We start from the raw sequence: 57,671 nt of genomic DNA on the forward strand, positions 1-57,671 counted from the left end.
CGAACCGGTACCACACCGACGGGAAGACGGGGTTGGGGAGGAGCACCGGCGGGTTGTTGCAGCTGCCGACCGTCTCCAGCGGCTCCGCCGTGGCGCCGCCGATGTCGCGCGTGTCCGCGAACGGCAGCACCCCGACGACCGCGGCGTCGGCGTAGTCGTCGTTGCTCGGGGCGCTCGTCTCGCCGGTGACCGCGGCCGGAACGAACCCGACCGTGGCCACGACGAGCAGCCAGGGCAGCGGGCCCCGGAGCTGTCGCGAGCCTGCACGAGTCGATCGGTTCCTCGTCATGGTGTGCTCCTCTGCTCGGCACGCCCTCGTTCGGCGCCTGCTCGGTGGCCAGCGCTCGCCCCCGGCCGACAGCACGTCGTCACCCGGGGCGGAACACCCGCCGTCCCGCACGGCACGATCGGTGCTCAGGCGGGGGTGCCTGCCCGGTAGGGGAACCCCCGGGACGCACGGGCCTGGCGGGGTCGAGGTCGCGGCAGGCTCGAGGATCTCCGTGCCCGACGGCGCCGTCGCCGCCGGTTCAGCGAGGTAGCGCAGCGTCCGAGACGCTGATCGGATCAGCGACGGATCGTGCCGGTGTACGTGCCGGAGGTCTCTCCGCTCGTGGTGTCCAGTTCACCGGTGGCGGTGAGCGACCCGGTGGCGTCCTGGTAGGACCCGGTGCCTCCGACGATGTGCACCCGGGTGACGAACGGCGACGGCCCGGTGGCGTTGGGGGTGAACGATCCCTCGTCCTCCGCGAAGAGGAACCCTGGCGCGCCGGTCAGCTTGGTCAGCACGCTCTCGCCGGTGAAGTCCACCTCGGCGCCCTTGCCCGACGGGCGCATCGTGAGCATGGTGAACTCGTAGATCGCGACCGCCTTGCCGGTGTCGGCGTCGTGAAGGACCCCGCGGGTGCAGATCCCAACCGGCGAGGTGCACTCGGGCGGGTGCACCGGCTCCGCCTCGAAGGTGCCCTCCCACGGCTCCCCGCCGGACCCGGCGCCGATCAGCACTGCGGCGAGCACGACCAGGACGGGCCAGCCCCGTCGCGAGTTCCGGATCTGCATCGTCGTCCTCCTGCGGGATGGGCTCAACACGTCAGCCCGTGGTCGTCAAGGTGCCCTCGACGATCGGCAGGGTCAGGGCGCTGACGGTGCCGGGGCCCGTGGTGACGGTCAGGACTGGGCGGTAGGGGTCGGGCACGGTGTTCCACCCGGCCGAGCCGACGGTGAGCACGAGCTGGTGGCCGGCGGGGATGCGGCTGGCCAGGGGCATGCTGGTCAGGGTGATGTCGGTCGGGGTGTCGACCGGGAAGTCCGCACCCTCGTCGACGAACACGTGTCGCAGGTCGGTGATCGCCTGCCCCGACTCGGTGTGGTCCGCCGACGCGCACGGGTCGTCGGCGTGGGTGTGGTACAGGAACGAGGTCAGCGTCCCGTCGGGCAGGGTGCTCTCGATGGTCAGGTCGACGGTGTAGTGCCCGGCGATGACGACCTCCTCGGCCAGCGGCTCGGAGACGTACACGAGGTGGTCACCGAGGCAGCCGGGCGCGCGACCGGCGACCGGGCGCAGACAGACCCCGGCGCAGGGCACCTGGTCGCTAGACAGGAACGAGCGGGTCGATGGCTCCATTTGGGACTGGTCGGTGACAAGATCGTCGCCGCTGAGCCACAGCGTGGTCGCCTCGGCGCGGGGCGGCCACTGCCGGGCGCTGTGCCACGCGCCGGCGTCGTCCTGGTAGTCCACGACGCCGGGCGGCGCGATCGCCGAGGCGGACCCGCCGCGCAGGTAGCGGTCCAGCCACGCCACCGCCATCCGGTCGAAGTCGGCGCGGGTGGGGAAGCCGTGGCCCCACTGGCCGAGCATGAACCGCCGGTGCGGGCCGAGCAGGTCCCAGACCCCGTCGAGCTGGGAGATGTGACCGTCCCAGCCGCCGCTGCCGTCACCCTTGAACAACCGGAGGCCCACGGTGGCGAACACGGCCACCTTCGTCCCGTCGATCAGCGGGCGCAGGTCCCGCTCCTGCCAGTACGCCGTGCGGTCGCCGTTCCAGACCGGCGGAGAGTGCACGACCTCCTCGCCGTAGCGGGGGCAGGCGACGTGGTCGGGTCCGGTGTCGGGCACGAACGGGACACCGGTCTGGATGGCCACGGGTGCAAGGCCCCCGGTCGTCAGCAGGGCGGTCCACAGCGGCTGACGGGTATGGCGCGACTCCCGCGTGGCCCCGTTGTTCGTGTAGAGGTTCCACAGGTCGGTGACCGGACTGACCGGGACGACCGCCTTCAGCGACGGCGCGTCGTCGCTGGCGAGTGCGAGCATCTGGCTCCACCCGGGGAAGCTCAGCCCGTACATGCCGACCCTGCCGGTGCTCCACTCCGCGTCCGCGAGCGCCTCGATCACCGTGGCCACGTCGGACGAGTCGACCGGGCCGCCCCACTGCATGCAACCGCCGCTCTCGCCGGTGCCGCGCATGTTCACCAGCGCCACGGCGAAGCCGGCGTCCATCAGTGGCCGCAGCCATCGCACCATCGTGACGTGGCCGTTGTGGTCGTCGGTGAAGGACTCGCTGGGGCCGTAGGCGGTGTTCCAGTACGGGCTGTACTCCAGTACCGGCGCGAACAGTCCCTCCCCTTCGGGGAGGTACACGTGACCGCGCAGCGGCGTGCCGTCGTCGGCCTCCACCTCGAACGGCAGGATCTGGGCCACGCCCGGAAGGCCCGTTTCCTCGATCCGCAACTTCAGGACCGAGTCGCGACCGCCGCCGTCGAGGAGCTGGATCGCGTACGAACGTCCCTCGTCGAGGTTCAACGTGAGGGGTCCAGAGCTCACGATGATGGGTCCCGAGAAGCCGTTGCAGGTCACCTCCTGCTGGGTCAGGAGGTCCTGGCCCTCCCACACGATCAACCAGTTCGTGAAGTCGCTGGCCGTGGGGTCGATCGTGACCTGCACGTCGACCGCCGGCTCGAACCGGTACCACACCGACGGATAGAAGACGTTGGGCACGACGGCGTGTGGCTGCCGCGGGTACGTACAGCTCCCGAGCCTCTCCAACGGCTCGGACGTGGCGCCGCTGATGTCCCGGGTGTCGGTGTACGGCAGCGACTCGACCACCGCCGCGTCGGCGTAGTCGTCGTTGTTCGGGCGCTCGCCTCGCCGGTGACCACAGCCGGAACGAACCCCACCAGCGCCGGGACCACCAGCAGCCACGCCAGCCGCGTGCCGGGCGACCGGCGCGCCTGTTGCAGGGAGTCGTTAGCCATGGTCTCGCCTCGGTGTCGGGGTCGACCTCAGGGGCGTTCCACCGCGAGGAACACGACATCACGGCGCGGCACGAGACACGGTCGGCGCGGAACGACCTCTACTACACCGGTCCCGCTGCCGATGAAGGTCTTGAGAGCCTGCTGGCCGAAGGCGATGGTGTCGGCGCTGACTCCACACGCAGGTCGCCGCTTCGGCGCCGAGCCGGCGTGGCTCGCCCCGGCCAGAAGCGCTGGCGCCTGCCTCGGCCCGATGTGATCAGTTGGGCGGTCCGGGCTCGTGTTCGACGATGGTGTCCCACGTCAGCGCGTGGAGCATCAGGTGCTGGCCGGTGAGGGTCATCGCGTAGGGCTCGAGACCGAACCAGTGGTCGAACGCCTCGGTGGGGGTGGGCAGGATCGCGCCGAACGCCACGACCCGACCGGCACCCAGTGGGGCGGTGCCCAGCACGGTCCGGTCGGTGTCGTTGCCCTCGTGGGTCACCTTGGGGCCGCTGGGCGGGTCCACGGTCCCGATGGTCGTGCCCCCGGCCGCCTCCCACGCGGCCCGGTCGACCGACCAGATGGGGGCGCTGTTCTCGGTGATGGTCTCGGGGCCGCGGCCGTCGAGACAGACGACGCAGGCGATCCAGTAGTTGTCGCGTTCGAGCAGCAGGGGGTAGCCGAGCGCGGTCGGCTCGTAGGTCTGGCGTGCCGGCTCGTGCAGGCCGTCGGTCCAGGGGTGGGTGCGGTCGAGGTCGGCGTAGCCGACGTAGCCGCGGTGCTCGGTCACCGCGTCCGCGGCGATCGGCAGCAGGTCGGGTGCGAGCTGCAGGGCGGCGTCGGTGAGCACGACGTTGCCTCCGGCCTGGGCGAAGGCTCGGAGCTGGTCGGGATCCGCTTCGGTGTGGTCGGCGACGACCACGGTGGCGAGGTCGGGCCACAACTGCCGTGCCGGCGCCAGCCGTACGACGGCATCGGTCACCGACCGGCGCAGGTCGCGGAACCAGTCGGTGTTGGCCACGTCGTAGCCGACCTGGTCGATCGAGGGGTGGAAGGGGGTCCCGGGGTAGCCGGCGGGGGGCGGGGTGGGGTTGCCGTCGGCGTCGGTGACGCGATCGCCGGTGGCGATGTAGCCGACCGGGCCGCCGAGGTCGTGCTCGCGCACGACGTCGCGGTCGAAGCGGGTCGCGGCGTGCACCAGCAGCACGTCGGTCATCGCGCGCACGTTGTCGACGAACAGCTGGAACAGCTCGCCCGGGTCCGTCCGGTGCGGGCGGGAGACCACGTCGCAGGGGATCTCGTGCAAGAAGGTATCGGCGCCCAGCCCGGCTTCGGCGCCGAAGAACCACGCCCACGCGTTCGGCGTGTTGTAGTCGATCTGCTCCCACGTCGTCCCGTAGCTGTTCCAGTGTGTCGTGAGGTAGACGAGCTTGCTGGTCTCGGCCTCGCCCCGGTGCTCGTCCCAGGCGCGCAGCGCGTGGCCTCGGGCCTGCTCGACCGCGTCGAGGAGCTGGCGGTGCACCGGGGTCACCACCTCGTGACCGTCGCGCCACAGCGTCTGGTAGGCACGCTGGGTGATGCGCTCCGCGACGTCGTGGAGCCGGTCGATCCGGGCAGCGTCGCTGCCCTGGTCCACGAAGAGCATCGCGCCGGTCGGGACGGGACCGTGGTAGTCCATCGCCGCGGCGAACGGACGCCCACCCAGCTCCGCCTCCCGCACCTGCCGCAGGTAGGTGGTGATCGCGCCGCCGGCGGGCTGGGTCAGCGTCGAGTAGCCCCAGTTGTTGATGACCCGGTCCTGCGGGATGACCCAGCCGGGCCCGTAGGCGATGCGGTTGGTGTTGGCACCGGCGCCGTTGCTCGTCGAGTCTCCCCAGCCGTCGGGTGAGAGCACCACGAACATCAGCTTGACCCGGCGCAGCAACTCACCCACCGGCATCTCCAGCGTCTCCCCGGTGGTGCCGGTGCCCGCCCGCACCAGCGTGTCGGGAGCCTCGCGGGCCGCGATCGCCAGGTCCTCGATGATCCTCGGGATGGCCTCCAGGCCGCACCACTCCTTGCCGTGCGCCACCGTCAGCAGCAGGTAGCCCTTGCCGGCATCCGGCACCGACCGGTCGGTGATCGTGGCGACGTGGAAGTCGTGACCGTCGCCGGTGTCGCCGGGGTGCCACGGCGCCAGCCCGTCGCCGCCGACGCTGACCGCGTTGGGGTCACCGAGCTCCTCACGCACCGTGGTGAGCGCCACCAGGTCCGGGTAGCGCTGGACCAGCACCCGAGCCCCCAGCACGAAGTCGCCGCGGCGGATGGCTGCCCCTCCCGCGTCGCGCGGCTCGGGGAACACCCGGCCCTCGATGTCCGGGGTGGGCACGGGCAGCGACCCCTCCGGTCGTGGCGGTGCCGACGACACCGACCACAACACGACGTCGTCGAGCCACACGCCCACCCCGAGCCGCTCACAGAACAGCAGCGGCGGCTGGACCAACCCCCCGCTGCATAGGACGTCACTCGTGAGGCGGAAGCGCACCTGGAACGGACCCGCCGGAGGGGTGAAGGTGACGCGTTCGGCGTTCCAGTCCGGCCACGGGCCGGACTCGCCGCTCACCGACCGGAGCTCGTGCCACGTCAGCCCGTCCCCGGACCACGCGACCTCCAGGAAGTCGAAGCCCTCCTCGGTCCTCATCCGCTGCCACCAGTCCAGGGCCACGGCGTCCCCGTCGCCCTCTATGAGCGGTGACACCAACGCGGTGTCCGCGAAGTCCTCGTAGGCAGGGATCTGGAACGAGATGTCGGATGCGGCTCCCGGGCCCCCGCGTTCCCACGTCGTGGTCGGCGCTCCTGGCGTGTCGACGGTCCACCCCTCGGCGTCGGCCTCGAACCCGAACGGCCCAGCGATCGGCTCCGGTGCAGCATCCTCTGCGGCGATCGTGCCGAGCCCGGTCAGCAGCGCCACGACCAGCACGGGCCAGCGGTAGCTGTGGATCCCCATCGTCGGCCTGCCTTCGGTCGGGTCGACCGTGGGACGTTCCACCACGGGGAACGCGACGCCCGGGCCCGGAACGACAGGCGATCAGCGCGGAACGGTTCTCTACTCCCCGAGTAGCACGTTGGACTCACGCGGTGAGGGAGCGACTCCAGGTGCTGCTCGAGGAGCACGAGTTGGCTGACTGGTGCTAGCGGCGAGCGCGGGTGCGGTGAACCGCCCCGTTCGACGCGACCCCGCTTGCAGCACCCGCAACGGCGATCGGCAGGGTGAAGCGGAAGGTCGTGCCGGCGCCGAGGGTGCTGTCGTAGGTGATCTCGCCACCGTGTGCCTCGACCAGCCGGCGGGTCAACGCCAGTCCGAGGCCGGTCGATGCCTGGCCGGTACGTGGGGCAGTGCGTTGGACACGGAAGAAGGGCTCGAACAGCTGGTCGCCCACGCCGTCGGGGATCCCGAGGCCGGCGTCGGCGACGAGCACGGCGACATGGTCCTCCTCGGCTTCTGCCGTGACCCTCACCTCGCTCCCGGGGGGGCTGTACTTGACCGCGTTGTCCACGAGGTTGATCACGATCTCGCGGAGGCGCTCCCGATCCGCGGCGACGACGGGTAGATCCTCCCCGATGTCCACGGTGAGATCGATCTCGCCGGCACGGGTCAAGCCGGCGAGGGTCGGGTGGAGGTCGGCCACGAACTCGGCCAGCGCGACGGGCTCCGGCTCGACCTCGAGGGTGCCGCTCTCGGCGCGGGCGAGTTCGAGGATCTCGGACACGACGCCGAGGAGCTGCGCGGCCGACTGGCGGATGGCCCGCCCGGTGTCGGCGACTTCGCCCTCGTCCGCCTCCAGCAGCAGCAGGTCCGACTGGCTGAGGATGATCGCCAGCGGGGTCCGTAGCTCGTGGCTGAGCGACGCGAAGAACTCGGTGCGTTGCCGCAGCAGCCGCTCGACCTCGGCGGTGCGCTGCTCCACGCGCGACTCGAGCGTCGCGTAGCTGGCCTGGAGCTGCTCGGCCATCTGGTTCAGCCCGCTGGCGACCTCGCCGATCTCGTCACCACTGACGATCGGGACCCGGGCGGTCAGGTCACCCGACCCGAGGCGCTTGTTGGCCTCCACCAGCGGCCGGACCTGGCGCAGGATCCCGCGTGACACCAGCGCCCCGACCGCGACGATGCCGACGAGCGCGAGCAGCAGCACGAGGGTCAGTCGCAGGCCCGTGCCCCGGAGGTCGGCGAAGGCCGACTCGGCGGACAGCGTGACGGCCACCGTCCCGCGAGCCTCGCCCTGCAGGCCGTACGGGGCGTAGAGCGTGTGCACCTCCGACCCGCTGACCTCGCCGACGACACGCACGAGCCGGTCGGGTTCCGGCCCGGTGTCCTCTGCAACCGACGGCGTCGTGCCGGTCGCGGCCAGCGGTCGCCCCGCCTCGTCGAACAGCGTCAGGCCACCACCGTCGAGACGCGCCGCCAGATCGCCCGCTGCCAGGCCCTCCAGGACATCGCTCAGGTCCTGGGCGACGACCGCCGCCCCGACCGGGGCGCACGGGTCGGTGCCGGAGCAGATCGGTGCCGCGATGGCCAACATCGTGGATGCGCCGGTAGCCACGAACCCGGCGTGCTTGTTGCCATCCTCGCTCGCCAGTGCCGCGGCGATGAACGAGCTGCTCGCATCGAACGTCATGCCGCTGGGTGTACCGGCGGATCCCAGCGACGCGAGCGGTGTCCCGTCCGTGACGAGGACCGCGACCGCGTCGAGCTCCCCCTTCAGGGCCACCACGGGACGCAGCAGGTCCGCCGACGCCGCGGGGTCGCCCTCGGTGACCGCGGCCGCCATCCCCTCGAGGTTGGCAGCGAGGTTGGCCGACTCCAGCAGGTACAGCTCACGCTGCTGTAGGCGAAGGCCGGGCGACGTCCGCTTCCGTCTCCGACGGTGGCACCAGGCCCAGCACCTGCGCCACGAACGCCTCGGTCAGCCGCGCGATCGTCCCCCGCAGCGCGGTGTAGTCCAGGGCCGCGCCCCCCGACGCCCCGCTCAGCGGCTCCCGGTCCGGCGTCGACAGGCCCACCTGCACCGCCCCGAACAGCACCAGCCACGCCGCGAACCCCTCCGCCGACGCGTGACCGATCGTCGAGGCGTCGCCGCGCGTCACGACACACCTCCCAGGGAGTGCACGAACAGGTCCCTGCCGCCGTTGGTGTCGTCGTCCACGAGGTTGTCGGCGGACGACAGGAAGACGACCTCGGCGCCGCTGGGGGACAGGCCCCCGAGTGAGCTGCAATTGTTGGCCTGCTCGCCGCGGGAGTTGACCGACACCAGTAGCGTGGTGCCGGCGTGGCGGTCGCGCAGGTACACGTCGTCGAAGCACCCGGTCGCGGTGGGCACGGCGGCGCGTGCTTCGTCGCGTGCCGACAGGTTGTCCGCCGGCGACTCGAAGGCGACGTAGCGCCCGTCGTCCGACACGAGCGCGTAGAACTCACCGACGCCGGCCCGCTCGGTCGCGTCCCTCTCGACCTGCTGCTGCTCGCCGTCGCTGTTCACCGACACGACCTCCAGCGACCCGGATGCCACGTCGTAGCCGAAGATGTCCGTGATCTCGTTGCGGTCCTCTGCGACCAGGTCCGAGGCCAGTGACGCGAACACCACCACGCGGCCGTCACCGGAGATGTCCGGTGCGAACACGTGGCCGTTCGAGGGCCCGCCCCCGTTGACACTGCTGGAGACGAAACGCATCTCGCCCGTGACGCGGTCGGCCAGGAACAGCTGGAAGGTCTCGCCGGGATCGATGCCCGGCACGAGGTTGGACGCCACCGACTTGAACACCACCAGCCGCCCATCCGCGGACACCGCCGGACCGGAACTGGCGCCGTTCCCGGGCTCGCCCGCCGCGTCGACCGACACCCGGGTCGTCTCGCGCACGCAGCGATCGTGGGCGTAGACCTGGTAGGGCGGGTTGAAGCGGGCGTCGACCACCGCGGCCTCCTGGTCCTCACCCTCGATCAGACCGAGCATGGCGGACTCGAAGACCACGACACAGCCGTCCGCGGTGATCGACAGCTGCGCGACCCACTCGATGCAGGGTTGGTGCTGGTGCCCTCCGACCGGCGCGTCCCGTGGGCGGTGCTGGCAGTCGGCCCGGAACGGCGTGAGCAGGGCGTGAACGGTAGCGAAGCGCCGTCCCTGACGGCCCGACGACGACACCGACACCCGGGTGGTCTCACGGGTGAGCCGGTCGTGGACGAAGGCGTCGTGCTCCTTATTGGTGTCGTCGGGCACGAGGTTGTCCGCCCACGAGTAGAACGCCACGAAGCGACCGTCCGCCGAGATGTCGACCGGGCTGCCCCCGCTGTGGTCGTTGCCCTCGGTGCCGTCCGAGGCTTCCGAGACCCGTTCGACCGCACCCGTCAGCCGGTCCTTGACGAACACGTCCCAGGCGGCGTTCGTGTCGCCGGGCACGAGCTGGGACGACAGCGACTGGAACGCCACGAACCGACCGTCCGCGGACGTCGCGCCCATCCAGTACCGCGCCGCGCCGATCTCCTCCCCCTCGGAGTTCAGCGAGACCCGCTCGGTGACGCCGGCTGCGTCCAGCGTGAACACCGTGGAGCCACCGCCCGCGGGCCGGCCGACCTGGAAGTAGTAGTCCGAGCCCGCTACCGACTCGAACGCGACGTGCGCGTCGCCGACCAGGTCGGTGTCGCAGCCGACGCGGTGCAAGTCGTCCAGGCCGCTGCCGGTGAAGACACCCAGGCTGGTCGCGCTCGAGGTCCCCTCCGTCGAAGCGACCAGTCCGGTCGTCCTTTCCGGGCTGTAGCGGTACCACAGCGTCGGACCGGCCGGGGCGCACGACGACGGCTCGCCCGGCTGCCGCGAGGCACTGCGCGCGTCGGTCCGCGCGGTGAACGGCACCGACGGCACCTCGTACGCCTCCGCGAACGTGTCGTTGTCGGGGGGATGGGTGACCTCGATCCGTCCGGCCGGTGGAGCATCCAGCGGGGTCTGCTCAGCGCTGATCGGAGCCGCAGGGCTCGCGATGTCACGGGCCGGATCAGCCGTGTCATCCGTCGTCGGGGCCGGGACCAGTCCCAGCACCTCGGCGATGAACGCCTCGGTGAGCTGCGCGATCGTCCCCCGCAACGCGGAGTAGTCCAGGGCGACGGCCCCCGACTCCCCGCTCAGCAGCTCCCGATCCGGCGTCGACAACCCCACCTGCACCGCCCCGAACAGCACCAGCCACGCCGCCAGGCCGGCACCGACCAGCCGCGGCGTGGCGAGAGACCGGGCGCGGGGCGCATCCCCGACCCCCAGTCCCCGGTCGATCCGCTGCGACGCTGCCATCCGATGCTCTCGTACCTCCCGGGGGCGCTTCGACACAGGCGCGCCCGGAACCTGCCTCAGCAGCCCGATCGGACCCTCACTGCTCCATCGTTCCACCGCGTGGAACACCAGGTCGGAGCTGGGAACACGAAAGTCCGCGGCCACGCGACGATCACGGCAGGACCGCGAAGTCGTGGAAGAACAGGTCGCCGCCCCAGTCGCCGTTGGTGACGTCCTCGACGAGGTTGTCGGCGGCGTTGACGTAGGCGACCGTGCCGCCGTCGCCGGAGATGAACGGTGCGGCCGAGCAGCGGCTGCCCGGCTGCCCCTGCTGGCAACCGACACCGACAGGGTCGTACCCGCCACCGTGTCCGGGACGAGGGGAGCGCGAGCGAACGAACGAGAGGACTTGGGATGACCTCGTCAGCGTCGACCGCGGGTAGCGACGCTCGCGCCTCGTCCCGCTTGCTGCATCTCGTCGCGGGCCGCGTTCGCCGCACGGAAGATCTGCCACAGGGGATGGTCGACAACGACGTAGTACTTCCGGCGCGAGCCTTCGACCTCGACCGTCGTGATGAGGCCGAGGTCCTCGAGCTTGTCGAGCTCTTGCACGACGGCGGTCCGGTCCGCCTGGACCGAAGCGACGGCCTCATGCTGGGAGAAGGCCGCGTCCTGTTCGACGACCCAGAGCCCGACGCGGGCGCGCGCCGCCCTCCCGAAGAGGGTCTTCATCCAGCCTTCGTCGGGCATGTCGCCTCAGGAAGTATCATGTTTCTTGTTAGTTGTTACTTGGCTTCGGATACTACGTCGCGAGCGCGGGGGACGTCCATGCTCGGTAGCTTGTGGAAGGGCCTGCTCGCGCGACTGAGGAACCCGAACGTGTCCCGTGATCCTGTGGTGAGCCCGGCGTCGCTGCGCGGCTTCGAGGGCCGCTGGGTCGCGGTTGAAGGACGGCGAGGTGGTGGCCGCCGCAGAGACGATGGATCAGCTGATCGTGGCGCTCCGCGACAGCCAGCGTGGACCCCAGGTGAGGAACGCGACGATCCTACGCGTGCCCGGTGAGCACGAGGCGGAACTCGTCGGTCTCGGCTGACCGTGTGACGGCACAGCCCTGGGTCTTCCCCTACGTGACGGAGCCCGGGAGCGAGTCGGACTCCGATCCGCCGCTCCGTCCTGCCGTCGCGGTCGAGTCTCCTTGCGCCCGACGGGGACGAGAGTCCCAAGCTCCTCGCCCTCGTCGACTCGGGCAGCGAGCGCACCGTCGCCGGACCGGGTCTCGGTCGCCTCGCCCGGCCGGTGTTCGCAGAGCCGCCGCGTGAGATCACCCTCCAGATTGGTGGGGACACGAGGGTCGCTCGCTTCGGGGAGGTTCGACTTCGCCTGTACGAGCACGTGTACTCCGTTGACGAGCCTCCCCTGACGGAGTGGTCCGCCGAGGTCGGCTTCTTCACGCAGTGGGAGCCGCCGTGGGGCGTCGTGCTGGGACAGCAAGGGTTCTTCGATCGGTTCACGGTGACGATGAGCCGGCTCGCGTTGGCGCTCGCCCTCGAGGATCGCGACGTCTTCGACGCCCGCTTCGAAGATGCCGCCACAGGACAGGGGTCGCGGGTGGCGACCGCCCCGTCGGTTCCGGCCGTGACGTCGCACGCTCGGCGTGTGCCCAAGCTGTGCCCAAGTAGACCGATTATGGGGCCGAGAATGGAGCGGCGGGTCCCGTGGAACCCGCCCTGACCTGCGGTTTCGTGTCGGTGGGCCACGATGGACTTGAACCATCGACCTCACCCTTATCAGGGGTGCGCTCTAACCGAGCTGAGCTAGTGGCCCGAGAGCTCCGTGGGGCGGGGGAAGGGTAGCGACTGGCGTGAGAGGGGCGCGACCCGACTCAGCGCGACCCGCCCTTGTCGTCGCTGTCGCTACCCCAGGCGGAGTTGCTGCTGCGACGGCTCGGGTCCACCGGACGCGGCGGTCCGCTCGGCGCCCCGCCGGAGCCCGCCGACCCACCTCCGCCGGGCGCGGTCTGCGTCCCGAAGAGGCCCGGGCTCGTGCCCGCTGGCTCGGGCGCGGGGCGTTCGGGGGGGCGCTCCGCCGGCGGCGAGCTGGGGGGGCTGCTGGCGGGGTTGGACGGCGTCTGAGCAGCGCCTCCGCTGCGCTCACCCACCGGCTCCGGCCGCTTCTCGGGGGGCGGCGGGGCGGGCGTCGCCGGTCGATCGAGCGCGTCGGTGCGCTCTGCAGGGGGACGCTCCGGCGCGGGGCGCGCAGCGGCCGCAGGGGTCGCCGCCGTGGGCTGTGCTGGCGGACTCACGTAGCCGCTGCGGGCGGGGGCCGACTTCGCGGGGGCCGCCGGGGACTCGTCGACGAACGTGAAGCCCAGACCACCGGTCAGATCCGCGATGAGGTTGTGCAGGAACGCGAAGAACACGAGCAGGCCGGTCTGGATGATGGTCCCGAGCAGGCCCAGCAGCAGCATCAACCGGAACAGGTTGCCGCCGTTGACCCCGCAGTTCTGGAAGCCCAGATCCTCCGCGATCGAGCACGCCTTGTCGATCAGCCCGAGGCGCTGGATGAAGAACCACACGGTCCCGAAGCCCAGCAGGAAGATCGCCAGCAGGGCGAGGTTGACCACGAACCCGAACTTCAGCACGGACCAAGGGTCGATCCGCTTCAGGGTCAGGCGGCGACGCGCCACGGTCACTCCTCGATGCCGGTGAGCCGCCGGGAGTCTACGGCCGGTCGTACAGGAACCCGCGGTTGGCCCCCCGGACTTGCGACCGGGTGCGAGGGCGCGGTCACTCCTCGTCGCCGTCGTCGAGGAGCGGCGCGATGCCGACGACGCGTGCGCCCTCGTCGGGCTTCATCAGTCGGACGCCCTGCGTGGCCCGGGTCATGGGCCGCAGCGACTCGTAGGACACTGGCACCCGGATCACCGTTCCCCGGTCGGTGACGACCAGCAGCTCGGTGTCCTCCTGCACGATGAGGGCTCCGGCCAGGCCGCCCTTCGCGTCGGTGAGCTTGGCGGTCACGACGCCCTTGCCGCCGCGGCGCTGGCGTGGGTAGCGGACGAGCGGCGTGCGCTTGCCGTAGCCCTCCTCGGTGACGACGAGCAGGTAGCCGTCTGTGGTATCCGTGCCGATGTCAGCGGCCACCTCAGCGGCCGCCTCGCCGATCGCGTCGTCGTCCTCCTCGACACCGCCGGTCCCGGCGACGCCCATCGCGAGCACCTCGTCGCCGTCCTCGAGCCGCATGCCGATCACGCCGGTGGTGTCGCGCCCCATCGCGCGGGCGTCGTCCTCGTGGAAGCGGATCGCTTGCGCCCCACGCGACACCAGGAACACGTCGTCGTCACCGGACGTGACCGCCACCCCGATCAGCTCGTCGTCATCCTTCAGCTTGATGGCGTTCAGCACGGAGCGCAGCGAGTCGTACTCGTCGAGCTGGGTGCGCTTGACCACGCCCTGTCGCGTCGCGAAGACGAGGTAGCGCTGGTCGTCGAACTCCTTGAGCGCGAGCATCGCCGCGACGGTCTCGCCCGACTCGAACGCCAGCCCCGGGACGTTAGCGACGTACACGCCCTTGGCCGCTCGGTTCTTCTCGGGGATCTGGTAGCCCTTGATGCGGTGGACCCGACCCTTGTTGGTGAACACGAGCACGTAGTCGTGCGTCGAGCAGGCCAACAGGATGGTGACGATGTCGTCCTGCTTCATGTCGGTGCCGCGGACGCCGCGGCCACCACGCTTCTGGACCTTGAACTGCTCGACCGGGGTGCGCTTGACGTAGCCACCCGACGTCAGCGTGATGGCGACGTCGGCCTCGGGGATCAGGTCCTCGACGGTCATCGCGCCGTCATCCGGCACGATGCGGCTGCGGCGCGCGTCGGTGAACTCCTCCCTCACCGCCGTGAGCTCGTCCTTGATGATCGTCAGCACGCGGGTCGGGTCGTCGAGGATGGCGCGCAGCTCCGCGATGAGCTCCTGCAGGTCGCGGTACTCGTCCTGGATCTTCTGCCGCTCGAGGGCGGCGAGCCGCCGCAGCTGCATGTCGAGGATCGCCTGGGCCTGCACCTCGGTGAGCTCGAAGCGCTCGATCAGGCCCGTCTTGGCCACGTCGGCGGACTCGGAGTTGCGGATCAGGGTGATGATCTCGTCGATGTGGTCGAGGGCGATGAGCAGTCCCTCGAGCACGTGGGCCCGGTCCTCGGCCTTGCGCAGACGGAAGCGGGTGCGCCGGGTGATCACCTCGACCTGGTGGTCGATGTAGTGGCGCAGCATCTGGTCGATGGTCAGCGTCTTGGGCACGCCCTCGACGATGGCGAGCATGTTGGCGCCGAAGGTGTCCTGCAGTTGGGTGTGCTTGTAGAGCTTGTTGAGCACCACCTGGGCGTTGGCGCCGCGCTTGAGCTCGATGACGATGCGCATGCCGTCGCGGGAGCTGTGGTCCTGGATGTCGCGGATGCCCTCGAGCGTCTTGCTGTTGACCAGCTCGGCCGTGCGCACGAGCAGGTTGGCCTTGTTGACCATGTAGGGGATCTCGGTGACGACGATCTGCTCGGACCCGTCCTCCTCGACGATCTCGCACACCGCACGGACCTTGATGGACCCGCGACCGGTCGTGTAGGCCTCGTGGATGGCCGCCTGACCCAGGATGAGCCCGCCGGTCGGGAAGTCGGGGCCGGGGATGTAGCTCATGAGGTCGACCGCGGTGAGGCTGGGGTCGTCGATCAACGCGATCGTGGCGTCGATGACCTCGCCGAGGTTGTGCGGTGGGATGTTGGTCGCCATCCCGACCGCGATACCGGTCGAACCGTTCACGAGCAGGTTGGGGAACCGCGCCGGCAGGACGACCGGCTCCTCCTCGTAGCCGTCGTAGTTGGGGATGAAGTCGACGGTGTCCTCGTCGATGTCCCGCAGCAGCTCGAGCGCGAGCTTGGACAGCCGCGCCTCCGTGTATCGCATCGCCGCGGGCGGGTCGCCGTCGACCGAACCGAAGTTGCCGTGACCGTCGATGAGCAGAGCCCGGATGGAGAAGTCCTGTCCCATCCGGACGAGCGCGTCGTAGATCGCCGAGTCGCCGTGGGGGTGGTACTTCTTCATAACCTCGCCCACCGCGGCGGCGCACTTGCGGTGAGCACGGTCGGGGCGCAGGCCCGACTCGAACATCGAGTACAGGATGCGCCGGTGGACCGGCTTGAGCCCGTCGCGCACGTCGGGCAGCGCGCGTCCCACGATGACCGACATCGCGTAGTCGAGGTACGAGGCTTTCATCTCGTCCTCGAGCACGACCGGCTCGATGCGACCGCCCGCGAGTACGGGTGCGTCGAGGGTCACCTCGACGTCTCCGTCACCGTCGGGGATGAGGGTCTCGTCATCAGCCACGGGTGTCCTCGTCTATCGGTGGGTCGGAAGTGGGGTCGGGGTGAGGTGTCGCAGCGGTCGCGGGGCCGGCGGCGGGGCCGTGGAGTCGCTCCGAGCGCCGGGCGACGCCCCACACGAGCAGGAACGCGAGACCACCCAGCACCACGCCGATCAGCAGGGCGAGGCCGGGGCTCATCCCGAGGAACCACAGCGACCCGCCGATCAGCACGAACGTGGTGAAGTCGGCCATCGCCGCCGCGCGGAGCGTCCGCTGCTCCATCAGACGTCGATGGTGGCGTAGCGGGCGTTGGCCTGGATGAAGTCGCGGCGAGACTCGACGTCGTCGCCCATGAGGATCGAGAACATCTCATCCGCGAGCGCGGCGTCCTCCATGCCGACCTGCTTCAGCGTGCGCGTCTCGGGGTCCATCGTCGTCAGCCACAGCTGGTCGGGGTCCATCTCGCCGAGGCCCTTGAAACGCTGGACGTCCGGCTTCTTGTCGCCCGGAAGCTCGGCGAAGATCGTGTCGCGCTCCGAGTCGCTGAACGCGTACCACACCTTGCCGCGCCGGCTGCCGTGCTTGATCTGGTACAGCGGCGGCTGGGCGATGTAGACGTAGCCGGCCTCGATCAACGGCTTCATGTGCCGGAACAGGAACGTCAGGAGCAGGGTGCGGATGTGCGCCCCGTCCACGTCGGCGTCGGCCATCAGCACAAGCTTGTGGTAACGCGCCTTGCCGAGGTCGAAATCCTCGCCGATGCTGGTGCCCATCGCGGTGATGAGCGCCTGGATCTCGTTGTTGGACAGGATCTTCGGTAGCCGCGCCTTCTCGACGTTGATGATCTTGCCGCGGATGGGCAGGATCGCCTGGGTGCGCCGGTCCCGGGCCTGCTTGGCCGAACCGCCGGCCGAGTCGCCCTCGACGATGAAGATCTCGGACTCGGCGGGGTCACGCGATTGACAGTCGGCGAGCTTGCCGGGCAGGGAGGTCGACTCGAGCAGGCTCTTGCGGCGGGTCAGCTCACGGGCCTTGCGCGCCGCGATGCGGGCCTGCGCCTCCGACTCTGCCTTCTGCACGATGCGCTTGCCGTCGCCGGGGTGCTCCTCGAGCCATTCGGTGAGCTTGGAGTACGTCGTCGTCTGCACGAACGACTTCACCTCGGTGTTGCCCAGCTTGGTCTTGGTCTGTCCCTCGAACTGCGGCTCGCCGACCTTCACCGAGATGACCGCGACGAGTCCGCTGCGCAGATCGTCGCCGGTGAGCGCCTCGACCTCCTTGGACCGCAGCAGGTTCTTGTCCTTCGCCCAGCGGTTCACCGCCGAGGTGACCGCAGTCCGGAAGCCCTCGTCGTGGGTCCCGCCCTCGTGGGTGTTGATCGTGTTGGCGAAGGTCAGGATCGAGTCGTTGTAGTCGTTGATCCACTGCAGCGCGATCTCGAGCGACTGCCGCCCGTCGTCGAGGATCTCCTCCGTCTCGAAGTGGATGACGTCGTGCAGCCCTTCCTTGGTCTTGGTCGAGCGCAGGTGGTCCACGAAGTCGCGTAGGCCACCCGGGGCGTGGAACTCCCACTCACGCGGCTGGGCGTCTTCGTCGACCTCCTCGCGGGCACGTTGGTCGGTGAGGCTGATGCGCAGTCCAGCCGTGAGGAAGGCGGTGTCGCGGAGCCGACGCACGATCGTGTCGACGTCGAAGTCGAGGCTCTCGAACACCTGCTCGTCAGGCCAGAACGTGATGGTGGTGCCGGTATCGTTGGTGTCACCGACCTGCTCGACCGGCCCCTGGGGCACGCCCCTCACGTACTCCTGGCGGTAGAGGTGACCGTCACGGCGGATCTCCGCGAGGAGCCGTCCACTCAGGGCGTTGACCACCGACACGCCCACCCCGTGCAGACCTCCCGACACGGCGTAGGCCTGCTTGTCGAACTTGCCCCCGGCGTGCAGCACGGTGAGAACGACCTCGAGCGCCGAGCGGTTCTCCTGGGCGTGCAGGTCGACGGGGATGCCGCTGCCGTCGTCGACGACGCGGACGCCACCGTCGGGGGTGAGCGTGACGTCGATCGTCGAGCACCGGCCGGCCAGCGCCTCGTCGACGGCGTTGTCCACAACCTCCCAGATCAGGTGGTGCAGACCTCGGGGACCCGTGGTGCCGATGTACATCCCGGGACGTTTGCGGACCGCGTCGAGACCTTCGAGGACGGTGATGTTCTTGGCGGTGTAGTTCGCATCAGCGACCAACGCGGATGTCCTCTCGTGCCTGCATCGTCACGTCCACGCGATCCCCCGCACCGGGCACACGTCGGGCCGGACCCGGAGGTGAGCGGGGCGGGACGCGCGCGGTCGTGGCGGTCGGTTCGGGTGCCGTCGGGACCCTCTGGGGCCGGCTACCGTCGGGGGTCGTGAACAGCCTCGAAAGTACGGTTACGAGGCCTTCTACGGGCTTCCCCGACCGTGCCAGTCGGTGCGTCCAAGGGTACCACTTCCGGACCGCATCCCCGCGCTGCCACCTCGCCTGAGCGGTGGATTACCGAGGTACCCCCAGGGGGTACCTGACCTAGGCATCGAGGTCGTCGAGGGAACGGGGCCAGTCGTCCTTGAGGATCCGCGACAGCGCGCGGTCGGCGAGGAGCTTGCCGCCGGTCTGGCACGTCGTGCAGTAGTTGGTCTCGTTGTCTGCGTAGCGGATGCGCTGGATGGGGTTCCCGCACTGCGGACACGGCTCCCCGTACTTGCCGTGCGCCCCGAACTCCTCACGGAAGGCCGTGACCTTCTCGGGGAACGTCTCGTGGGCCTCGGCTACGAGGCGGTCGGTCCACGTGGCCAGCACGTCCTGGGTCGCGCGGTGCAGTCGCTCGAACTCGTCCTCGTCGAGACGTGAGGTCGTCTTCACGGGCGACACGCGGGCGACCAGCAGGATCTCATCGCTGAACGCGTTGCCGATGCCGCTGAGGATGCGGGGATCGGTCAGCGCGCGCTTGACGGTGCGGTTCTCTCGGGTCAGGACCTCACGGAACGCCGGGAGGTCGAGTCCCAGTGGTTCGACTCCACCCCGATCGTGCTCGGCGAGCGCGGCCTCCCACGAGCCGTGGACCCAGATGCCGGCCCGCTTCTTGGTGCCCTGCTCGGTCAGGATCAGGGTGCCCGACGGGAAGTCGAAGGCGCCGTGCCCGACCTTCTTCGGCACCGCCTTGCCCGGCTCGTCGGACCAGCGCAGGCGCCCCGTGACCATCAGGTGGATGACGATCCAGCGGTCGGCGGGGAACCCCAGGCAGATGCGCTTGCCGAGCCGGCGGGTGGCGGTCACCTCCTGCCCGTGCAGGTCCTCGATCGGGGGCTCGAAGGTCTTGAGCACCGAGAAGCTGACGATCCGTGCCCGCTGCAGCGGCTGGCCGAGGACGCGTTCCTCCAGCGCCGCGCGGTACGCCTCGATGTCGGGCAGCTCAGGCATGGCGGGGATGCTCTCACAGGTCGGAGGTAGTGCCCTCGAGCGGGCCGACGATGATGCGGACCTCCTTCACGAGGTCGGCTCCGATCGCCGCGGCTGCCTGTTCGCGCAGGCGCGTGGTCATGTAGCGGATCTGGGTGGCCCAGGTCTGGTTCTCGGCGCGGACGGTGAGGGTGCCACCGACGACGCGCACCGGTTCGCACCGCTTCGCGAGTGCGGGCCCGACCACCTCCTCCCAGCGGTCGAACAGCCGCGCGCCGCGCAGGCGCACCGCCCAGCCGTGCTCGGCCACGAACGCATCCACGACTGAACCCACGGTCTGGGGGGCGCGGGCGGCACGCAGGCGCTCGCCCTCGGTGGTCTCGTGGTCGGTCACCGCCCACACGTCGTCGTCGGGATCGGTGGCGTCGGCGCTCTCGGAGGTGCCGGTGACCAGGCGGTCATCGTCGGAGGGACTCACGCCGCGCCGCCCTCCGCGGCGCGGGGACGCGGGTACAGCGCGGTGCCGTCGGGGCCGCGCACGACGTCGATCATCGCGCCCCGCAGCGGGACGTCGGCCTCGACCGCGGCCGTGACGATGACCTGCTCCCACCGCTCGCACGCCCTGGCGAGCTGGGCTCGTCGTTCCTCGTCGAGCTCAGCGAAGACGTCGTCGAGCGCCACGACGGGTCGGTCACCGACCTCGGCGAGGACGTCGTAGGTCGCCAGCTTCAGTGCCAGCGCGAGTGACCATGCCTCGCCCTGGCTGGCATGCGTGCGCGCCTCGAGCGAGCCGATCGCCAGCAGCAGATCGTCACGGTGTGGCCCCACGAGCGTGACGCCGCGATGGCGCTCGTCCGAGGCCACCGCGGTGAGCGCGTCGCGGAAGGCCTCAGCGAGCAGGACCGGATCGGGCACACCCTCCGACGAGCGCCCCTCCACCACGACCCCGACCGAGGACTCGTAGGCCAGCCTGATTGGGTCGGGGCGGTCGGCGAGGTCGCGGTAGAAGGTGTCGGTCGGACCTGCCAGAGCGTGGGTGACGGCGATCCGCGCGGCGAGCAGCTGCGTGCCGTGGTTGACGAGTTGGTCGGTCCAGGCGTCCAGCGTCGCGGTAGCGGTCTGCGTTGCCGACGACGACAGGCCACGGAGCTGCTTGAGCAGCTGGTTGCGCTGGCGCAACACGCGGTCGTACTCGCTCTTGGACGCGGCGTACGCGGGGCGGCGCTGGCTCAGAAGCTCGTCGAGGAATCCGCGCCGGCCGGCCGGATCCCCGCGGATGAGCGCGACGTCCTCCGGGGCGAACAGCACCACCCTCAGCACGCCCAGCGCGTCGGACGCGCGCCCGACGTCGTTGCCGTCCACGCGGACACGCGTGCCGCGACCGGGCGCGAGCGCGAGCTCCAGGGTGCGTCGGCGGCCCGCGTCGTCATCGCACAGCAGGCGCACGTAGCCCGCGTCGGCGCCGGCGCGGACGAGCGGTGCATCCGAGGCGACCCGATGCGAGGAACCGACGGCGGCGCGGTGGATCGCCTCGACGAGGTTGGTCTTGCCCTGCGCGTTCGCCCCCACCAGGACCGTGACCCCGGCCGACAGATCGAGCGTCGCGTGCGTGTAGGACCGCACGTCGCGGAGTTCGACGCGACGCAGCAGCAACGGGACCTCCGATCGTGGGGCGCAGCGACCGACATCGCGCCGCGTGTGCGCGCCTCGGTCGCGGGTGGACTGGTGACCCGGATCGACGACGCGGATGCGGCGTCGCCAAGGTAGGGGACCGGCGCCCGGGTTCCCTGCTGCGCAGCCGCCGCGACCGCGCTCTCGGCGGCGGACCAACCGCAACGGCCCCATCGACGACGCGGATGCGGCGTCGCCAAGATCAGTTGATCCGCATCGGCATCAGCAGGTAGGTGAAGTCGTCGGGCTCGGCGTCCTCGTCGGCGGTTGGGTGGGGCTTGAGGACCGCGGGCTTGAGTCCGTCACGCAACTCGATGCGGACCTTCTCGCCTCCGACGGCATCGAGGCCGGAGAGGAAGAACCCGGGGTTGAACGCGATCTCGAGCCCCTCACCGCTGACCTCGCTGGGCAGGGCCTCGCTGGCGGCACCCACCTCCTGGTTGCCGGCCGCGAGCTCGAGCGTGCCCTCGGACACGGTGCACTTGACCGGCGTGTTCGCCTGCCCGATCGACACGACCGACACGCGCTGCAGGACCTCGGCGAGCGCGGCCCGCTCGACCACCACGCTGGTCTCGAACGCGTCCGGCAGGAGCCGCGAGTAGTCGGGGAACTGTCCCTCGATCAGCCGTGTGGTCAGCCGCCGGTCGCCGTAGACGAACGAGACCTGCCCCGCCTCGAGCACCAGGGTCACCGCCCCTCCGGCCTCGGTCGCGGCCTTGGCGGCCTCCTGCAGGGCCCGCGCCGGGACGAGCGACGCACCGTCGACGGCTTGGTCCCAGCCGATGGTGCGTACGGCGAGGCGGTAGCTGTCGGTCGCGACGGCAGTGAGGCTGCCCTCCTTGGCGACGAGGTAGACGCCGGTCAGGACGGGGCGGCTGTCCTCGGTCGACGCGGCACGTGCCACCTGGGTCACGAGCTTGCCGAACGCCTCGGCCTTGATGGCGCCGCGCGGGGCGTCCTCGGCAGGCTCGGGCAGAGTCGGGAAGTCGTCCGCGGGCATCGCCCGCACGTCGAAGCTCGCGCGTCCGCAGCGGATCGAGACCCGCTCCGGGGTCGCTTCGAGCTCTACGGGCGCGTCGGGCAGCCTCGGCACGAGCTGGCTGAGCAGCTTGCCCAGGATCAGCGCGCTGCCCGCGGTCTCGACCTGCACCGGGATCGACACCTCGGCCGACACCTCGAGATCCGTCGCGCGACAGGTCAACCGCCCCTCGTCCGCCTGGAGGTGCAGGCCTGCCAGTGCGGGCAGGTTCACGCGTGAGCTGACGGTGCGGGTCGCCCAAGCGACCGCCTCGTTGAGCTCGTTGCGCTCGGCACGGAGCTTCACGATGGCCTCCGGTGTGTCGAGGTGGCGGGTTGTCCACCACCGTGATCGAAGAACGGTACTTGGAGTATCTGACCCGTCGTCGTAGTCGGGTCTGTGGACGGTGGGGAGAACCGGGTATCGGCCCAGGTCAGGTCAGGATCGGGGGTGTTAGCGACCGTGTGTACGGATGGCCACCATCGCGGCACTTGTCCCCGTGACAGCGCTGTAGTTCCAGGGAGCGGCGTGACCGTCCACGGCGCGCCCCCCACCGGTCCACCGCCTTTCCACAGGCCAGGTGGCGGGACGGCGGGGCCGCTGGGGACGGTCGGGCCGGGTCGGTGGGCCACGAGGTCAGCCACCGCGACGCGCACGGGTCTTGATGCGGTTGGTCAGTTCCTGGACCTGCTCGTAGATGGTGCGCTTCTCGGTCATCAGGCCGGCGATCTTGGAGTTGGCGTGCATCACCGTGGTGTGGTCGCGGCCACCGAAGGCCTTGCCGATACGTGGCAGCGAGAGGTCGGTGAGTTCACGGACCAGGTACATCGCGATCTGGCGAGCCGTGACCAACTGGCGGCTGCGGTTGGGGCTGCACAGGTCGTCGAGCGTCAGGGAGAAGAAGTCGGAGACCTCCTCCATGATCAGCTCGACCGAGATCGCCTGCTCGCGGTCGTCGGGGAACAGGTCCTTCAGCACCATCTCGGCGAGCGCCAGCTCGACCGGGGCGCGCTGGAGGCTCGCGAACGCGGTGACGCGGATCAGCGCACCCTCGAGCTCGCGGATGTTGGACTCGACCTTCGAGGCGATGAACTCGAGCACGTCGTCGGGGATCGGCAGGTCCTCGTGTTCAGCCTTCTTGCGCAGGATGGCGATGCGCGTCTCGAGGTCGGGAGGCTGCACGTCGGTGATCAAGCCCCACTCGAAACGGCTGCGCAGGCGGTCCTCGAGGCGCGGTATCTGCTTGGGTGGCCGGTCGGAGCTGATGACCAGTTGTTTCTCAGCGTTGTGAAGCGCGTTGAAGGTGTGGAAGAACTCCTCCTGGGTCCGCTCCTTGGACTCCAGGAACTGGATGTCGTCCACGAGCAGGACGTCGGACTGGCGGTAGGTGCGCTGGAACCCCAGGATCTGGTCGTCACGGATGGCGTTGATGAACTCGTTGGTGAACTGCTCGGTGGTGACGTAGCGCACCTTCAAGCGTGGGTAGAGCGAACGCACGTAGTGGCCGATCGCGTGGAGCAGGTGGGTCTTGCCCAGTCCGGCGCCCCCGTAGATGAACAGCGGGTTGTAGGCCTTCGCGGGGGCTTCCGCCACCGCGAACGCGGCCGCGTGGGCGAAACGGTTCGACGAGCCGATGACGAACCACTCGAACACGTACTTGGGGTTGAGTTGGGTCTCGTGGTCGACCTCGTCCTCGGTCGCCAGCGCCACGGTCGGCCCGGGGGGTCGCCCGGGCGCTTCGAGCGGTTGGACCGTGGTCGGGACCGTCGGCGGGGACGAGGGGTCGTCGTCGCTGACGTCCTCGACGGCGAGGGCATCGGCCTCGGCGAGCGGGCCCAGCGGCTCGGGGTTGGGCTGGACCGTGATCATGACGGTGAGTTGGCGGCCCGCGGCGCGGCTGAGCGCGGCCCCGATCACCTCGCCGCAGCGGGTGTCGAGCCACTCGCGCGCGAACGCGTGCGGGGTCGCGAGGATCACCGTGTCGTCGGTGAAGCCGACGGGTCGGGTGGCGTGGAGCCACTGCCGCTGGGCGGGTGACGTGACCGTTTCCACCACGTCGTCGAGGCTCTGCTTCCATAGCACCTCGAGGTCGAGGGGCGGGTCGGGTGTCACGTCGGCTCCTTCGGCGTGGGGCGCCATGGGGCACGCCCGCTCTCGGCCGGTGCGTGGACGGTCACGCGGGCCGGACCACTCCAGCGGAGCGGTACGGGACAACCGCCCATCCACAGAGCTGTCCACAGCTGTGGATAGCGCACCGGTGGTGCTGCGACCGTGGAGCCGGGACCCCCGGAGGGGCCGACCCCCCGGCAGGTACCGGAACCCGGCCGCGGGCGGGGAAGAGGCCTCAGCGGTGACCCGGATGGCGACTGCCGCGTGAGGCGCGGCGGGACTCTACTGCCGCCGTCCGGGGCTTGGCAAGAGGTTTTCCACAGCACCGACAGACGTGCACCCATCGCTCGTTCGTGGCAGCGGTGCGATGATGACCGCACGGTGAGGACCTCCAACGAGCGATGGACGCACGCCACAACCACGCTTCGTGCGGATACTGCCCGCCCTCGGTGACACCGCACGCCGTGCTCGCGGACCGCACGGAAGGCATCCGCTGACGCCGGATCGTCGCCGCGGCGATCCACGGGTTGACCCCGCTGGCACCGAGGTCGTAGACTCCGCCGCTCGTCCGCCCACGCACCGACACCGCCGGTGTTCGCGTGCCCCCGATCACCCCCAGGGAGGGCCGGTCCGTGAAGCGCACCTTCCAACCCAACAACCGACGCCGTTCACGCAAGCACGGGTTCCGTGCGCGCAAGCGGACGCGTGCAGGCCGGGCGATCCTCCGAGCCCGACGCCGCAAGGGCCGCGCGCGTCTGTCGGCCTGACCGGTGCCGGTCGGCTACGACCGTCTCCACCGCCCCCGCGACATCGCCGCCGTCCTCCGTGGCCGGCGCCAGCGCGCGGGGCGGTACGCGGTCGTGCACGTGCGCTCCCGCACCGACACGGGAGCGCCGCGGCTGACCGCCGTGGCGAGCCGGCGCGTCGGGAGCGCCGTGGGTCGCAACCGGGCCAAGCGGGTCCTGCGGGAGGCCGGGAGGGCGACCCCCTGGCTGGCTGGTACCGACGTCGTGCTCGTGGCTCGGGGGGCCTGCGCCGAGGCCGGCGCCGACGCGGTAACCGACGAGGTGCGCCGTCTGGCAGCCGACCTCGGGGTGCTGCACCAGGAGGCGGCGTGACCACGTCAGACCTGACAAGAGAACGAGTGGATCGGGGCACCTCCAGCCGGCCCGGCCCCCTCGCCGCGGTCCTGCTGGCCGTTCTGCGCTTGTACCGCCTGACCGCCGCGTGGCGCACCCCACGCTGCCGCTACCTGCCCACCTGCTCCACCTACGCGGTCGAGGCCATCGAGACCCACGGGGCGTGGCGGGGCGCGGGGCTCGCGCTGCGTCGCGTCGGCCGCTGCCACCCGTGGCGCCCCGGAGGCCTCGATCCCGTCCCGCCTCGGAAGGCTGACGCGTGAGTTTCTTCCTCGACCTCTGGAACGGCCTGCAGGATCTGCTGCGGGGCGCCCTGGAGGGCATCCACGGCGGGATCGACGGGCTCTTCGGGGTCCACGCCTGGGGCTGGGCCATCGTCGCACTCACCCTGATCGTGCGGATCCTGCTGCTGCCGTTGGCCTCGAAGCAGTTCAAGAGCATGCGCGCGATGCAGCAGCTACAGCCCAAGGTCAAGGCCATCCAGAAGAAGTACAAGGTCGACCGGGAGCTGATGCGCAAGGACCCGGAGAAGTACCGCAAGCGCAAGCAGCAGCAGAACGAAGAGATGATGGCCCTGTACAAGGAGCACGGGGTCAACCCCGCGTCGGGTTGCCTGCCCTTGCTGCTGCAGGCCCCCATCTTCTTCGCGCTGTTCCGCGTCCTGCAGACCGAAGCCGAGATCAAGACCGCCCAGTTCTACTTCTTCACGAGCAGCGTGAGCCTGCCCGCGCGCCCCGATCCGCTGCCCGCCGACTACGTCGATCCCACCGGCCTGGGAGCCTCGCCGATGAACGCGGGCTTCGCCGGGTGGCTGCTGGTGCTGCTCATCGCCGGGACGATGTTCGTGACACAGAAGCAGATGATGGCGCGCCGGAGCGCCGGAGCGGACGAGCAGACGACCCAGCAGCAGCGCATCATGCTCTACGTGATGCCGGTGTTCCTCGGTGCCATCTCGATCAACCTGCCTCTCGGGGTGCTGCTGTACTGGGTCACGACCAACCTGTGGCAGTTCGCGCAGCAGGCCATCATCCTCAAGGAGGTCGAGGCCGAGCCCGGTGGCACCTCCGAACAGGGTGCCAAGCGGTCCCCTCGCAAGGGGCCCGACACCGGCTCCGGCGTGGCGAAGCCGGGTCGCGGTGGGCGTCGGGACCGCTCGAGGGCACCCGGGCGCCCCGAACCCAGCCCCAAGCCGAAGCCCAAGCCCAAGCCACGCGGCCGACCCGACCACCTCCCCGGTGGGAGACGATCGAGCCGCTGACCAGGAGCGAACCCCCGTGCGACGACGAACCGACACCAAGGCCGACACGCTCACCCAGGCGCTGGCCGCCGCGATCGCGGAACTGACCGAGACGGAGCCCGACGAGGTGGAGCTGAAGCTGGCGGTGCCCGGCCTCGATGAGGACGAGGCGGGGCCGGTTCGGGTGCGCCTGGAGTTCACCGTGGCCAAGGACACCGAGGAACCACAGGAGGAGACGCCGATCTCGGTCGAGGAACTCGACGAGGAGGCCGACGTCGCGGCCGACTTCATCGAGGGCCTGCTCGACCGCATGAAGCTGCCCGGCGACATCCAGATCAGGGTGCTCGAGGACCGTGCGGAGGTCGAGGTCGTGCAGGTCGGCTCGGGGGCGCTGATCGGCCGCCGCGGCGCCACACTCGAGGCCATCCAGGAGCTGCTGCGGTGCGTGCTACAGCGCAAGTTCGAGCGGCGCTCCCGCGTGGCTGTCGACGTCGAGGGCTACCGCGCCCGACGCCTCGAGCGGCTCCTGGAGAAGGCGGACGAGGCGATCGAGGAGGTCCAGGACTCGGGCGAAGCGGTGCGGCTGGAGCCCATGGACGCCTTCGAGCGCAAGGCCGTCCACCGCCGGGTCGCCGAGGCCGAGGGCGTCGGCAGCCGCAGCCAGGGACGCGAGCCGGGACGCCGCGTCGTCATCGAGCCCGACGACTGACCCGCCCCTGAGCGCCGTTCCACGTGGAACACCCCGACGGAGTGAGCGGCCGCGCCACCCCGACACCCTGGCGGCGCTGGCCGCGGCCATCCGGCGCTCGCCGCACAACCTGCTGTCGCCGCGTGCCGTGACCGAGCTCGAGAGCCGCCACCTGCCCGAGTGCGTCGCCTTCGCTGCGGGCCTGCCGTCCGGCCCCGCGTCACTGGTCGACATCGGCAGCGGGGCGGGGCTGCCCGGCCTGGTCATCGCCATCGAGCGCCCCGACCTCGCGGTCACGTTGGTGGAGGCGACCGGGAAGAAGGCGACGTTCCTGCGCGGTACCGCCCAGATCCTGGGGCTGGAGCACGTGGAGGTCGTCCACGGTCGTGCCGAGCAGCTCGGACGCGGAGCGCTCGCCGGCCGGTTCGACCTCGCGACCGCTCGTGCCGTCGCGCCGCTGGCACGGCTCATCGCGTGGGCGCTGCCGCTGCTGCGGCCGGGCGGCACCCTGCACGCGATCAAGGGCGAGCGGTGGCAGGAGGAACTCGCGGACGCCGCCGCGGTGCTGGCGCGCACCGGGGCGCAGGTGATCCACCGCCCCGTCGAGCTACCGCCGGTACCCCAACCGCGGGTTGTTACCATCGCCCGCGCCTGACGGTCTGCGTGTGGCAGATCGACACCGTCGGGCGGAGGGACGCGGGGTGATCTGGTGGCGTCGCGGCGAGCCCGCCCCGCAGGCGCTGCCGCCCATCGCCGCACGGGAGGACGAGGACGTGGAGATGCTCGGGGCACGGGTCCTCGGCGGGGCCGATGACCCCTCCGTGCGCCCCGTGCGCCCCCCGCCCGCATCGACCCGTACCGACCCCGGGTCCGAGCGCTCGCCCGGGAGTGGGTTCCACGTGGAACACGGCGATCGCGCCGCGGCCGGGCCGGTCGAGGGAGCCCGTCAGCCACCGATCGCGGATCCCGAGGCTCTGGCGTGGCGGTGGCGGCGGGGACAGCGCGAGCCACGACCGGCGCCCCCCACCGACGAGCACCAGGCCGTGACCGTCCGCCCCGTCGGCGCGCCCGTGACCGAGGACGCCCCCCGACACGGCGATGCCCCGGCGCCCCGCCCGCGCCAGTCGGCGCCGGTGCGGAGGGTCGGGGGCGGCGGATCGGCGCCGCGGGAGGAGCTCGAACGGGCGCGTCACCTCGCCACCGGCGCGTGGCAGCAGCCGCCCGAGGACGCCGCGCCCTGGGTGCGCATCGCCGAGGAGCTGCGGCGCCCGTGAACGCCCCCACCAGCGAGGACCTGATCGCGGCCGTCCCATGGCCGAGACCCCGCGGTGAGGGCACGCCTCCCGAACGGAGGGCCCGGGTCGTGGCGGTGGCCAACCAGAAGGGCGGGGTCGGCAAGACGACCACCGTCGTCTCGCTCGGGGCGGCGCTGGCCGAGGCTGGCGTCGCGGTGCTCGTGGTCGACCTCGACCCTCAGGGCAACGCCACCACCGGCCTGGGGCTGCGGGGCCACGGGGCGGCGGTGAGCTCGTACGAGGTGCTGGTGGACGGCCTCGGTCTCACGGAGGCGGCGACCGCCACCGAGGTCGCGGGGCTCGACTGCGTCCCCTCCAGCCTCGACCTCGCCGGGGCCGAGATCGAGCTCGTGTCCGCCTTCTCGCGCGAGCAGCGCCTGCAGCGCCAGCTCGACCCGGTCCGCGACCGCTACGACGTCGTGCTGATCGACTGCCCCCCGTCGCTGGGCCTGCTCACGGTCAACGCGCTCACCGCCGCGGACGAGGTCCTCGTCCCCATCCAGTGCGAGTACTACGCGCTCGAGGGGCTCGGTCAGCTCCTACGCACCGTCGAGCTCGTCCGTCGCAACCTCAACCCCGACCTGGCGGTGGGTGGTGTCGTGCTCACCATGTTCGACGCGCGGACCAAGCTCAGCCAGCAGGTCGTGGACGAGGTGCGGGAACACTTCGGTGACGCCGTGCACGACACGATCATCCCCCGCACGGTGCGCCTGTCGGAGGCACCGGGGTTCGGTCAGCCCATCACCGTGTTCGACCCGACCAGCCGCGGGGCGCGCGCCTACGCGCGGCTGGCGCAGGAGGTGGGGCACCGCCTGGGGGTGCTGGAGCGACCAGGGGAGGCAGGCTCCGCCCTCGACCGCCTCCTCGCGCCCACCGGAGCGACCGACCCTGTATCGGAGGCGGCCGGGACGGTCAGCGAGGAGGCCGATCCCGCCCCCGAGGTCGGCGAGCAGGCGGAACGCACCCAGAGCGCTTCTACGCCCCGTTCTGACCGACCCCAGGGCGATCCCCTCGGGCCGTCTGAGCCCGACACGACGCCTCCCGCCCCCGAGACCGGGGTCCCGTGGTCCGAGCCCCACCCGACATCTCCCGCATCCTGGTACGGAGGGACCCCCCGATGAGCAACCGACCCGGCGGTCTCGGCCGCGGCCTGGCCGCCCTCATCCCCCCGGGCACGGGCCCCGTGCTGGTGGAGGTGCCGATCAGCGCGGTGAGCCCCAACCCGCGCCAGCCGCGCGGGGTGTTCGACACCGACGAGCTCGAGGAGCTCGCCACCTCCATCGCCGACGTCGGGCTGCTGCAACCCATCATCGTGCGACCGCTGGGCGACCAGCGCTACGAGCTCGTCGCCGGGGAGCGACGGCTGCGCGCGAGCAAGCTCGCGGGACTGACCCGGATCCCCGCGATCGTGCGCGAGACCAAGGAGGAGAACCGCCTCAAGGAAGCCCTGATCGAGAACGTCCACCGCGTCGACCTCAACCCCCTCGAGGAGGCCGCCGCCTACCGCCAACTGCTCGACGATTTCGGGATCACCCAGGACGAGCTGAGCCAGCGCATCGGCAAGAGCCGCCCCAGCATCTCCAACAGCCTGCGGCTGCTGTCGCTGCCTCCGGCGGTGCAGCGTCGGGTCGCCGCCGGGGTGCTGTCCGCGGGCCACGCCAAGGCCCTGCTCGCGCTCGAGAGCCGCAGCGCGCAGGAACGGCTCGCGGAGCGGGTCGTGGCCGAGGGTCTGTCGGTCCGCGCTACCGAGGAGGCGGCACGTCTGGCCCTGATCGACGACGAGGACGCGGCCGCGACCTCGGGGCGCTCGGGGCGATCCCGACGCCCCCTCAACGCTCCTGGCCTGCAGGAGCTGGAGGAGACCCTGAGCGATGCGCTGCAGGCGCGGGTGCGCATCTCGATGGGGGCACGACGGGGCCGGGTTCAGATCGACTTCGCTTCGGTCGATGACCTGGAGCGGATCGTGGGCACCATCACCCGTGGCCTGTCCGCGGTGGAGGCCCTCGAGGAGGGCTGAAACACCCTCCGCCACAACTGGGAGTAACTTCCAGTCCGGGCTGGAAGATCCTCAGCGGGTCTCCGCGGGCCGCGTGAGGCGCTCGATCGTGCCGTCGGCGCGCCCGAGCAACGCCTCGGTGGCCAACCCCACGAACAGCCCGCAGCACACCACCCCCGGCGTAGCGGTGAGGATCGCATCGGTGCTCGCCGGATCGGCGAGGCCGCCGGGGAAGCGGGCATCGAGCACGACGTTGCCGTTGTCGGTGCGGTACGCCCCGTCGCCCCGGGCCCTGACCGTGAACCCCAGGCGCTCGAGCGTGCGGGTGACCGGCCCGACGGCGAAGGGGACCACCTCGACCGGCAAGGGGAAGGAGTCAGCGAGGGCGTCGACCACCTTGTCGGGCGTGGCGATGACGACGAAGCGGTCGCACAGCGTCGCCACGACCTTCTCACGCAGAAGTGCTCCGCCTCCGCCCTTCGTCAGGGCCAGCTCGCCGGTCAGCTCGTCGGCACCGTCCACACCGAGGTCGAGGCGCTCCACCTTGCCCGGATCGAGCAGCCCGATCCCGAGCTCGCGGCAGCGTGCGGCCGTGGCCTCGCTGGTCGGTACCCCCGCGACCGTCGCGCCGCGCGCGGCGAGGGCGTCGAGGAAGTGGGCGACCGTCGAGCCCGTACCCAGGCCCAGGACCATGCCGTCCTCGACGAGCTCGGCGGCGGCCGCGCCGGCCGCGCGTTTGCCCATGTCGTCAGCCACCGCGGCCCTCCGTGACGGGCCGCGACCCTACCCGTGCTCCTCGTCGGCGACGGGCCACGAGCGCACCAGGGTCGCGAGCTCGCCGAGGCCGTCGAGGACGAGATCGGTCTCGACCTCCTCGGGCAGGTCCTGCAGCCGACCCCAGGGACCGCGACGCAGCCAGCACGTCGACAACCCCGCGGCGGCGGCGGGCAGGATGTCGTTGTCGACCCGATCCCCGACGTACAGGACCTCCGCAGAGGGCACCTCCGCGATCGCGACGACGGCCTCGAAGAAGCCCGGATCGGGCTTCTCGACGCCGATCCCATCGCTCGTGACGACCTCGTCGGCACCCAGATCGAGCGCGCGGAGCTGCTCGCGCCGTCGCTGCGGCTGGTTGCCGGCGAGCACCGTCCGCAGCCCGGCGTCGGCGAGCTCGACGAGGCAGGCGCGCACATCGGGGTACACGTCACTGAGCAGGAAGCCGCCGTAGCGGTCCTCGTGCGTGGCGGACAGCTCGCGCCAGTCGGTGTTGGGTGCGACCTCTGCCAGTGCCAGCTCGTGATCGAGGCCCTGGACGATGGCCGCGCCCATCACGGCGTGGAGGGTGAAGGGCGAGACCCCGAGCAGCTCGGCCCACACCGACCAGACGCGCGTCTCATCGATCACCACCTCGCCGATGTCGAACACGACCGCGCGAGGAGGCGGGTTGACCGGCGGCTCCAACTCAGTGGCCCCGTTCACGACCACTCAGGCCGTGGCCAGCTCGACGAGCCGCGCGCACAGATCGGTGAACGACGACCCCGCGGCCTGGGCTGCCAGCGGCAGCAGCGACGTCTCGGTCAGTCCCGGGCAGGTGTCCAACTCGAGGATCCACGGTCGGCCCTCGGCATCGACGATCAGGTCCGCACGCGACACGTGCCGCGCCCCGACGGCGTCGAAGGCGGTCACCGCGGTGGCGTTGCAGCGCTCGAGCACCTCGGGATCGAGCCTGGCGGGGACGTGGAACTCGGTGGCACCGGCCGTGTAGCGCGCGGCGAAGTCGTAGACGCCCTCCTTCGGCTGGATCTCCACAGCGGGCAGCGGTTCGCCATCGAGGACCGAGACGGCGACCTCGGTGCCGGGGACGAAGCGTTCGATGAGCACCCGGTCGGCGTAGGAGAAGCCCCCCACGATGGCGGCAGGCAGGTCGCTGACCTCCTGGGCGTAGGACAGTCCCAGCGACGACCCACCGTTGGCGGGCTTGACGACCAGCGGCAACCCGAGTTCGCCGGCGATGCGCTCCACGGCAGCCGATGCGCCCATCTCGCGGAACGCCGACTGGCTGAGCGCGACGTGCTCGGGCACGGACAGACCGGCGCGGCGGTACACGCCGTGCGCGATCGACTTGTCCCAGGCCAGTGCCGAAGCCAGCGCGTCCGGCCCGGTGTAGGGCACGTCGAGGACCTCGAGGATCGACTGGATCGTGCCGTCCTCGCCCGCCGCCCCGTGCAGGGCCAGGAACGCGAGGTCGAAGCCGCCCTCGGACAGCCGCGGGACCAGATCGCGGTCGACATCGAGGCGGGTGACCTGGTGTCCGACGTCCACCAGGGCGTCCGCGACCCGGCTCCCGGAGCGCAGACTGACCTCGCGCTCGAGCGAGATGCCTCCGGCGAGGACGGCGATGTGCAGGCTCACAGCGGACCTCCCGGCTGCTCACGTCGGCGCGGTCTGGGCTCGGGCCTCGCCTCGCCGCCGTAGACCGCTTCGACCAGCTCGATCTCCTCGTGCAGCAGCTCACCGAGCCGGACGATGCCCTCGTGGATGCGCTCTGGGGTCGGGAACGAGTAGCACAGGCGCAGCTGGCCACCGCCCTGACCGTCGGCGTAGAAGCCGCGTCCGGGGACGTAGGCCACGCGGTGCTGGATGGCCTTGGCGAGCAGCGCGGACGTGTCGATGCCGGTGGGCAGCGTGACCCACACGTAGAAACCGCCGGTCGGCCGGGTCCAGCTGCAACCGGACGGGAACTCGCTCGCCAGCGCGCCGAGCATCGCCTCGGCACGTTCGCGGTAGACCTCTCGGAAGCGCTTGATCTGCTCCGCCCAGGGCTGCCGGGTCAGCCAGGTCTCGACCACCATCTGGGTGAGGCTGGACGGGCACAGGTCCGCGGCTTCGCGCAGCAGGACGAGCTTGTCGCGGATGGGGGTCGGGGCGGCGATCCAGCCGATACGCGCCCCGGGCGCGAACGTCTTCGAGACCGTGCCCACGTACACCACCCGGTCGGGGATGAGGTCGAGGAACGCGGGCCACGTCTGCCCCTCGAAGTCCAGCAGTCCGTAGGGGTTGTCCTCGAGGACGACGAGGTCGGACTGCTCCACGATCGCGGCGACGCGCTCGCGGCGCGCGGGGGACAGCGAGACCCCGGCGGGGTTCTGGTGGTTGGGGACGGTGTAGAGGAACTTGACGCGCCGGCCCTCCGCCGCGATCTGCGCGAGCGTGTCCTCGAGCGCCTCGGGGAGGATGCCGTCGTCGTCCATGGCGACGTGGCGGACGTCGGCTCGGTGCGACGCCAGCGCCCCGAGCGCCCCGACGTAGGTCGGGCCCTCGCACAGCACAACGTCACCGTCGTCGACGAACACCTTGGTGACCAGCTCGAGTCCCTGCTGGCCGCCGACGGTGACGACGAGGTCGTCGGCGTGCGCCCCGATGCCCTCGAGTGCCATCACGTCGACCAGCCGCTCACGCAGCTCGGGACGCCCCTGGCCGATGCCGTACTGCAGCGCGGTCACGCCGTGGTCGCGCACGACCTCGCTGACCACCTCCTCGACCGCCTGCAGGTCGAGCGCCGCCGTGTAGGGCATGCCCCCGGCGAACGAGACGATCTCGGGTCTGCTCGCGACCGCGAAGAGCGCCCGGATCTCGGAGGCGGCCATGCCACGGACCCGCATCGCGTACCGCTCGAGGTAGGGGTCGGTGTCGAGGCGCAAGGCGGGTTCCGGAGGCAGGGGTAGTCTCGGCCACTGTACCGGCGAGGAGCAGCGGCGATCGTGGCAGGCACGCCCCAGGAACCGCCAGAGGCAGCGATCTCGGAGCTCCGCTACGTCGCGCCGGGAGGGTGGCGCCGGGCGCTGGTCGGCCTGTTGTTCGGGGCGGCGATCGGGGCGGCCGCGGCGCTGGTGCTCCCGCGCGACGAAGGGCCGCGACGGAACCGCCCTTGAGCCGCCCCGTCGCAGCGCTGTCCGCCGATCACCTCGACCGGCTGCCGGGGCGTTGCGCGGCGTGCCTGTTCTGGGAGTTGGGCCGGCCCCGACCCGATCCGCGCGTCCCGTCCGACGGCGACGAGCTCGCGGGCGATGCCAGGGTCCAGAAGGGAGCGTGGATCACGGCGCAGACGCTCGACGGCTTCCCTCCGGGCAGGGTCGTCGTCCGCGACGGTCAGGTCGCCGCCTTCGCGCTGTTCGGCGCCCCCGGGACGTTCGCTCGTCGGCGTCACCCCGTCCCACCTTCCTCGGACGACGCGCTGTTCCTCGCGACGATCCGGGTCGGGGCAGCGGCACGGGGCGGGGGACTGGGCAAGCTGCTGCTGCGTGAGTCGATCCGGGCCGCGGTCGAGTCGGATCTGCGAGCGGTCGAGGCCTACGGCGATCGGCGCTTCCGCGACCACGACTGCGTGCTGCCGTCGCAGTGGCTGCTGCACCACGGTTTCGAGGTGCACGCCGAGCACCCTCGGTACCCGCTGCTCCGGCTCGAGGTCAAGCGCACCCTGCGCTGGGCCGAGTCGCTGGAGCAGGCCTTCGACGAGATCCTCGAGCGCATGCCGCGACGCGTCCCCGTACCGCAACAGGCGCCGATGCCACGCAGCGGTAGCACCCGCGTGGACGGATGACGGGACCCATCCGATGTGAGGGTGTCATGCCTGCCTCCTGGAGGGGGAGGGGCCGGCGTTGCGCCTGGTCATCCCCCCCGCACGTAGGCGTCGAGTGCCCCGATCAGCGCGTCGGCGATGGTGTCCTGGTACTCGCTATCGGCGAGGCGCAGGCCCTCGTCGGGGTGGGTCAGGAACCCGGGTTCGACCACGACCGCCGGGGCCCGCGTCTCGCGGAGGATGGTCGAGGCCGCGGGATGGGCGCGGCAGTTCGGGGCACCGGTGGCCGCAGCCAGCGCGTCGACCGCGCGCTCGGCGAGCTCACAGCCGGCCTCCGATCGTGACTGCGCGGTTCCGAAGTAGTACGCGGCTGCCCCACAGGCGTTGGGCGATGCGAGTCCGTTGAGGTGCAGCGACACGACGAGTTCGACCCCCTCGTCGTTCGCGAGCCGCGCGCGCCGGGACGGCGACGGGGTGTTGCTGGGCCCCCGGGACAGGATCGCCTGGCCTCCGAGCGCGATCAGCCGCCCCACCACCCGGTTCGCGAGCTGCCACGCGATCTCGTGCTCCGGTGTGCCGTCGGGACCGACGACGCCGGGATCGCTGGGACCGTGGGCGGGATCGACGAGCAGGCGGACGCCCACGAGCGAGCCCTGTCGGCCCCGCCGCAGGCCTTCACGTTCCTTCACCGCGACCGCGGGGGCGGACTGGTGCTGGCGGTGCAGTCTGCGCAGCGCGCTCAGGGTGTCGGACCCGGCGATGCCATCGACCGGCAGCCCGACGTTGAGCTGAAAGTCCCGTACCGCACGTTCGGTGTCGGGTCCGTAGATCCCGTCCATGTTGCCCGCATCGAAGCCGAGGTGGTTGAGACGGGACTGCAGCTCGCGGACGTCGTCGCCCCGCAGCATGGGATGACGCGCGTAGAGCGTGCGGTCGCCGAGGTCGTAGCCGGCCTCCACCAGGATCCGCCACGTGTCGGGGCCGACGACCCCGTCGGCGACGAGGCCGCGCCCCTGCTGGAAGGCCCGCACCGCCGCCTCCGTGCCAGCATCGAACACGCCACGGTCGTCGCTGCCGATGTCGAGAGCGAGGTCGGCCAGCCGGCGCTGGACGTCCTCCACCTCGGGTCCCGCGGAGTCGCGGCGGATCACCTGCATGCGCGGAGGTTACGGCGCCCCCATGAGCGTGCGGTCTTCTCGGAAACCCGCGCCGCTCGGTGGCGTGAGGGGCGTGGGCAGGTGCGTGCGCTGTCCCCCGGAAACCCTCGCCTTCGGTGGTTTCCGTTGCACTTCGGAAACCACCGAGCGGCGAGGGTTTCCGAGAAAGCGTGGCGGCTACGGCAGGACGTCAGAGATATCCGAGAGGAGTTGTTCCTTGCCGCGGGCGCCGACGATGCGCTTGATGGGCTCGCCGTCCTTGAAGAGCATCAGCGTGGGGATGGACATGATCCCGTACTGGCGGGCGGTCTGCGGGTTCTCGTCCACGTTCAGCTTCATGACCTTGAGCGTGTCGCGCTGCTCGTTGCCGATCTCGTCGACGATCGGGCTGACCATCCGGCACGGGCCGCACCACTCGGCCCAGAAGTCGACCAGGACGGGCTTGTCGGCCTCGAGGACCTCCTGCTTCCACTGGTCGTCGGTGACCGGTACCGAACCCATGGTCGTGCCTCTCGCTCGTGAACGTGTCGGCGGGGGAACGCGGTGAGGGCGGTGGGTTGTTCCCGCGTCCACCGTTCAGCGTAGACCGGTACCCCGCGTACCCCGGTGACCGGAAGAGCGTGACTCAACCGTGGAGATCGGCGAGGTAGCGCTCGGCATCGATGGCCGCGCGGCACCCGGTTCCGGCTGCGGTCACCGCCTGGCGGTAGGTGTGGTCCATGACGTCACCGCAGGCGAACACACCGGGGACGTTGGTCCTCGTGGTGGGCTCGTCGACCTCGATGTAGCCGAACTCGTCGGTCGTGACGACGCCGTCGACGAGCTGGGTGTTGGGGATGTGCCCGATGGCGAGGAACACGCCGTCCGCAGCCAGCTCGGTGGTCTCGTCGGTCCGGACGTTGCGCAGCTTGACCCCGTTGACCTGGCCGTTCTCACCAGTGATCTCATCGATGAGGGTGTCCCAGATGAAGGCGACGCGGTCGTTCTTCAGCGCCCGCTCCTGCATGATCTTGGAGGCGCGCAGCTCGGACCGCCGGTGGACGACGGTCACCTTCGATGCGAACTTGGTGAGGAAGGTGGCCTCTTCCATGGCGGAGTCCCCCCCGCCGACCACGACGACGTGCTGGTCACGGAAGAAGAAGCCATCGCACGTCGCGCATGCGGACACGCCGCCCCCCCAGTACTCGTCCTCTCCAGGGATCTCGAGCTTCCGTGGGCGCGCGCCGGTCGCCATGATCAGGGCTTGGGCGAACACCTCACGGGCCCCAGTGCGGACCCGGAAGGGCCGGACGTCGAGGTCGATCTCGGTCACGTCCTCGGTCCAGAACGTCGTACCGAACCGCTCCGCCTGAGCCCGCATGTCGCTGATCAGCTGTGGCCCCATGATCCCCTCGGGGAAACCCGGGTAGTTCTCGACGTCGGTCGTGAGCGTGAGCTGACCACCCGTAGGGCCGCCGGCTGTCATGCCCTCGATCACGAGCGGTTCGAGGTTGGCGCGGGCCGTGTACAGCGCAGCGGTCAGCCCTGCGGGACCTGATCCGATGATGACGACGCTGCGGGTCTCGGGTGGCGACATCGCGGGGTGCTCCGGGGGGGGCGGTGGGTCGGCCTGAAGCGTAACGGGGGGTGGCTTCGTGCCATTCCCGCTGCGACTGGCTGACCGCGGGCGGACACGGAGCGGGTGTCTACCCTCATCGCGTGGACACGACGACGACCTGCACCCGGCACGGGACGCCGACCCGCCTGGCGTGCTCGAACTGTGGCACGCCGATCTGCCCGCGTTGCTCGGTCGACACGCCGGTGGGTCAGAAGTGCCCGGACTGCGCGAAGCTGCCCCGCCGGGCCCGCGCGCAGGCGAAGCCGCAGCAGTACGTCAAGGGCATCGCCTACGGCGCGCTCGCCGCGGGGGTCGGGGCGTTCCTGCTCAACCTGCTGTTCGCCAGCTCCGTACCGTTCCTCCGCTGGATCCTCGCCGGCGTGGTCGGATTCGGTATCGGGCGTGCCGTCATCAAGGGAGCGGAGGGCAACCGGGCCTCCACCCTCCAGCGTTCCGCGGTTCTGCTCGGGGTGGTCGCGGTCCTCGGTGGCTGGCTCATCGCCGGGTACCCGCCGCTGCTGGCGAACATCACCGTGATCGGCAGCTACCTCGCCGCCGCCTACGGCGCCTGGCTTGCGTTCGAGAGGTGAGAGCCGGCCGTGTGGCGGGGTGCGCGAGCGGCCGAGACCGCGCTCTCGGCCGCGGGGGATGGCGAGGCCCCTATCGACGGCGCGGATGCGCCGTCGCCAGTACTCGAGCGCTGACTACAGCTGCCACTGGGTGAAGTGCAGGACGACACAGTCGGCGCGGGCGACGGCCCAGACCTCGAGCCGGGTGAACGAGCCGTCGTCGGGTGACGGCGAGGCGAACAGGTACAGCACCGCGGGCTCGCCCTCGAACGTCGCGACCTCGGCCAGCAGCGGGATCAGCGTGTCCGTGGACTCGAGGAGGATCTCGGCCGCGCAGCGCCGCGCATCCTCGACGGGATCGTCCGTGACCCGTGCGGCCTCGGCTCCGTCGGCACTCTCGGTCCCTGCGCCCAGCTCGGCGGACGGCGCGGCGTCGCTCTCGAGGGTGGCGTCGGCGCTCGCGCCGAAGTCGTCCGCGCCGGGAGCTTGGAGGGCGGTCGCCACGTCGCTGGTGTAGCCCAGTTCCTGGGTGTTGCGTTGAGCCAGATCGCGGGCTTCGTCCTGCGACAGGTCGTCGAGGCGGTCGGGGTCGACCACGGCACCGTCGGTCAACGACTCCAGCGTGTCTGCGCGGTAGTCGGTGTCGCTGACCTGGACCAGCGCGAGGGCGTCGTCGGCCGGGCCGGACAGCTCGGTGAGGGCCGTGTCAGCGTCATCCCCGGACAGCAGCGAGGCGACCCCGAAACTCGCCACGCCGATCACTCCGGCGGCGGCGGCCGCGAGGCCGGCGCCCCGGAGGAACCGGGTCCGTCGCTGTTGCCGGCGGGCAGCCAGCTCGTCCGCAGCGCCGTCGGTCCGGGCGAGCTCCTCGCGGAGGGTGGCGCGTAGCCGCCGCGAGAAGTCGGCGGGTGGCTCCACGGGCGGCAGAGCGGCGAGGGCGGCGTCGGAGCGACGGATGGCCTCGAGCTGGCGGCGCAGCGCGGCGTCGCGGGCGAGCCGGGCCTCGAGGGCCGCACGCTCGTCCGCGGGGAGCTCGTCCGCCAGGTAGGCGGCGAGCTTCTCGCCGTTCGCGCTCATGTCCATGGTCTCCTCCAGGGAGTAAGAGGTCGCGGAGGTCCCAGAAGTTCCGGGCCAGCGCGAGATGCCCTCCTACTCCGGTGGGCCCCGTGCGGTCCTGCGCCTGGATGCCGGGGTCGAGGGGGCGTCGTGCTGGTCGGAGGGTGGCGCGGGGTCCCCCGGTTCCTCCTCGAGGAGGACGGCCATCTGGGCTCGGGCGCGGTGGACGCGGCTCTTGACCGTTCCGACGGGTAGCTCGAGCGCCTCGGCGACCTCGCGGTAGCCCTGACCCTCGATGGCGACGAGGATCAGCAGCGTGCGGGACAACTCGTCGAGTTGAGCGAGCGCGCGCTGGACCTGCATCACCGTCTCGGTCGCCCCGATGGCCTCGTCCTCCAGCGCGAGAGCGTCGCCGGCGAACTCCCCGACGTCCTCGACGGGTGTCTGGGGGCGGCGCGCGCGCTTGCGGGCGAGGTCGTTGCACACGTTGACCGTGACGCGGTAGATCCAGGTGGACAGCTTGCTGTTCCCGCGGAACGAGCCCGCCCGGCGCAGGATGGTCAGCAGGGTCTCCTGGGTCGCGTCCTGCGCGTCGGTGTGGTCGCCGAAGTAGCGGTAGCAGATGCCGTACACGCGGCGTTCGTAGCGGTCCACGAGCTCGGCGAAGGCGTTGTCACGCACGTGTCCGGTCGCCGCGACGAATGCGGCGATCAACTCCTCATCGGTGCGCGTATCTGCCATCACGATCGCCCCACGAAGCTGACCTCGGCGATGCCTGCCTCGAACCGGCCGTCGTCGCGGGGCGCCAGCTCGGTGATCCACAGCAACCAGTAGCGCGCGCCCGGAACCTCGTCGGGAACCGTGAACGAGCCGGTCTCCTGCAACACGACGGGAGCGATGACCGGTTCTCCCCAGGCCGCGAAGGCATCCAATCCGGCAGCGTCGATGTCCCTGAGCTGATCGACGGCGTGCACCTGGACGGTGATCCCCGGTGTCGTGACGGCCACTCGGACCTCCGCCACGTCACGGGTGGTGCCCAGGTCGAACCACAGACCTGCTCCCGGCTTGAGGTTGCCGAACTGGGGGGCGCGCTGGTACGGCTCGGTGGTCCACGCGGTCGCGGGATCGCCGTCGTGGGCGAGGGGGACCTCGTCGGGACTCTCCCTCCGGTCCGGTGTGCCGAAGGGGTCGAAGTCGCTGGTGGCCTCGATCGGCAACGTTTCGGTCCCGGTGCCCGCGTCGGGCGCCGACGGGCCGCCGTCGAGGTCGCCGAGCGCCCGCGTGGCGAGGAAGGCGATCGTGGCCAGCAGCAGCGTGCCGACGATCAGCACCATCCAGCGGCTGGGGTCGGTCCGCGGTTCGCGCATCGACGGCAGCGTGGTCGTCTCGTCCCCCGCGGCACCGACCGGCGAGACCAGACGTGAAGTCACCTCCGATGGGCGGGTGGGCACGAGACGCCCGAGTCCATCCGCGAGGGCGATCCCGTCGGGGAAGCGTTCGTCCGGGTCGCGCCGCGTTGCCCGGACGAGGACGTCGTCGAGGCCGCGCGGGACGTCGGCGCGCAGCTGGCGCGGCGACGGCAGCTCCTGGTGCAAACGCGCCGCAGCCGTGGCCGTCGGGGTGTCGCCCTGGTAGGCGGGGCGGCCGGTGAGGCACTCGTACAGCACGACCCCGAGGGCGTAGACGTCGGCACGGGCGTCGACCACGGCGTCGCTCTGGAGCTGCTCGGGGGCGATGTAGGCCGCCGTGCCGACGACCGTTCCGGGGTTGGTCAGCTTGGCCTCCTCCATCCCGATCGCCTTCACGATCCCGAAGTCGGTCAGCTTCACGACACCATCGGTCGTCAGGAGGATGTTGGCGGGCTTCACGTCCCGGTGGACGAGGCCGTGGGCGTGTGCCTCTCCGAGCGCTGCGGCCACCTGCTCGCCGAGCGCGGCCACGACCACCGGGTCCATAGCCCCGCCGCGCTTGAGCAGATCGGCGAGGCTCGGTCCCGCAACGAGCTCCATAACGATGTAGACGATGTCACGGTCCGTGCCGACGTCGAAGATGGGGACGACGTTGGGATGCGTCAGCCGGGCCGCAGCCTTCGCCTCCCGGTGGAAGCGCTCGACCGTTTCATCACTTATGGCGAGGTGAGGGTGCAGGATCTTCATCGCGACCGAGCGGTCGAGCGCTCCGTCGTAGGCGCGCCACACCACCGACGCCCCACCCGAGCCGATGGGCTCCTCCAGCGTGTAGCGATCGTCGACACGGTGGGACGCGCCTGGCCAACTGGTCGAGACGGGTGGAGGCAGGTCGGGGGGCGGTTCGTCGCTGTGTGAGACGACGGTGGGGTCGTCGTTCCCCACGCCACCCCCCTGTGCGCGTTCGGACCGAGAGGCGATGGTCACTGTCTCCAGCGGGCGCGGCCATCGACCGAGGGCGTGGTGAAGTCCTCCGAGACCCGGTGGAGCAGGAGCGTGTTGGCCGCGCGCTGCACCGTGACGGTGACGAAGTCTCCGTCGACGCCGATGGACACGAGCTCGACATCCTCCCGCTCTGCGGCCGCCAGCGCCGCCTCCTCGCCCTCGGCCAGGTCGTCGGGGTCACTCATGACGTTGGCGGCGGCCGTGGCGACCTCGCGGGCGGGGTCATCGAGGGCGAACCACGTGAACGCGACGGAGAGGAACTCGTAGCCCACCAGCGCGATGACCGCCATGAACACGACGAGCTGGATCAACCACCTGCTGATGACCTCCCCTGCTTCGTCCGTGTGCATGCGGTGCCGCATCGTCACCCTCCCGCGCCGGCGCGATCGTACCCAGCCGAGGTCCTCTGGCCGGTCACACCCGTTCACGATTGACGACCTCGAGGCGGGGTCTGCTGGGGCGTGACCGTCGCCACAGACCGATCATCAGCAGCACGAGAACGACGACGACGGTGCCGATGATCGCGGGGCCGCTGATCGCGGTCGAACGCACCGGGATGGTCCCGGTCGCCAGGAGACGGCTGCCGGTCACGTCGGTGACGGTGACGATCACGCCGAACGATCCCGGCGCCGCGACCCGTACCGGGAACGCGAGGGTGCGTACACCTGGTTGCTCGAACGTGATCACCTCCTCCTGGCCCTCCGTCCAACGCAGGCTCGCGCGGCTCTCCAGCGTCACGAGGACCTGCAGCGGGTCGCCGGTCCGCCGTTGGATCGTGACCGGGATCGTCCCTGACTCGGACGTCAGGGTGATGCGCGCCCCGGTGGGGACATCGATCTCACCGAACGCGCGGGCGACGGTCGCCATCACGTCCTCCACCATCGCGGTTCCCGTCGCGCCTCCCCGGTACCAGATCGACGGGGCGCGCAGCAGCTGACGCTCGAGCGCGGTGACCTCGCGGCCGGCGATGCGGTCGTCGAGCTCCCCCGGGATCGCCTCGAGCAGCGTCGCGAGGTCGGCTCGCGCCGACACGAGCGCTTGCTCGAGGGCGAGCGAGAGGTTGGTCGGTCGCTCACGCAACGTTGCGGGAGCCGGAGGCACCGCGCTGGATGCGAGCTGGCCGGCGGGATCGGTCAGCCGTAACCACGGCGCCTCGTGCGCTGCGGCGTACAGCGCCGCGGCCAGAGGTCCGTCGATAGCCCAGTCCAGTGGCGGGTGGATCGCCAGGGCACGTCCCGGCGCGTTCGGGCGTTCTCCCCACAGCACCGCGGTCTCGGCGAGCAGACGCTGCGCCGCGACCGTCGGCCCGTGGCGTGGGTCGGGCTCGAGTACGACCTGATCGAGGTACGGGTCGGGCACGGTCGTGGTGAGCCGTCGGCCCCGCGGTGTGGTGAGGGCCCGGACGGGGTTGGGCAGCTCGGGGTAGTTGGCGAGGTCGTGGGGGTAGGTCACCTGGTTGGCGGGCAGCAGGAGGTGCTCGATCCCGTTCTCGACGAGCACATCGAGCACGGGGCGGTTGACCGGCGTCGTCACCCAGAACGTGGCGGGGTCGGGGCGGCGCTCGAGGGCATCGTCGAGGCGCCGTCGACCCTGGCTCGTGGCCGTCCCCGCCTCGCTGTCGAGGGGCGGGGGCGCTGCTGCCAGTGCGGCGACGTCGGCGTCGGCGTAGCTGCCCGCCACCGGCTCGAACGCGGTGCTGGCACCGACGGCACGGAGCCGCGACAGGAACTCCTCGGAGCGGACCGCTGGCGCCTCCGATGGGCTCACCTCGCGGCGGGTGCCATCGCTCTCGACGACGGTGAAGCCATCGGCACGGTCCTGCAGGTCCTCCAGCAGGTGAGCTGCCGGAGCGAGCAGCACCTCCGGAGCGTCACTCCTCTCCACGATCCGGAGCAACGTGTCGAGTCGCCCTCCAGGTCGGATCGAGACATCGACGTCCGGTGGGTAGACATCGCCGGGTAGGCGCCACGGTGGCTCGTTGAGGGGCCACACGAAGGTTGTGTGGAGGGGTTCGGTGACGGGCTCCGCCAGGTAGACGACGGCGGTCGCGACGCGATCGAGCTCGGCCGCTCCCTGCAGGAGCGTCAGCACGACGGGGTAGACGGCGGTCGTGCCGGGCGCGGTCGCCCAGGGCATCTCCCCTTCGGGGCGCGTGACCGCGACACCCTGCACGTCGCCGACCTGCAGCGCGGATCCGTCCGCGATATCGATGATGGTCGAGTGGAGCAGCGCGATCCGGTCACCGACGTCGAGGACCCCGTGCAGGGTGCTGCGGAAACGCGCTCGCTCGAAGACCTCGACCGAGAGCCTCAGGTCCTCGAGGTCGGTGACGCCCTCGTTCTCCACCAGCAGGCGCAGACGTAGGTCCGCGGCCGGAGCTTCCGCGTCGGACGGCACCGTGCCTGGCCCGATGATCCCATCGAGGCCGGCGAGGTAGAGACCCGCCTCGGTCGCTCGTTCGGGTTGCGCGGCCGCCGGGACCACGCCCACGACCAGCGCCGCGAGGCAGGCCGCGACGCCGGCCCACGCTCGGATCACCCGTCGGCCCCCCTGGTGGCCACGTTCTCCCGCGGCCCGGACGGCAGCACCTGTCGCACCAGGTTGCGTTCGTTGCGGTGTGCGAGCCGGACGAGCGCGACGTCCACGGGGACCCACTCGACGTACTCCGCCTCGTCGTCGCGCTCTCCCGGCGGCTCCCCGTCGTGGCGCATGCGGTAGTAGTGCACGTACTTGTGGTAGCGGACCTTGTCGGGGCGCCACACGAACCAGTAGTCGATGGTGCCGAGCTGCTCCTCGATGATGGCGCCGTACCCGGTCTCTTCACGGACCTCGCGCACCGCCGCCTCCTCGGAGGTCTCGCCGGGCTCGATGCGCCCCTTCGGAAGGGTCCACTGGGCTCGCCCCGCTGCGTTCCGACGGGCGATGAGCAGCACCCACCGCTGGCCGTCGTCGCGGTCGTCGAGCACGACCCCGCCCGCCGACGTGGCCTTCCTGGTCGGGTACCTGGGCATGCCAGCGAGAGTAGCGGGTGGTGTGCGCGGCCCTGCCCGCCTCGGCTCCACGACACCTACCCTCGACGGGTCGATCAGGGGATGGTCGTGCGAGCCTTGGTGCAGCGCGTCATTCGAGCCCGGGTGAGTGTCGAGGCGGAGGTCGTCGGCGAGATCGGCCCGGGGCTGCTCGTGCTCGTCGGGGTCACGCATCACGACGACCGGGGGGTCGCGACCCGGGTCGCGGAGAAGGTCGCCAACCTGCGCGTGTTCGCCGACGAAGCCGGGGTGATGAACCGCTCCCTGCTCGAGATCGGTGGCCAAGCCCTGGTCGTGAGCCAGTTCACCCTGTACGGGGACACGAGCCGGGGTCGCCGACCTTCGTGGATCGGCGCGGCGCCACCCGAGGTCGCGGCCCCGCTCGTGGACGCGTTCGCGGAGTACCTGCGAGACTTGGGACTGGTGGTTGAGACCGGCGCCTTCGGTGCCGATATGCAGGTGGAACTCACCAACGACGGCCCCGTGACGCTGTCGTTGGAGCTCGAGAAGCGAGGGTGAGCGGAACCGCGACCCGCTAGGGTTCGGCGACAGGGGCCAGGAGGCGCTCGCGTGGTCACCATCAACGAGTACCTGCAGTACGTCGTCGAGAAGGGCGGTTCCGACCTGCATCTCAAGGCAGGCGGCCCGGCGTACGTCCGCATCGACGGCGAACTCAAGCCCATCACGAGCCTGCCCCCTCTGTCTCCGGCGGACACGGAGCGCTTCGCGTTCGCGATGATGGACGACCGCACCACCAACCAGTTCATGAACCACAGCGAGGCCGACTTCGCGTACTCGCTGCAAGGTGTCGGTCGCTTCCGGGTCAACGCTTTCCGACAGCGCGGCTCGGTCGGGATCGTGCTCCGCCGCGTCCTGCCCGGCACCCCGGACTTCGAGTCGCTCGGTCTGCCGCCTGCGGTTCGGGCGCTCGCCGAGGAGCACCGCGGCCTCGTGCTCGTCACCGGGCCGACCGGCTCGGGGAAGACCACCACGACGGCGGCGATGATCGGGCACATCAACCGCTCGCGGCGCTGCCACATCGTCACGATCGAGGACCCGATCGAGGTGATGCACCGCGACGAGTCGGCCATCATCGACCAACGCGAGGTCGGGGTCGACACGTCGGACTTCCCGCGGGCGCTCAAGGCCGTCGCCCGCCAGGACCCCGACGTCATCTTCATCGGCGAGATGCGAGACCTCGAGACCGTAATCGCCGCCCTGCAGGCCGCCGAGACCGGCCACCTGGTCATCTCGACCCTGCACACGACCGATGCGCGCGAGACCGTCAACCGCATCGTCGACTTCTTCCCCTCCGAGCAGCAGCACCAGGCGCGCATCTCGCTGGCCAACAACCTCAAAGGGGTCGTCAGTCAGCGTCTCCTGCCTCGTGCGACCGGCGAAGGGCGCATCGCGGCGATCGAGGTGCTGGTGATGACCACCCGCATCTTCGAGTTCATCCTGGACCCCAACCAGACTGACGAGATCCCTGACGCCATCGCCGAGGGCGAGTACTACGGCATGCAGACCTTCGACCAGCACCTTCTGCAGTTGTACAAGGACGGCCTGGTGTCGTTGCGCGACGCGTTGAGTGCCTCGACCAACCCCCACGACTTCCGGGTCGCGCTACGCGCGGCGGGGCTGGCCAGCAGCTAGGTGGCCTGCGCACAGGCCGCCTAGGACGGGGCCCGGGCACGCAGCCCTCCACGTGCCGACCAGTAGCCTGCTGGGTGATGTCCTCGTCCGAGCCCCACGGTGGGCTGACCCCCGACCAGGCCGCTCAGCTCGGGCGGCTCGTCGACGTCTTCCCCGAGGCCCGTGAGCTCGGTGAGCTGTTCGCCGCGGCGGGGCAGGAGCTGTACCTGGTCGGCGGGACCGTGCGGGACACGCTCCTGCGGCGGGGGGTCGATCGGCTCGACCTCGATCTCGCGACCTCGGCCACGCCCGAGATCAGCGAGAAGCTGATGTCCTCGTGGGCCGACAACGTGTGGCTCACCGGTGCCCGCTTCGGCACCGTGTCCGCGCGGAAGGGTGGCCGGCAGATCGAGGTCACCACCTACCGGTCCGACGACTACGAGCCGGGTTCGCGTCACCCCGAGGTCACCTTCGGCGACACGATCGACGGCGACCTGCACCGCCGTGACTTCACCATCAACGCGATGGCGGTGAAGGTCCCCGACTTCCTCTTCGTCGATCTGTTCGGCGGTATCAGGGACCTCAACAGCGGCGTGCTGCGCACCCCCACCGATCCCGAGGTGTCGTTCTCCGACGACCCGCTGCGCATGGTGCGGCTCGCACGGTTCGTCTCGGTCCTCGATGCGCGCCCCGACCCCGCGACGGAGGCGGCGGCTGCACGGATGGCGGAGGCGATCACAACCATCAGCACCGAGCGGGTTCGCGACGAGCTCGACAAGCTGCTGCTGGGCGCCGAACCCGGACGCGGTCTCGACGTCCTCGTACGCACCGGGCTCGCGACGCACGTGCTGCCCGAGCTCGACCACCTCCGGGCGTGTCGGGACCCGCTGCACCGCCACAAGGACGTCTACGCGCACACGCTCGCGGTCGTGGATAACGCACGCGACCTCGAGCCGGACGAGCCCGACCTGTGGCTGCGGCTCGCGGCACTGCTGCACGACATCGGCAAGCCGAAGACCCGCCGCATCCACGGCGACGGGACGGTGACGTTCCACCACCACGAGCTGGTCGGGGCGCGCATGACCCGCACCCGGCTGCGCGAGCTGCGCTACGACAACGCCACCGTCGATGCGGTCACGTCGCTGGTCGAGATGCACCTTCGCTTCCACACCTACTACCTCGGATGGACCGACAGTGCCGTCCGCCGCTACGTCCGCGACGCGGGCCCGCTGCTGAAGCGGCTCAACCTGCTCACCCGCGCCGACGTCACCACCCGCAACGAGCGTAAGGCCGACCGCATCCAGCGACGCATCGACGAACTCGAGGAACGCATCGTCGAGCTGACCGAGCAGGAGGAGCTCGACCGGCTCCGCCCCGCCCTCGACGGCAACCAGATCATGGACCACCTGGGCATCGAACCGGGACCGCTCGTCGGTGAGGCGTGGAACCACCTGTTGGAGCTACGGATCGAGAACGGTCCGATGACCGAGGACGAGGCCCGAGCCGAACTCGATCGATGGTGGGCCGAGCGCCAGCAGGATGACTGAGCTCCCTCCGAGTTGGCGCGACGAAGCGGACCGAGCCACGACCGCACCGTCGCCTCCGGGCCCGGACGAACCCTCGCCCTACGTCCCGATCGGCGAGTTCCAGGCGGGCAGCTACCAGCGCAACGCCTTCGCCCAGGGCACCGCGGAGGAGGCCGAGGCGCTGGTCGATGTGCTCGGGCTCGCCGCCGGCGCGGTCGTCCTCGACGTCGGCTGCGCCGACGGCCGCCACCTCCGCCACCTCGCCGCCCACGGTGTGCGCGGCATCGGGGTGGACGTGGTCCATGCCACCCTCGCGGCGGCGCCCCGCCAGGCCGGTGTCACCTACGTCACGGCGGATGCCCGGCGTCTACCCGTGCGCCCTGGGAGCGCAGATGCGGTGCTGTGCCTGTGCCAGGGTGGGCTCGGGGTGTCGCCGGCCACGGACGCGCGGGTCCTGGCGTCACTCGCGTCGGCGGTCCGTCCCGGCGGTCTCCTCGCCGTCACGCTCTTCCACGCGCTCGCCGCCGCGCGCAGCCTCGTCCCCGGCGACGCCTTCGATCCCGTCCACCTCGTGCACCACCACGTCGCCGAGGTCACGGGACGGGACCGGGAGGTCGCACGCCTCCCGCTGTGGACCTCCACCTACACCGTGCCGATGGCCGTGACGGCCGTGACCGCCGCGGGGTTGTCGGTGCGGGAGGTGCGCGGCGTGCAACCGGGGCGCTACCGCGGGAGCGGGGTCGGGCTCGACGACCCCGAACTGCTGATCGTCGGCGAGCGCCTCTGACCCGGGCGGGTGACCGGGGAACCGCTGCACCGCTCGGGTTCGCGCGGTGAGCGCACGCCAGCGGACGAGCGCTCCGTCACGGTTCAGGCTTGCATGCGCCTGGCCGATAACCACCCACGGGGGATCGACCAGTGCCGCGCAGGAGGTCACGGTGGCCGAGGTCGCCACAGCACCGACCGCTACCGAGCGGCCACGCGCGGCCAAGGGGCTCAGCCCCATGGCCGCAGTCGCCCGTGCCGTCTTAGTGCTCGGGGCGCTGGGGGTGCTCGGCGCGTGGACGGTGTTGGACTTCCCCGACGATCCTCGCTGGGCCGCCTTCGGCGTGCTGACCGGGGCCGCGGTCGTGCTGAGCTACCTGCAGGAGCGCCGTCAGCTCATGCCGATGTCGGTGTCGATGGTGGTGGTCGGCGCCACGACGCTCGTGCTGTCTCCACCGCTGGCACTGTGGTGCGCCTTCACGCTCGGGGTGTTCCGGGCGCTTCGCGGCGAGCGCACCTCGAGGCTGGTGGTGACGTCCTCATCGCTGGTGTTGACCAACGCACTGGCGGCGTGGGTGCGGCTGCTGGCGGACGAGCACCTCGGTGACCAGCCAGTCGTCTCGAGCGCCGACGGCGCCATCGGGATGCGTACCGCGCTCGCCGTCGCGCTCGCGCTCGCTCTTGGTTGGCAGCTCTCCCGCTGGATCGGCGCGTGGATCGACCAGCGTTCGATGAGTGCGACGTGGCGCCTCCACGCGCACAAGCGCTGGCTGCGCGACATGACGTTCGCGGCGACCGCCATCGTGCTGGCCATCGCCTGGGTGCTCTATCCACCAAGCATCCTGCTCGTGCTCGTCCCGCTCCTCGTCGCACTCCAGCAGGGCGCCACCGACGTGTTCACCGACGAGGTCAGCAGCGTCGACGAGCTCACCGCCCTGGCCAGCTCGGGGATGCTGCGCGTGGCGTTGGCCGAGGAGCTCGCCCGCAGCGAGCGGTTCGACCGTGAGGTGTCGGTCATCGTCGTGGACGTCGACGAGATGAGCGAGCTCAACCTTCAGTACGGGCACACCATCGGCGACGACGTCGTCCGAGGAGTCGCGGACCGCATCCGATCGGTGGCGCGTGACTACGACGTCGTCGCCCGCATCGGGGGCGACTCGTTCGCGCTGCTACTGCCCGAGACCGCCGAGGACGGGGCCCGTATCGCCGCCGAGCGGTTGTCGGAGGCCATGCGGTCCGGCCCGATCCGGGTCGATGGCGGGGCGACCTCGGTCCCGGTCTCGGTGTCGATCGGGGTGGCGACCTTCCCCGGCGACGCCGACCAGCGCGAGACCCTGCTCACCGAGGCCGAGCTCGCTGCCGCTTTCGCGCGCCTCGAGGGCGGTGACCGCATCGCCGCGGCGTCCAAGCTCCCCGAGGGGTTCCACCGCGCCGCCTCGGCCCCCGGTCGGGCGAGCGACGCCGTCCTGGCCCGGTTCGCGGGTACCGACGCGATGAGCGGCGACGGCGGTCCGTTCACTCCGTCCGACGATCCCCTGACGACCTCGTCCATCGACAGCGAACGCCTCGTGCGCGCCTCCAGCGAGCCGCTCGGTGGCGCCAAGCCACGGACCGACCGGCTCCTGCTCGCAGCGGCGATCGTCGCGGCCGCCGTCAGCATCGTCGCGATCACGAACGAGCCCGGCATCGCGGACGTCGGCCGGTTCGCGCTGTTCGCGGGCATCGCCGTTGCTGCGGAGTGGTTCGCGGAGTCGATCTACGGTCGCGCGAACGCCTCGTGGTCGGCCGTGCCGCTCATCGGCCTCGCCGTGACCCCGGCGCTGCCCGCCGCCGTCGTGCTCGCGGCGGTCATCGCCGGCATCGGCGGCGGGGTGATCCGTGGTGTGCGGGCCCGGCAGGCGCTGTTCAACACGGCGGTGCTGGTCCTGTCGACGCTCGCAGCGAGCGTGGTCGCGAAGCCGCTCACGTCCGGCGTGCTGTCGGCGGAGGTCGAACTGTTCGCGGCGGGTGCAGTCGCGGGTGTCGCGTTCTTCGTGATCGACACCTGGCTGGTGGCGACCGCCGTCGCGCTGTCGAGCGGCGCGCCCGTGTTCGAGATCTGGCGCGAGGACCTCGCGTGGCTGCTGCCTCACCAGGTCGGCATGGGTCTGCTCGCGGGGGTCATGGCGTTCGCTCACGACCGCATCGGCATCCTCGGGACCCTCGTGCTCGTCATCCCGGCGCTGGGCCTGCACTTCGCGCAGCGACAGTTCGTGTCCCGGACCCGCGACCACGTCGTCCGTCTGCGCAACCTCAACGACGACCTCCAGCACGCCAACACCCGTGTCGTCCGCGTCAACGAGCGCCTCACCGACGCGCTCGAGCAGGTGAACCAGGGCTACCTCGTCACCGTGGAGTCCCTCGCGCTCGCCGTCGATGCCAAGGACAGCTACACCGGCAGCCACATCGACCGCGTCGAGGCGTTCGGGTCACGGCTACTCGAGGTGCTCGACCCCGAGCTGCGCGACGACGAGGCGATGCTGTGGGGCTTCCGACTGCACGACGTCGGCAAGATCGGCGTCCCCGACTCGGTGCTGCTCAAACCCGGCCCGCTCGACGAGGAGGAGTGGGAGCTGATGCGGCGCCACCCCGACATCGGGGCGCAGATCGTGTCCGAGGCTCCGTTCCTCCAGGGCGCCCGCGACATCATCCTGCACCACCACGAGCGCTGGGACGGCCGCGGCTACCCCCACGGGCTGCGTGAGATGAACATCCCGTTCGGGGCGCGGCTGTTCTCGCTCATCGACGCCTTCGACGCCATGACGTCCGACCGCCCCTACCGCAAGGCGATGGCGATCGACGAGGCCCTCCACGAGCTGATGCGCCACGCCGGCACGCAGTTCGACCCCGAGATGATCGAGGCGTTCCTGCAGATCGACCCGAACGAGTTCGGCGAGATCCGTGCGCGGGTGGACGCGCGCCGAGACGCGCGTCAGGGCCGCTCCGGTGGTCGGCTCATCCCCATCGCCGAGGGCTACGAACCCTCCCGCCTCGCCGCCCACGGCTGATCGGCCAGCGGAACAGGACGATCGCCTCGACGTGCTCGAGCGGGACCGGCCCGAACGTGCGCGAATCGGTCGATGCTAGGGGGTTGTCGCCCCGCACCTCCACCCCCGCAGCGGTTACCTCCACGACGCGCTTGACGGCGGTCCGCGACGTCTCGCGCGGGTCGCGGACGACGACGAGCTGGCCGACCCGCAGACGCCGGGCGGGGCAGGTGACGACCAGATCGCCGGGGCGCAGCGTGGGGAGCATCGAGGTGCCTTCGATCCGGCGCGTCGCCCGGTTGAGCACCAGCGCCGCGCCCCACAGCAGCGCGACGGCCGCGGCGACCTGTCCGAACGTGGGTCGGCGTACCTGCAACGGTCTGCCTCGACGTGACTAGGCTCGGGGCGGACTCCCACACCGGCAAGGAGCCTCGCCCATGCGTTCCGCGTCCCTCTTCGACGCAGTCAACCCGTTCCGCCGCCTCCGTACCGTCTCCGCTCACTGCGACCTCATGTGCGGCGTGTACAACCCCGCCCAGGCCCGCATCGAGGCCGAGTCGGTCAAGGCCATCGCCGAGAAGTACCAGGACTCCGACGACGAGGTCTTCCGCCAGCGCTGCGTGATCATCAAGGAGAAGCGCGCCGAGCTGGTCAAGCACCACCTGTGGGTGCTCTGGACCGACTACTTCAAGCCCGACCACGTCGAGGATCACCCCAACCTGCACGACCTGTTCTGGCGTGCCACCAAGAAGGCCGGCGACGCCAAGAAGTCGATGGACCCCGCGGTGGGTCAGGAGCTGCTCGACCTCATCGACGAGATCGACGACATCTTCTGGCAGACCAAGGGCGGCAAGCCGTCGTAGGAGCCGTCCCGACCATGAAGGCGCGAAGCGCCTTCCCCCAGAAACCACGCTACGCACTCTCGGCGCCGGTGACGGCCTCGAACTCGTCCCAGGTTTCGACGTCTACGGGTGGGGGCATCTTGGCGAGCCAGGTGCGCGTGACGACGGCGGCGATGATGGCGACCAGGCCGACGGCGACGAGCACCGGTTCGGCGCGCTCGGCCTCGGTGAGTGTCAGCGCCCCGACCAGCGCCCCGCCGAGGAAGCCAGCGTTGTAGAGCACGTCGTACGCCGCGAAGACCCTCCCACGGAAGCGGTCTGGCAGGGCTCCCTGCACGAGCGTGTCCGTGGCGATCTTCGCGAACGCGAACGCTGCCCCCAGGATCAGATTGACTGCCAGGAGGCGCGGCTTGCTGAGCCCCGGCGCGAACACGACGCTGGCGATGCCGCTGACCAGCAGCGCCAGTCGCAGCGCCGACTCGGGGCGCAGATCGAAGCGGCGCTCGGCGGCTGGCAGCAACAGCGCCCCAACCCCCGCTCCGGCCCCGAACAGCCCCAGCACCAGGCCGACGTCGCCGGGCCCGCCTCCGTAGAGGTTGCGGAACACCAACAGCGCCGAGATCGACGCGAGGCCACCCAGCCCGCGCAGCAGGCTCATCACCGCGATCGGTGCCCAGGCGCGGCGCGTCCGAACGACCATCCGCACCCCGTCGGCGAACTCCGTTGCCGCTCGCCCGAGGCTGTGACGCAGCGGCGGCGGTGGCTCGGTGAGCTCGGGTCCGAGGGTGCGGACCGACATCCGGGTCGCGGCCAGCGCGCTCAGGGCGTACAGCCCCATCGCGGCCACGACCGCGAGCTCGGGCCCGCCGCCTTCCTCGCCCACCAGCTCAGCCACGATCGAGCCGAGCACGGCGCCCACGAGCGTGGACAGAGATCCGCCGATGCCGGCGATGGCGTTGGCGGGGACGAGCTCCTGTCCTGGAACGACTCGTGGCAGCACCGCCCCGAGCGTCGCCAGCAGGAAGCGGTTGACCGACAGGGCGACGAGCACGGCGGCGAGGAACAGCGGCTGGCCGATGCTCTCGATGGTGACGACCGGGAGCGCGAGCGCGACGACGAGCACGCGCACGACGTTGGTCCAGACGAGGATGCGCTGGCGCCGCCACCGGTCGATCACGACGCCGGCGAACGGGCCGACGAGCGTGAACGGAAGGGTCGTCACGGCGATGATCCCCGCGACCTCGGAGGCACTGGTGGCCTTATCAGGCGACAGGGTGAACAGCAGCAGGGTCGCGGCGCCGAGCTGGAACATCCCGTCGCCGGCCTGGCTGCTGTACCGCACCGCCAGCAGTCGCCGGAACCCGCCCAGGCCCACCAGCCGACGCAGGTGGTGGGCTCTCAGATCCTGGGTGTCGGCGGTCACGCGCGCAGCGTAGGTGGGGCGTCGCGACGACCACCGAGCACGAACCCGGTGGTCTTGTCAAGTGCCGTCCTCGCAGCCACGCTCCGTCGCCCCGACCGGACCCGTACCCTGCTGCCCAGCCCGTCCAGAGGGGGCGGCCGACCACGGAGGGCCCGTGCGTCGCGGAAGGATCGACTACCGGATGGCGCGTCGCGCGCTGCTGCGCGACGTCGTGACCGGGCTGCGTTCGAGGGTCGACGTCTGCGACGCGCATCCCGACCTGATGCGTGCGGGGCGCTCCATCGGGATCACCGGCTCCGGGGACTGCCCCATCTGTGACGACGGTGAGCTTCGCCAGGTCACTTACGGGTTCTTCGGCAAGGGCCAGACCCGACGCAGCGGCCGCGCGATCCCGCGTGACTCGATCGCCAACCTCGCGAAGCGCTACGGCGAACTCGGCGTGTACATCGTCGAGGTCTGCCCGGACTGCGGCTGGCACCACCTCCTCGAGAGCTACTGGGTCGCTCCCAAGCAACAGGCCAGCTGAGTCCGGGTCGACGGCGCGGCCCGTCGAGGGCGGTTGCCCGCGGGGTCGCGCCGTCGTAGCGGCCGGAGCGCGGGCCCCGGCCGTTCGATCCGGGGTGGGGTCAGCCGACCTCGCCGCGCCAGGCGCCGGTCTCGGTGCCGCGCGACTCGATGAACTCCTTGAACCGCTTGAGGTCGCCCTCGACGCGCCGGTCGACGATGTTCATGGCGTCCCCGGCCTTCTCGACCCAATCGGTCGGCTCGAGCTCCATCTGGAGCATGATGCGGCTGCGGTTGTCGTCCAGACGGTGGACCGTGACGACCCCGGATTGCTGCGTGTCGCCGTGGGCCTGCCAGGCGATGCGCTGGTCCGGTGTCTGTTCGGTGATGTCCGCCCGGAACGACCGCTCGGACGACCCGATCTTCACCGTCCACTCGAGCGTCGTGTCGTCGAGCTGCTTCACCCGTTCGACACCTTCCATGAACTCGGGGAAGGTCTCGAACTGCGTCCACTGGTTGTACGCCGTGCGGACGGGGACTTCGACCTCGATGCTCTTCTCGATGAGGCTCACGTGTTCTCCTCGGGGCGTGGGGTCGGTCGTCTGTCACGTTCCAGGGTGCAGCCGCGGTGGCTGCGCCCGAGGCGCTGACCCCCCACGGCTGACCGGTGGACCTGTGCGGCGACGGACGGAAGTCCGTCGCGGAGTAAGTCCGGGTGGGGCGCTTGCCGAGGGGTCGAGACCGCGCTCTCGGTGGCGGGTCCCGTGCGCCCCTCGGATCGATGGCGCGGATGCGCCGTCGCGAGTATCAGAAGACGTAGTACCAGTCGATGAAGAGGGCCAGGTGGACGCCGAGCAGGCAGGTCGACGCTGCGACCCACGTGGTCTCGGCCAGCCGACCGCGCGTCCAGACCGCGAACGCCCAGAAGATGGGGAACACCACGATCGCGAACCGAGGCGTCGACATCAGCGGCCGGCTCGGGAACGGGTAGGTGAGCCAGGCCAGCAGGTGGGCTGCCGTGTAGACGGCCAGGGACAGCGGGGCGCGGCGGAACAACCACACCGCCGCGACGGCGACCGGGACGAACACGAGCAGGTCGAGCGAGTGGTAGCCGGTCGCATAGCGCCCCGCCGTCTGCACCGCGAAGCGCACCGCGTCGACGATGGCGACGATCGGGACGGCCGCCTCGCGCTGCCAGTCGGCCTGCGCCTCGATCGGCCCGAGGAACGTGCCGAACCGCACGAGCCCGTAGCTGAGGTACAGACCGAGCCCGACGATCGGGGAGACGATCGCCGCCCACGCGACCACGCGTCGGTGCGCGCGCTGACGGATGGCCTCGATCGCGAGCGGCAGGACCAGCAGCACACCGACGTTGCGGGTAAGTCCGGCGACTACCCCGAGCGCGATCGGGACGCCCCACCGACCCCGTCGTGCGAGGACCACCGCCCACACCGTCACGGCGAGGAAGAGAGCCTCGGTGTACGGTGCGAGGAGAAAGAACGCGCTGGGGAAGACCGCCGTGGTGGTGACCGCCCGACGCGCGAGTTCGAGATCGCCGGTCTCGTCCTCCAGCAACCGGTGGATCCCGGCGAGCCCGGCCACGGTCGCGGCGAAGGCGGCCAGGGACCCTGCCAGCACGTAGGCCCCCCCGAGCAGCCGTCCGAGCACCGCCATCAGCAGTGGCCACCCCGGGAAGAACGCCGCGGCACCGGGCACGGTGCCGGAGGCGTTGCTCGGCGGGTAGCTGTCGCGGGCGATGCTCAGGTACCACAGCGCGTCGTAGCGCTCCAGACCCGCGCCGAGCAGCCCCACCCCCTGCTGCTCCGACGAGTGAGCTTGCCAGCCCTCGAAACCGGTGCTCGCGACGGGTTGGGCGGGCTGGACGCTCACGGGTTCGAGGCCCGGCAGCAAGCCACCGAAGGCGAAGGCCAGGACGGCCACCGCCACGCGCAGGATCAGGGTCGCCACCAGGGCGCGCCGCCACGCGAGCGGCAACGCATCCCAGCGCCGTCGCAGGCGTTGCCGCCTGCTCCCCGACGTGCTGACGTCGACCTCGTTCACGGTGTCCCTCGTCACGCGACCCAGCCTCCCCAGGTCAGGCTGGTCGTCGTGAGGGCGTGGCGCCACGATCTCACGCCGCGACCTCGACGCGCTCGTCGTTGGCCGGCACGAGCGGCCGGGCGGCTGCCCGTCGCCACCCGACCCACGCGACGGTGCCGAGCACCACGGCGCGCACCACGAGCGCGGAGCCGAAGGGCCCCCAGTCCCACGCCCCGTCGAGTCCCTCGTCGGTCACGAAGTTGGCGAGGTAGGGGAACCGGGTCGCGGTCACGGCGACGTCGGCCACGGCGAAGACGCCCCACCACGCCCAGCCGGGGAACGCGAGGGCGAAGAGCGGGAGCAGCCACAGGCTGAACTGCGGCGAGTACACCTTGCTCGTGAGCAGGAACCACGCCAGGAGCGGCAGCGCGGCGAGGTGCCAGCGCTCGGGGGGATCGCGGCGTACCGCGACGACACCCACCGCGACCGCCCCCGCCACGAACGCCCCGCCGGAGATCGCGTTGAGCACCGGCGTCGAGGGCGCCCAACCCGTGACGTGACCCGCGACGTTGGCGAGCGCGTCCCAGTCGGCGGGGCGCTCGCGGCTGAGGCGGAAGAACTCCCACCAGCCGCTCGGGGCTGCGACCAGGACGGGGACGTTCACAACCATCCACGCCCCCACCGCTGCTGCCGCCGTCGCGATTCCGGCGCGGCGGCCACGGGCGCGCCATGCCGCGAGCGCGACGAGTGGCACGAACAGTCCGGGGTAGAGCTTCGCCGCCGTGCCCAGCCCCAGTAGCGCACCCGAGGCCGTGTCGGCAGCACGCCGGTGGGCGACCAAGCCTGCGGTCGCGAGGAAGACCGCGAGCAGGTCCCAGTTCACGAACGCGCTGATCGCGAGCGTCGGGGCGGCCGCGAAGGCGAGCGCTCGCGGCCACCCCGTTTCCCGCGCCAGCAGGCCCGCGGTGGCCAGCCCCGCCCCAGCCAGTAGCAGCGCGTTCGCGACCAGGAACTGCCAGCCGCCATCCGACACCGCGCCCGTCAGACCCATCTGCGCCCCGGTCAGGACCGGG

Annotated in this window: 55 protein-coding genes and 1 tRNA gene (1 of these 56 running past the window's edge); 20 read left to right on the plus strand and 36 right to left on the minus strand. The window is 71.0% G+C overall.

All coding sequences use genetic code 11. The annotated features are described in order from the left end of the window. From KY469_08850 to KY469_08885, 8 genes are all read right to left on the minus strand, one after another. The coding region (locus KY469_08850) for a hypothetical protein (protein MBW3663192.1) at nucleotides 1–289 on the minus strand (289 nt) is incomplete at its 3' end. Between the two features lie 275 nt (nucleotides 290–564). Beyond that, nucleotides 565–1,056, minus strand: a complete 492-nt coding sequence (locus KY469_08855; GenBank protein MBW3663193.1) for a hypothetical protein — start codon at nucleotides 1,054–1,056, stop codon at nucleotides 565–567. Nucleotides 1,057–1,087: 31 nt separating this feature from the next. After that, nucleotides 1,088–3,196, minus strand: coding sequence for a CocE/NonD family hydrolase (locus KY469_08860; GenBank protein ID MBW3663194.1), 2,109 nt, complete (start codon nucleotides 3,194–3,196; stop codon nucleotides 1,088–1,090). A 309-nt stretch (nucleotides 3,197–3,505) separates the two neighbouring features. Beyond that, entirely contained in the window at nucleotides 3,506–6,256 is a 2,751-nt protein-coding gene (locus KY469_08865; protein MBW3663195.1) for a hypothetical protein, read from the minus strand. Between the two features lie 142 nt (nucleotides 6,257–6,398). Continuing rightward, nucleotides 6,399–8,036: a HAMP domain-containing histidine kinase gene (locus KY469_08870; protein MBW3663196.1), complete on the minus strand. Its 1,638-nt coding sequence runs from the start codon at nucleotides 8,034–8,036 to the stop codon at nucleotides 6,399–6,401. A gap of 46 nt (nucleotides 8,037–8,082) precedes the next feature. Continuing rightward, nucleotides 8,083–8,352, minus strand: a complete 270-nt coding sequence (locus KY469_08875; protein MBW3663197.1) for a hypothetical protein — start codon at nucleotides 8,350–8,352, stop codon at nucleotides 8,083–8,085. Next, nucleotides 8,349–10,538, minus strand: coding sequence for a hypothetical protein (locus KY469_08880; GenBank protein ID MBW3663198.1), 2,190 nt, complete (start codon nucleotides 10,536–10,538; stop codon nucleotides 8,349–8,351). Before KY469_08880 ends, KY469_08875 begins: the two co-directional genes overlap by 4 nt. Nucleotides 10,539–10,940: 402 nt before the next feature. Next, nucleotides 10,941–11,249 (minus strand): hypothetical protein, encoded by a 309-nt coding sequence (locus KY469_08885; GenBank protein ID MBW3663199.1) that lies wholly within the window; start codon nucleotides 11,247–11,249, stop codon nucleotides 10,941–10,943. Nucleotides 11,250–11,909: 660 nt separating this feature from the next. On the opposite strand from KY469_08885, the gene KY469_08890 reads away from it, so the two are divergent. Further along, a complete protein-coding gene (locus tag KY469_08890) occupies nucleotides 11,910–12,248 on the plus strand; it encodes a hypothetical protein (protein MBW3663200.1) in 339 nt (112 codons plus the stop codon). An 18-nt stretch (nucleotides 12,249–12,266) separates the two neighbouring features. Here the strand turns inward: KY469_08890 and KY469_08895 are convergent. From KY469_08895 to dnaA, 10 genes are all read right to left on the minus strand, one after another. Next, a tRNA-Ile gene (locus KY469_08895) sits at nucleotides 12,267–12,341 on the minus strand. 58 nt (nucleotides 12,342–12,399) lie between these two features. Continuing rightward, complete coding sequence (locus tag KY469_08900) at nucleotides 12,400–13,203, minus strand: DUF3566 domain-containing protein (protein ID MBW3663201.1); 804 nt, start codon at nucleotides 13,201–13,203, stop codon at nucleotides 12,400–12,402. Nucleotides 13,204–13,303: 100 nt separating this feature from the next. Continuing rightward, nucleotides 13,304–15,775 carry a DNA gyrase subunit A gene (gene gyrA, locus KY469_08905; protein ID MBW3663202.1) on the minus strand — a complete coding sequence of 824 codons (2,472 nt, stop codon included), beginning with the start codon at nucleotides 15,773–15,775 and terminating at the stop codon, nucleotides 13,304–13,306. A gap of 103 nt (nucleotides 15,776–15,878) precedes the next feature. After that, nucleotides 15,879–16,145, minus strand: coding sequence for a hypothetical protein (locus KY469_08910; GenBank protein MBW3663203.1), 267 nt, complete (start codon nucleotides 16,143–16,145; stop codon nucleotides 15,879–15,881). Next, nucleotides 16,145–18,100, minus strand: coding sequence for a DNA topoisomerase (ATP-hydrolyzing) subunit B (gene gyrB, locus KY469_08915; protein MBW3663204.1), 1,956 nt, complete (start codon nucleotides 18,098–18,100; stop codon nucleotides 16,145–16,147). The genes KY469_08910 and gyrB overlap by 1 nt, the downstream gene beginning before the upstream one ends. Before the next feature lie 316 nt (nucleotides 18,101–18,416). Then, nucleotides 18,417–19,310: a formamidopyrimidine-DNA glycosylase gene (locus KY469_08920; protein MBW3663205.1), complete on the minus strand. Its 894-nt coding sequence runs from the start codon at nucleotides 19,308–19,310 to the stop codon at nucleotides 18,417–18,419. A 13-nt stretch (nucleotides 19,311–19,323) separates the two neighbouring features. Further along, nucleotides 19,324–19,767, minus strand: a complete 444-nt coding sequence (locus KY469_08925) for a DUF721 domain-containing protein (protein MBW3663206.1) — start codon at nucleotides 19,765–19,767, stop codon at nucleotides 19,324–19,326. Further along, on the minus strand, nucleotides 19,764–20,942 hold the full coding sequence (gene recF, locus KY469_08930) for a DNA replication/repair protein RecF (GenBank protein ID MBW3663207.1): 1,179 nt from the start codon (nucleotides 20,940–20,942) through the stop codon (nucleotides 19,764–19,766). Before recF ends, KY469_08925 begins: the two co-directional genes overlap by 4 nt. Before the next feature lie 220 nt (nucleotides 20,943–21,162). Then, a complete protein-coding gene (gene dnaN / locus KY469_08935; protein MBW3663208.1) occupies nucleotides 21,163–22,284 on the minus strand; it encodes a DNA polymerase III subunit beta in 1,122 nt (373 codons plus the stop codon). 330 nt (nucleotides 22,285–22,614) lie between these two features. After that, entirely contained in the window at nucleotides 22,615–24,117 is a 1,503-nt protein-coding gene (gene dnaA / locus KY469_08940) for a chromosomal replication initiator protein DnaA (GenBank protein MBW3663209.1), read from the minus strand. Between the two features lie 602 nt (nucleotides 24,118–24,719). On the opposite strand from dnaA, the gene rpmH reads away from it, so the two are divergent. From rpmH to KY469_08985, 9 genes are all read left to right on the plus strand, one after another. Continuing rightward, on the plus strand, nucleotides 24,720–24,854 hold the full coding sequence (rpmH, locus tag KY469_08945) for a 50S ribosomal protein L34 (GenBank protein MBW3663210.1): 135 nt from the start codon (nucleotides 24,720–24,722) through the stop codon (nucleotides 24,852–24,854). A gap of 3 nt (nucleotides 24,855–24,857) precedes the next feature. After that, a complete protein-coding gene (locus KY469_08950; GenBank protein MBW3663211.1) occupies nucleotides 24,858–25,205 on the plus strand; it encodes a ribonuclease P protein component in 348 nt (115 codons plus the stop codon). A gap of 26 nt (nucleotides 25,206–25,231) precedes the next feature. Next, nucleotides 25,232–25,489, plus strand: a complete 258-nt coding sequence (yidD, locus tag KY469_08955; GenBank protein MBW3663212.1) for a membrane protein insertion efficiency factor YidD — start codon at nucleotides 25,232–25,234, stop codon at nucleotides 25,487–25,489. Then, entirely contained in the window at nucleotides 25,486–26,484 is a 999-nt protein-coding gene (locus tag KY469_08960) for a YidC/Oxa1 family membrane protein insertase (protein MBW3663213.1), read from the plus strand. Before yidD ends, KY469_08960 begins: the two co-directional genes overlap by 4 nt. Before the next feature lie 16 nt (nucleotides 26,485–26,500). Then, nucleotides 26,501–27,172: a KH domain-containing protein gene (locus KY469_08965; protein MBW3663214.1), complete on the plus strand. Its 672-nt coding sequence runs from the start codon at nucleotides 26,501–26,503 to the stop codon at nucleotides 27,170–27,172. 67 nt (nucleotides 27,173–27,239) lie between these two features. Further along, on the plus strand, nucleotides 27,240–27,806 hold the full coding sequence (gene rsmG / locus KY469_08970; GenBank protein ID MBW3663215.1) for a 16S rRNA (guanine(527)-N(7))-methyltransferase RsmG: 567 nt from the start codon (nucleotides 27,240–27,242) through the stop codon (nucleotides 27,804–27,806). Between the two features lie 46 nt (nucleotides 27,807–27,852). Next, entirely contained in the window at nucleotides 27,853–28,425 is a 573-nt protein-coding gene (locus KY469_08975) for a hypothetical protein (GenBank protein MBW3663216.1), read from the plus strand. Between the two features lie 23 nt (nucleotides 28,426–28,448). Further along, nucleotides 28,449–29,567, plus strand: coding sequence for a ParA family protein (locus KY469_08980; protein ID MBW3663217.1), 1,119 nt, complete (start codon nucleotides 28,449–28,451; stop codon nucleotides 29,565–29,567). Beyond that, nucleotides 29,564–30,463, plus strand: coding sequence for a ParB/RepB/Spo0J family partition protein (locus KY469_08985; protein MBW3663218.1), 900 nt, complete (start codon nucleotides 29,564–29,566; stop codon nucleotides 30,461–30,463). The genes KY469_08980 and KY469_08985 overlap by 4 nt, the downstream gene beginning before the upstream one ends. Nucleotides 30,464–30,514: 51 nt before the next feature. On the opposite strand, the gene rpiA is transcribed toward KY469_08985, so the two are convergent. Genes rpiA through KY469_09005 form a run of 4 tightly spaced genes read right to left on the minus strand, consistent with a single transcriptional unit; the run spans nucleotide 30,515 to nucleotide 34,089 of the window. Then, nucleotides 30,515–31,186: a ribose-5-phosphate isomerase RpiA gene (gene rpiA, locus KY469_08990; GenBank protein MBW3663219.1), complete on the minus strand. Its 672-nt coding sequence runs from the start codon at nucleotides 31,184–31,186 to the stop codon at nucleotides 30,515–30,517. Between the two features lie 39 nt (nucleotides 31,187–31,225). Beyond that, on the minus strand, nucleotides 31,226–31,921 hold the full coding sequence (locus tag KY469_08995; GenBank protein ID MBW3663220.1) for an HAD family hydrolase: 696 nt from the start codon (nucleotides 31,919–31,921) through the stop codon (nucleotides 31,226–31,228). 6 nt (nucleotides 31,922–31,927) lie between these two features. Continuing rightward, nucleotides 31,928–32,848 carry a D-alanine--D-alanine ligase gene (locus KY469_09000; GenBank protein ID MBW3663221.1) on the minus strand — a complete coding sequence of 307 codons (921 nt, stop codon included), beginning with the start codon at nucleotides 32,846–32,848 and terminating at the stop codon, nucleotides 31,928–31,930. Nucleotides 32,849–32,850: 2 nt separating this feature from the next. Then, nucleotides 32,851–34,089, minus strand: a complete 1,239-nt coding sequence (locus tag KY469_09005) for a PLP-dependent aminotransferase family protein (GenBank protein ID MBW3663222.1) — start codon at nucleotides 34,087–34,089, stop codon at nucleotides 32,851–32,853. A 114-nt stretch (nucleotides 34,090–34,203) separates the two neighbouring features. Here KY469_09005 and KY469_09010 point away from each other — a divergent pair, with 114 nt between their 5' ends. Continuing rightward, nucleotides 34,204–34,374, plus strand: coding sequence for a hypothetical protein (locus KY469_09010; GenBank protein ID MBW3663223.1), 171 nt, complete (start codon nucleotides 34,204–34,206; stop codon nucleotides 34,372–34,374). Further along, nucleotides 34,371–35,042 (plus strand): hypothetical protein, encoded by a 672-nt coding sequence (locus KY469_09015; protein MBW3663224.1) that lies wholly within the window; start codon nucleotides 34,371–34,373, stop codon nucleotides 35,040–35,042. The genes KY469_09010 and KY469_09015 overlap by 4 nt, the downstream gene beginning before the upstream one ends. A 68-nt stretch (nucleotides 35,043–35,110) precedes the next feature. Here KY469_09015 and KY469_09020 read toward each other — a convergent pair whose 3' ends face one another. The 3 genes from KY469_09020 to trxB all read right to left on the minus strand — a co-directional run bounded on the left by KY469_09020 (nucleotide 35,111) and on the right by trxB (nucleotide 37,754). Then, entirely contained in the window at nucleotides 35,111–36,178 is a 1,068-nt protein-coding gene (locus KY469_09020; GenBank protein MBW3663225.1) for a peptidoglycan-binding protein, read from the minus strand. Nucleotides 36,179–36,355: 177 nt separating this feature from the next. Then, a complete protein-coding gene (trxA, locus tag KY469_09025) occupies nucleotides 36,356–36,679 on the minus strand; it encodes a thioredoxin (GenBank protein MBW3663226.1) in 324 nt (107 codons plus the stop codon). A 124-nt stretch (nucleotides 36,680–36,803) separates the two neighbouring features. Further along, a complete protein-coding gene (trxB, locus tag KY469_09030) occupies nucleotides 36,804–37,754 on the minus strand; it encodes a thioredoxin-disulfide reductase (protein MBW3663227.1) in 951 nt (316 codons plus the stop codon). Nucleotides 37,755–37,876: 122 nt separating this feature from the next. Between trxB and KY469_09035 the strand changes: the two genes are divergently transcribed. Then, nucleotides 37,877–38,365 carry a hypothetical protein gene (locus KY469_09035; protein MBW3663228.1) on the plus strand — a complete coding sequence of 163 codons (489 nt, stop codon included), beginning with the start codon at nucleotides 37,877–37,879 and terminating at the stop codon, nucleotides 38,363–38,365. Between the two features lie 114 nt (nucleotides 38,366–38,479). Here KY469_09035 and KY469_09040 read toward each other — a convergent pair whose 3' ends face one another. The 6 genes from KY469_09040 to KY469_09065 form a co-directional block, all read right to left on the minus strand. Continuing rightward, nucleotides 38,480–39,421 (minus strand): hypothetical protein, encoded by a 942-nt coding sequence (locus tag KY469_09040; GenBank protein ID MBW3663229.1) that lies wholly within the window; start codon nucleotides 39,419–39,421, stop codon nucleotides 38,480–38,482. Between the two features lie 72 nt (nucleotides 39,422–39,493). Next, nucleotides 39,494–40,144 carry a sigma-70 family RNA polymerase sigma factor gene (locus tag KY469_09045; GenBank protein ID MBW3663230.1) on the minus strand — a complete coding sequence of 217 codons (651 nt, stop codon included), beginning with the start codon at nucleotides 40,142–40,144 and terminating at the stop codon, nucleotides 39,494–39,496. Next, on the minus strand, nucleotides 40,141–41,751 hold the full coding sequence (locus tag KY469_09050; GenBank protein ID MBW3663231.1) for a serine/threonine protein kinase: 1,611 nt from the start codon (nucleotides 41,749–41,751) through the stop codon (nucleotides 40,141–40,143). The genes KY469_09045 and KY469_09050 overlap by 4 nt, the downstream gene beginning before the upstream one ends. 38 nt (nucleotides 41,752–41,789) lie before the next feature. Beyond that, nucleotides 41,790–42,173, minus strand: coding sequence for a hypothetical protein (locus KY469_09055; GenBank protein MBW3663232.1), 384 nt, complete (start codon nucleotides 42,171–42,173; stop codon nucleotides 41,790–41,792). 52 nt (nucleotides 42,174–42,225) lie between these two features. Continuing rightward, complete coding sequence (locus KY469_09060) at nucleotides 42,226–44,349, minus strand: hypothetical protein (protein MBW3663233.1); 2,124 nt, start codon at nucleotides 44,347–44,349, stop codon at nucleotides 42,226–42,228. Then, nucleotides 44,346–44,777 (minus strand): NUDIX hydrolase, encoded by a 432-nt coding sequence (locus tag KY469_09065; GenBank protein MBW3663234.1) that lies wholly within the window; start codon nucleotides 44,775–44,777, stop codon nucleotides 44,346–44,348. The genes KY469_09060 and KY469_09065 overlap by 4 nt, the downstream gene beginning before the upstream one ends. Nucleotides 44,778–44,909: 132 nt before the next feature. On the opposite strand from KY469_09065, the gene dtd reads away from it, so the two are divergent. The 5 genes from dtd to KY469_09090 all read left to right on the plus strand — a co-directional run bounded on the left by dtd (nucleotide 44,910) and on the right by KY469_09090 (nucleotide 51,810). Then, on the plus strand, nucleotides 44,910–45,359 hold the full coding sequence (gene dtd / locus KY469_09070) for a D-tyrosyl-tRNA(Tyr) deacylase (protein ID MBW3663235.1): 450 nt from the start codon (nucleotides 44,910–44,912) through the stop codon (nucleotides 45,357–45,359). Nucleotides 45,360–45,410: 51 nt separating this feature from the next. Next, on the plus strand, nucleotides 45,411–46,493 hold the full coding sequence (locus KY469_09075) for a PilT/PilU family type 4a pilus ATPase (GenBank protein ID MBW3663236.1): 1,083 nt from the start codon (nucleotides 45,411–45,413) through the stop codon (nucleotides 46,491–46,493). 77 nt (nucleotides 46,494–46,570) lie between these two features. Continuing rightward, nucleotides 46,571–48,019, plus strand: coding sequence for a CCA tRNA nucleotidyltransferase (locus tag KY469_09080; protein ID MBW3663237.1), 1,449 nt, complete (start codon nucleotides 46,571–46,573; stop codon nucleotides 48,017–48,019). Continuing rightward, on the plus strand, nucleotides 48,012–48,785 hold the full coding sequence (locus KY469_09085) for a class I SAM-dependent methyltransferase (GenBank protein MBW3663238.1): 774 nt from the start codon (nucleotides 48,012–48,014) through the stop codon (nucleotides 48,783–48,785). Before KY469_09080 ends, KY469_09085 begins: the two co-directional genes overlap by 8 nt. Nucleotides 48,786–48,936: 151 nt before the next feature. Next, nucleotides 48,937–51,810 carry a diguanylate cyclase gene (locus KY469_09090; protein ID MBW3663239.1) on the plus strand — a complete coding sequence of 958 codons (2,874 nt, stop codon included), beginning with the start codon at nucleotides 48,937–48,939 and terminating at the stop codon, nucleotides 51,808–51,810. Here the strand turns inward: KY469_09090 and KY469_09095 are convergent. After that, nucleotides 51,758–52,057 (minus strand): nickel-type superoxide dismutase maturation protease, encoded by a 300-nt coding sequence (locus tag KY469_09095; GenBank protein MBW3663240.1) that lies wholly within the window; start codon nucleotides 52,055–52,057, stop codon nucleotides 51,758–51,760. The genes KY469_09090 and KY469_09095 overlap by 53 nt on opposite strands. A gap of 169 nt (nucleotides 52,058–52,226) precedes the next feature. Here KY469_09095 and sodN point away from each other — a divergent pair, with 169 nt between their 5' ends. Next, on the plus strand, nucleotides 52,227–52,652 hold the full coding sequence (gene sodN, locus KY469_09100; protein ID MBW3663241.1) for a superoxide dismutase, Ni: 426 nt from the start codon (nucleotides 52,227–52,229) through the stop codon (nucleotides 52,650–52,652). A gap of 49 nt (nucleotides 52,653–52,701) precedes the next feature. Here sodN and KY469_09105 read toward each other — a convergent pair whose 3' ends face one another. Beyond that, the gene (locus tag KY469_09105; GenBank protein ID MBW3663242.1) at nucleotides 52,702–54,054 is read right to left on the minus strand and encodes an MFS transporter; all 1,353 of its coding nucleotides are present in this window, start codon (nucleotides 54,052–54,054) and stop codon (nucleotides 52,702–52,704) included. A gap of 154 nt (nucleotides 54,055–54,208) precedes the next feature. Between KY469_09105 and KY469_09110 the strand changes: the two genes are divergently transcribed. Beyond that, nucleotides 54,209–54,580: a DUF5318 domain-containing protein gene (locus KY469_09110; protein ID MBW3663243.1), complete on the plus strand. Its 372-nt coding sequence runs from the start codon at nucleotides 54,209–54,211 to the stop codon at nucleotides 54,578–54,580. Between the two features lie 100 nt (nucleotides 54,581–54,680). On the opposite strand, the gene KY469_09115 is transcribed toward KY469_09110, so the two are convergent. The 3 genes from KY469_09115 to KY469_09125 form a co-directional block, all read right to left on the minus strand. Continuing rightward, a complete protein-coding gene (locus KY469_09115) occupies nucleotides 54,681–55,130 on the minus strand; it encodes an SRPBCC family protein (protein ID MBW3663244.1) in 450 nt (149 codons plus the stop codon). Nucleotides 55,131–55,365: 235 nt separating this feature from the next. After that, complete coding sequence (locus KY469_09120) at nucleotides 55,366–56,619, minus strand: hypothetical protein (GenBank protein MBW3663245.1); 1,254 nt, start codon at nucleotides 56,617–56,619, stop codon at nucleotides 55,366–55,368. Between the two features lie 70 nt (nucleotides 56,620–56,689). Then, a protein-coding gene (locus KY469_09125; GenBank protein MBW3663246.1) for a DUF2029 domain-containing protein crosses the window boundary here: on the minus strand, nucleotides 56,690–57,671 show its 3' portion. The gene runs 215 nt beyond the window's last position; only the last 982 of its 1,197 coding nucleotides appear in the window; the start codon falls outside the window, past its right edge; the stop codon is at nucleotides 56,690–56,692.

This window comes from Actinomycetota bacterium (assembly GCA_019347575.1).
Lineage (GTDB): Bacteria > Actinomycetota > Nitriliruptoria > Nitriliruptorales > Nitriliruptoraceae > JAHWKY01.

Excerpts from the sequence above, each read along its gene's own strand:
- KY469_08885 (MBW3663199.1), bottom strand. The coding sequence starts at position 11,249 with ATGAAGACCCTCTTCGGGAGGGCGGCGCGCGCCCGCGTCGGGCTCTGG.
- KY469_09080 (MBW3663237.1), top strand. The coding sequence starts at position 46,571 with ATGTCCTCGTCCGAGCCCCACGGTGGGCTGACCCCCGACCAGGCCGCT.
- KY469_09095 (MBW3663240.1), bottom strand. The coding sequence starts at position 52,057 with ATGCTCCCCACGCTGCGCCCCGGCGATCTGGTCGTCACCTGCCCCGCC.
- KY469_09055 (MBW3663232.1), bottom strand. The coding sequence starts at position 42,173 with ATGCGGCACCGCATGCACACGGACGAAGCAGGGGAGGTCATCAGCAGG.
- KY469_09020 (MBW3663225.1), bottom strand. The coding sequence starts at position 36,178 with ATGCAGGTGATCCGCCGCGACTCCGCGGGACCCGAGGTGGAGGACGTC.
- KY469_08985 (MBW3663218.1), top strand. The coding sequence starts at position 29,564 with ATGAGCAACCGACCCGGCGGTCTCGGCCGCGGCCTGGCCGCCCTCATC.
- KY469_08920 (MBW3663205.1), bottom strand. The coding sequence starts at position 19,310 with ATGCCTGAGCTGCCCGACATCGAGGCGTACCGCGCGGCGCTGGAGGAA.
- KY469_08855 (MBW3663193.1), bottom strand. The coding sequence starts at position 1,056 with ATGCAGATCCGGAACTCGCGACGGGGCTGGCCCGTCCTGGTCGTGCTC.
- rpiA (MBW3663219.1), bottom strand. The coding sequence starts at position 31,186 with ATGGGCAAACGCGCGGCCGGCGCGGCCGCCGCCGAGCTCGTCGAGGAC.
- KY469_08880 (MBW3663198.1), bottom strand. The coding sequence starts at position 10,538 with ATGGCAGCGTCGCAGCGGATCGACCGGGGACTGGGGGTCGGGGATGCG.
- trxA (MBW3663226.1), bottom strand. The coding sequence starts at position 36,679 with ATGGGTTCGGTACCGGTCACCGACGACCAGTGGAAGCAGGAGGTCCTC.
- KY469_09005 (MBW3663222.1), bottom strand. The coding sequence starts at position 34,089 with ATGGCCGCCTCCGAGATCCGGGCGCTCTTCGCGGTCGCGAGCAGACCC.
- trxB (MBW3663227.1), bottom strand. The coding sequence starts at position 37,754 with ATGTCGCCACCCGAGACCCGCAGCGTCGTCATCATCGGATCAGGTCCC.
- KY469_09085 (MBW3663238.1), top strand. The coding sequence starts at position 48,012 with ATGACTGAGCTCCCTCCGAGTTGGCGCGACGAAGCGGACCGAGCCACG.
- sodN (MBW3663241.1), top strand. The coding sequence starts at position 52,227 with ATGCGTTCCGCGTCCCTCTTCGACGCAGTCAACCCGTTCCGCCGCCTC.
- KY469_08910 (MBW3663203.1), bottom strand. The coding sequence starts at position 16,145 with ATGGAGCAGCGGACGCTCCGCGCGGCGGCGATGGCCGACTTCACCACG.
- KY469_09040 (MBW3663229.1), bottom strand. The coding sequence starts at position 39,421 with ATGAGCGCGAACGGCGAGAAGCTCGCCGCCTACCTGGCGGACGAGCTC.
- dnaA (MBW3663209.1), bottom strand. The coding sequence starts at position 24,117 with ATGGCGCCCCACGCCGAAGGAGCCGACGTGACACCCGACCCGCCCCTC.
- KY469_08870 (MBW3663196.1), bottom strand. The coding sequence starts at position 8,036 with ATGGCGGCCGCGGTCACCGAGGGCGACCCCGCGGCGTCGGCGGACCTG.
- gyrA (MBW3663202.1), bottom strand. The coding sequence starts at position 15,775 with ATGAAAGCCTCGTACCTCGACTACGCGATGTCGGTCATCGTGGGACGC.